Origin of the sequence: Flavobacterium sp. AG291, from assembly GCF_003350375.1 — a bacterium.
Lineage (GTDB): Bacteria > Bacteroidota > Bacteroidia > Flavobacteriales > Flavobacteriaceae > Flavobacterium > Flavobacterium suzhouense.
On the sequence record NZ_QQAR01000011.1, the window covers coordinates 1 to 57,671 of the forward strand.

54 protein-coding genes and 1 tRNA gene (1 of these 55 running past the window's edge) are annotated in these 57,671 nt (G+C 38.4%); 12 read left to right on the forward strand and 43 right to left on the reverse strand.

Translation table 11 applies throughout. From position 1 onward, the window contains the following. Both DEU42_RS17640 and DEU42_RS11900 read right to left on the reverse strand, forming a co-directional pair. Positions 1-200: hypothetical protein (locus tag DEU42_RS17640; protein WP_233506672.1), on the reverse strand; the 200-nt coding region annotated here is incomplete at its 3' end. A gap of 607 nt (positions 201-807) precedes the next feature. Next, positions 808-2,043, reverse strand: coding sequence for an ABC transporter permease (locus tag DEU42_RS11900; RefSeq protein WP_114758530.1), 1,236 nt, complete (start codon positions 2,041-2,043; stop codon positions 808-810). 7 nt (positions 2,044-2,050) lie between these two features. On the opposite strand from DEU42_RS11900, the gene DEU42_RS11905 reads away from it, so the two are divergent. Together DEU42_RS11905 and DEU42_RS11910 are read left to right on the forward strand one after the other, a co-directional pair. After that, positions 2,051-3,325 (forward strand): exo-beta-N-acetylmuramidase NamZ domain-containing protein, encoded by a 1,275-nt coding sequence (locus DEU42_RS11905; RefSeq protein ID WP_114758531.1) that lies wholly within the window; start codon positions 2,051-2,053, stop codon positions 3,323-3,325. 87 nt (positions 3,326-3,412) lie between these two features. Then, entirely contained in the window at positions 3,413-3,616 is a 204-nt protein-coding gene (locus DEU42_RS11910) for a hypothetical protein (protein WP_114758532.1), read from the forward strand. Here the strand turns inward: DEU42_RS11910 and DEU42_RS11915 are convergent. The 3 genes from DEU42_RS11915 to DEU42_RS11925 are packed head-to-tail and all read right to left on the reverse strand — an operon-like array spanning position 3,613 to position 4,746. After that, the gene (locus DEU42_RS11915; protein WP_114758533.1) at positions 3,613-3,861 is read right to left on the reverse strand and encodes a hypothetical protein; all 249 of its coding nucleotides are present in this window, start codon (positions 3,859-3,861) and stop codon (positions 3,613-3,615) included. The two genes, DEU42_RS11910 and DEU42_RS11915, sit on opposite strands and share 4 nt — an antisense overlap. Positions 3,862-3,865: 4 nt before the next feature. Continuing rightward, complete coding sequence (locus DEU42_RS11920; protein WP_114758534.1) at positions 3,866-4,231, reverse strand: VOC family protein; 366 nt, start codon at positions 4,229-4,231, stop codon at positions 3,866-3,868. 23 nt (positions 4,232-4,254) lie between these two features. Next, complete coding sequence (locus DEU42_RS11925; RefSeq protein WP_114758535.1) at positions 4,255-4,746, reverse strand: YkgJ family cysteine cluster protein; 492 nt, start codon at positions 4,744-4,746, stop codon at positions 4,255-4,257. A gap of 42 nt (positions 4,747-4,788) precedes the next feature. Here DEU42_RS11925 and DEU42_RS11930 point away from each other — a divergent pair, with 42 nt between their 5' ends. Next, positions 4,789-5,499 (forward strand): SAM-dependent methyltransferase, encoded by a 711-nt coding sequence (locus DEU42_RS11930; RefSeq protein WP_114758536.1) that lies wholly within the window; start codon positions 4,789-4,791, stop codon positions 5,497-5,499. A gap of 45 nt (positions 5,500-5,544) precedes the next feature. Here DEU42_RS11930 and DEU42_RS11935 read toward each other — a convergent pair whose 3' ends face one another. From DEU42_RS11935 to DEU42_RS11975, 9 genes are all read right to left on the reverse strand, one after another. Next, positions 5,545-5,946 (reverse strand): DUF2059 domain-containing protein, encoded by a 402-nt coding sequence (locus tag DEU42_RS11935; RefSeq protein WP_114758537.1) that lies wholly within the window; start codon positions 5,944-5,946, stop codon positions 5,545-5,547. An 18-nt stretch (positions 5,947-5,964) separates the two neighbouring features. Continuing rightward, on the reverse strand, positions 5,965-6,597 hold the full coding sequence (locus tag DEU42_RS11940; protein WP_114758538.1) for a 7-carboxy-7-deazaguanine synthase QueE: 633 nt from the start codon (positions 6,595-6,597) through the stop codon (positions 5,965-5,967). Between the two features lie 100 nt (positions 6,598-6,697). Beyond that, complete coding sequence (locus DEU42_RS11945) at positions 6,698-8,392, reverse strand: tetratricopeptide repeat protein (RefSeq protein ID WP_114758539.1); 1,695 nt, start codon at positions 8,390-8,392, stop codon at positions 6,698-6,700. 44 nt (positions 8,393-8,436) lie between these two features. After that, the gene (locus DEU42_RS11950) at positions 8,437-9,357 is read right to left on the reverse strand and encodes a PstS family phosphate ABC transporter substrate-binding protein (RefSeq protein ID WP_158537877.1); all 921 of its coding nucleotides are present in this window, start codon (positions 9,355-9,357) and stop codon (positions 8,437-8,439) included. Positions 9,358-9,371: 14 nt separating this feature from the next. After that, positions 9,372-9,599 carry a hypothetical protein gene (locus tag DEU42_RS11955; RefSeq protein ID WP_114758541.1) on the reverse strand — a complete coding sequence of 76 codons (228 nt, stop codon included), beginning with the start codon at positions 9,597-9,599 and terminating at the stop codon, positions 9,372-9,374. A gap of 10 nt (positions 9,600-9,609) precedes the next feature. After that, positions 9,610-10,437: an energy transducer TonB gene (locus tag DEU42_RS11960; RefSeq protein ID WP_114758542.1), complete on the reverse strand. Its 828-nt coding sequence runs from the start codon at positions 10,435-10,437 to the stop codon at positions 9,610-9,612. Between the two features lie 31 nt (positions 10,438-10,468). Further along, on the reverse strand, positions 10,469-11,035 hold the full coding sequence (locus DEU42_RS11965) for an ExbD/TolR family protein (protein ID WP_114758543.1): 567 nt from the start codon (positions 11,033-11,035) through the stop codon (positions 10,469-10,471). A gap of 20 nt (positions 11,036-11,055) precedes the next feature. Then, on the reverse strand, positions 11,056-11,706 hold the full coding sequence (locus DEU42_RS11970) for an ExbD/TolR family protein (RefSeq protein ID WP_114758544.1): 651 nt from the start codon (positions 11,704-11,706) through the stop codon (positions 11,056-11,058). A gap of 87 nt (positions 11,707-11,793) precedes the next feature. After that, entirely contained in the window at positions 11,794-12,633 is an 840-nt protein-coding gene (locus tag DEU42_RS11975) for a MotA/TolQ/ExbB proton channel family protein (protein ID WP_114758545.1), read from the reverse strand. Positions 12,634-13,063: 430 nt separating this feature from the next. Here DEU42_RS11975 and DEU42_RS11980 point away from each other — a divergent pair, with 430 nt between their 5' ends. Further along, the gene (locus tag DEU42_RS11980) at positions 13,064-13,432 is read left to right on the forward strand and encodes a DMT family protein (protein WP_114758546.1); all 369 of its coding nucleotides are present in this window, start codon (positions 13,064-13,066) and stop codon (positions 13,430-13,432) included. 6 nt (positions 13,433-13,438) lie between these two features. Here the strand turns inward: DEU42_RS11980 and DEU42_RS11985 are convergent, their stop codons facing one another. Continuing rightward, positions 13,439-14,785: an FAD-dependent oxidoreductase gene (locus DEU42_RS11985; RefSeq protein ID WP_114758547.1), complete on the reverse strand. Its 1,347-nt coding sequence runs from the start codon at positions 14,783-14,785 to the stop codon at positions 13,439-13,441. Between the two features lie 185 nt (positions 14,786-14,970). On the opposite strand from DEU42_RS11985, the gene DEU42_RS11990 reads away from it, so the two are divergent. Both DEU42_RS11990 and DEU42_RS12000 read left to right on the forward strand, forming a co-directional pair. Continuing rightward, positions 14,971-15,129, forward strand: coding sequence for a lmo0937 family membrane protein (locus DEU42_RS11990; RefSeq protein WP_114758548.1), 159 nt, complete (start codon positions 14,971-14,973; stop codon positions 15,127-15,129). Between the two features lie 613 nt (positions 15,130-15,742). Then, positions 15,743-21,577, forward strand: a complete 5,835-nt coding sequence (locus tag DEU42_RS12000; protein ID WP_158537878.1) for a fibronectin type III domain-containing protein — start codon at positions 15,743-15,745, stop codon at positions 21,575-21,577. Positions 21,578-21,624: 47 nt separating this feature from the next. Here the strand turns inward: DEU42_RS12000 and DEU42_RS12005 are convergent, their stop codons facing one another. From DEU42_RS12005 to mraZ, 18 genes are all read right to left on the reverse strand, one after another. After that, positions 21,625-22,395, reverse strand: coding sequence for a phosphatase PAP2 family protein (locus DEU42_RS12005; RefSeq protein WP_114758551.1), 771 nt, complete (start codon positions 22,393-22,395; stop codon positions 21,625-21,627). A 122-nt stretch (positions 22,396-22,517) separates the two neighbouring features. Further along, the gene (locus DEU42_RS17365) at positions 22,518-23,162 is read right to left on the reverse strand and encodes a hypothetical protein (protein ID WP_147278115.1); all 645 of its coding nucleotides are present in this window, start codon (positions 23,160-23,162) and stop codon (positions 22,518-22,520) included. 206 nt (positions 23,163-23,368) lie between these two features. Continuing rightward, positions 23,369-24,019 (reverse strand): hypothetical protein, encoded by a 651-nt coding sequence (locus DEU42_RS12015; protein WP_114758552.1) that lies wholly within the window; start codon positions 24,017-24,019, stop codon positions 23,369-23,371. 353 nt (positions 24,020-24,372) lie between these two features. Continuing rightward, positions 24,373-24,446, reverse strand: a tRNA-Arg gene (locus tag DEU42_RS12020). Between the two features lie 70 nt (positions 24,447-24,516). Further along, the gene (locus DEU42_RS12025; protein WP_114758553.1) at positions 24,517-24,966 is read right to left on the reverse strand and encodes a GatB/YqeY domain-containing protein; all 450 of its coding nucleotides are present in this window, start codon (positions 24,964-24,966) and stop codon (positions 24,517-24,519) included. Positions 24,967-25,055: 89 nt separating this feature from the next. Next, positions 25,056-27,047: a cell division protein FtsZ gene (ftsZ, locus tag DEU42_RS12030; RefSeq protein ID WP_114758554.1), complete on the reverse strand. Its 1,992-nt coding sequence runs from the start codon at positions 27,045-27,047 to the stop codon at positions 25,056-25,058. 13 nt (positions 27,048-27,060) lie between these two features. Then, positions 27,061-28,470, reverse strand: coding sequence for a cell division protein FtsA (ftsA, locus tag DEU42_RS12035; RefSeq protein WP_114758555.1), 1,410 nt, complete (start codon positions 28,468-28,470; stop codon positions 27,061-27,063). Positions 28,471-28,474: 4 nt separating this feature from the next. After that, entirely contained in the window at positions 28,475-29,197 is a 723-nt protein-coding gene (locus DEU42_RS12040) for a cell division protein FtsQ/DivIB (RefSeq protein WP_114758556.1), read from the reverse strand. Then, complete coding sequence (murC, locus tag DEU42_RS12045) at positions 29,184-30,533, reverse strand: UDP-N-acetylmuramate--L-alanine ligase (protein WP_114758557.1); 1,350 nt, start codon at positions 30,531-30,533, stop codon at positions 29,184-29,186. The genes DEU42_RS12040 and murC overlap by 14 nt, the downstream gene beginning before the upstream one ends. A 31-nt stretch (positions 30,534-30,564) precedes the next feature. Continuing rightward, entirely contained in the window at positions 30,565-31,656 is a 1,092-nt protein-coding gene (gene murG / locus DEU42_RS12050) for an undecaprenyldiphospho-muramoylpentapeptide beta-N-acetylglucosaminyltransferase (RefSeq protein WP_114758558.1), read from the reverse strand. Between the two features lie 84 nt (positions 31,657-31,740). Next, positions 31,741-33,075, reverse strand: coding sequence for an FtsW/RodA/SpoVE family cell cycle protein (locus DEU42_RS12055; protein WP_114758559.1), 1,335 nt, complete (start codon positions 33,073-33,075; stop codon positions 31,741-31,743). Positions 33,076-33,135: 60 nt separating this feature from the next. Next, the gene (murD, locus tag DEU42_RS12060; RefSeq protein WP_114758560.1) at positions 33,136-34,467 is read right to left on the reverse strand and encodes a UDP-N-acetylmuramoyl-L-alanine--D-glutamate ligase; all 1,332 of its coding nucleotides are present in this window, start codon (positions 34,465-34,467) and stop codon (positions 33,136-33,138) included. A 3-nt stretch (positions 34,468-34,470) separates the two neighbouring features. Further along, positions 34,471-35,700: a phospho-N-acetylmuramoyl-pentapeptide-transferase gene (gene mraY / locus DEU42_RS12065; RefSeq protein WP_114758561.1), complete on the reverse strand. Its 1,230-nt coding sequence runs from the start codon at positions 35,698-35,700 to the stop codon at positions 34,471-34,473. 7 nt (positions 35,701-35,707) lie between these two features. Next, the gene (locus DEU42_RS12070; protein WP_199509091.1) at positions 35,708-37,171 is read right to left on the reverse strand and encodes a UDP-N-acetylmuramoyl-L-alanyl-D-glutamate--2,6-diaminopimelate ligase; all 1,464 of its coding nucleotides are present in this window, start codon (positions 37,169-37,171) and stop codon (positions 35,708-35,710) included. Continuing rightward, on the reverse strand, positions 37,168-39,174 hold the full coding sequence (locus DEU42_RS12075; protein WP_114758563.1) for a penicillin-binding protein: 2,007 nt from the start codon (positions 39,172-39,174) through the stop codon (positions 37,168-37,170). Before DEU42_RS12075 ends, DEU42_RS12070 begins: the two co-directional genes overlap by 4 nt. Then, on the reverse strand, positions 39,165-39,512 hold the full coding sequence (locus DEU42_RS12080) for an FtsL-like putative cell division protein (protein WP_114758652.1): 348 nt from the start codon (positions 39,510-39,512) through the stop codon (positions 39,165-39,167). The genes DEU42_RS12075 and DEU42_RS12080 overlap by 10 nt, the downstream gene beginning before the upstream one ends. Before the next feature lie 4 nt (positions 39,513-39,516). After that, positions 39,517-40,425, reverse strand: coding sequence for a 16S rRNA (cytosine(1402)-N(4))-methyltransferase RsmH (gene rsmH, locus DEU42_RS12085; RefSeq protein WP_199509092.1), 909 nt, complete (start codon positions 40,423-40,425; stop codon positions 39,517-39,519). Further along, a complete protein-coding gene (gene mraZ, locus DEU42_RS12090) occupies positions 40,400-40,873 on the reverse strand; it encodes a division/cell wall cluster transcriptional repressor MraZ (protein WP_114758564.1) in 474 nt (157 codons plus the stop codon). The genes rsmH and mraZ overlap by 26 nt, the downstream gene beginning before the upstream one ends. A 406-nt stretch (positions 40,874-41,279) precedes the next feature. Here mraZ and DEU42_RS12095 point away from each other — a divergent pair, with 406 nt between their 5' ends. The 3 genes from DEU42_RS12095 (at position 41,280) to DEU42_RS12105 (ending at position 43,309) form a co-directional block, all read left to right on the forward strand. Next, on the forward strand, positions 41,280-42,065 hold the full coding sequence (locus DEU42_RS12095; RefSeq protein WP_114758565.1) for an alpha/beta fold hydrolase: 786 nt from the start codon (positions 41,280-41,282) through the stop codon (positions 42,063-42,065). Positions 42,066-42,210: 145 nt separating this feature from the next. Next, positions 42,211-42,831 carry a ribosome biogenesis GTP-binding protein YihA/YsxC gene (yihA, locus tag DEU42_RS12100; protein WP_114758566.1) on the forward strand — a complete coding sequence of 207 codons (621 nt, stop codon included), beginning with the start codon at positions 42,211-42,213 and terminating at the stop codon, positions 42,829-42,831. A 13-nt stretch (positions 42,832-42,844) separates the two neighbouring features. Beyond that, entirely contained in the window at positions 42,845-43,309 is a 465-nt protein-coding gene (locus tag DEU42_RS12105; RefSeq protein WP_114758567.1) for a hypothetical protein, read from the forward strand. A gap of 44 nt (positions 43,310-43,353) precedes the next feature. On the opposite strand, the gene gldC is transcribed toward DEU42_RS12105, so the two are convergent. Then, a complete protein-coding gene (gene gldC / locus DEU42_RS12110; protein WP_199509093.1) occupies positions 43,354-43,695 on the reverse strand; it encodes a gliding motility protein GldC in 342 nt (113 codons plus the stop codon). Then, positions 43,695-44,657 carry a gliding motility lipoprotein GldB gene (gene gldB, locus DEU42_RS12115; protein WP_114758568.1) on the reverse strand — a complete coding sequence of 321 codons (963 nt, stop codon included), beginning with the start codon at positions 44,655-44,657 and terminating at the stop codon, positions 43,695-43,697. Before gldB ends, gldC begins: the two co-directional genes overlap by 1 nt. Positions 44,658-44,744: 87 nt before the next feature. Between gldB and nadE the strand changes: the two genes are divergently transcribed. Beyond that, a complete protein-coding gene (gene nadE / locus DEU42_RS12120) occupies positions 44,745-45,551 on the forward strand; it encodes an NAD(+) synthase (RefSeq protein WP_114758569.1) in 807 nt (268 codons plus the stop codon). A 75-nt stretch (positions 45,552-45,626) separates the two neighbouring features. Further along, positions 45,627-46,256 (forward strand): response regulator transcription factor, encoded by a 630-nt coding sequence (locus DEU42_RS12125; RefSeq protein WP_114758570.1) that lies wholly within the window; start codon positions 45,627-45,629, stop codon positions 46,254-46,256. A 121-nt stretch (positions 46,257-46,377) separates the two neighbouring features. Here DEU42_RS12125 and dnaG read toward each other — a convergent pair whose 3' ends face one another. The 8 genes from dnaG to DEU42_RS12165 all read right to left on the reverse strand — a co-directional run bounded on the left by dnaG (position 46,378) and on the right by DEU42_RS12165 (position 57,483). Beyond that, positions 46,378-48,381, reverse strand: coding sequence for a DNA primase (gene dnaG / locus DEU42_RS12130; protein ID WP_114758571.1), 2,004 nt, complete (start codon positions 48,379-48,381; stop codon positions 46,378-46,380). Between the two features lie 359 nt (positions 48,382-48,740). Continuing rightward, entirely contained in the window at positions 48,741-49,808 is a 1,068-nt protein-coding gene (locus DEU42_RS12135; protein WP_114758572.1) for a hypothetical protein, read from the reverse strand. A 34-nt stretch (positions 49,809-49,842) separates the two neighbouring features. Further along, positions 49,843-50,514, reverse strand: coding sequence for a hypothetical protein (locus DEU42_RS12140; protein WP_114758573.1), 672 nt, complete (start codon positions 50,512-50,514; stop codon positions 49,843-49,845). Further along, on the reverse strand, positions 50,501-51,061 hold the full coding sequence (locus DEU42_RS12145; protein ID WP_114758574.1) for an RNA polymerase sigma factor: 561 nt from the start codon (positions 51,059-51,061) through the stop codon (positions 50,501-50,503). Before DEU42_RS12145 ends, DEU42_RS12140 begins: the two co-directional genes overlap by 14 nt. Before the next feature lie 197 nt (positions 51,062-51,258). Beyond that, the gene (locus tag DEU42_RS12150; RefSeq protein ID WP_114758575.1) at positions 51,259-52,236 is read right to left on the reverse strand and encodes a polyprenyl synthetase family protein; all 978 of its coding nucleotides are present in this window, start codon (positions 52,234-52,236) and stop codon (positions 51,259-51,261) included. 137 nt (positions 52,237-52,373) lie between these two features. Then, complete coding sequence (gene rlmN / locus DEU42_RS12155) at positions 52,374-53,429, reverse strand: 23S rRNA (adenine(2503)-C(2))-methyltransferase RlmN (protein ID WP_114758576.1); 1,056 nt, start codon at positions 53,427-53,429, stop codon at positions 52,374-52,376. A gap of 115 nt (positions 53,430-53,544) precedes the next feature. After that, positions 53,545-55,803 (reverse strand): T9SS type A sorting domain-containing protein, encoded by a 2,259-nt coding sequence (locus DEU42_RS12160; protein ID WP_114758577.1) that lies wholly within the window; start codon positions 55,801-55,803, stop codon positions 53,545-53,547. 69 nt (positions 55,804-55,872) lie between these two features. After that, a complete protein-coding gene (locus DEU42_RS12165; protein WP_158537879.1) occupies positions 55,873-57,483 on the reverse strand; it encodes a T9SS type A sorting domain-containing protein in 1,611 nt (536 codons plus the stop codon). Between the two features lie 118 nt (positions 57,484-57,601). Here DEU42_RS12165 and DEU42_RS12170 point away from each other — a divergent pair, with 118 nt between their 5' ends. Then, positions 57,602-57,671 carry the start of an O-methyltransferase gene (locus DEU42_RS12170; RefSeq protein ID WP_114758579.1) on the forward strand. It continues 572 nt past the right edge of the window, so the window shows 70 of its 642 coding nt (coding positions 1-70); it begins with the start codon at positions 57,602-57,604; its stop codon lies off the right edge, out of view.

Genomic DNA, 57,671 nt, shown 5'->3' on the forward strand with positions numbered 1-57,671 from the left:
TTCTTCTTGTTTTTTCGCTCCGAACTTTCGTTCTCAAAGCGGCTGCAAAAGTACAACTTCTTTTCTTTTACGCAAGCTTTTTTGAAAAAAAAATTTCTTTCTAAAAAACTCAGCCGATTCAGAATTTCAAAAGCTTTTTCAGCATCCAGACCTTTCGGTTTGGGAGGGCAAAGATAAAATCTTTTTCCTTTTACTTCCAAGCTTTTTTCAAAACTTTTTTTCGATTATTTTCTACTCCTATATATAAGGTAAAAAATGCGTTTCATGTTTTCAAAGTCCGTCGCCCTTAAGCGGGGTGCAAAGGTAAGCTTGTTTTTGTGACTTCCTAATCTTTTTTCATCTTTTTTTTATTTTCTTTTTTCAAAGAAACCCTTTATTTACAAGGGCTAAGATGTTGTCAGGATATCAGTGAACTACTTCGTTATTGCGAGTGCAAAAGTAGCGCCTTTTTCCACTTTGGCAAACTTTTACAAACCTTTTTTTGACATTTTTTTAACCTTTAGACTTAACTTGCTGATATAAGTAGTTTTGAAAGAAAAAGTTTTTTCAGGTTTTTTACACCAAACAATCCGATGTTTTGAAAAGTATGCAAAAAAGACCCTCGTTTTTATCTGAAGTTTGAAAAATATGCAGCAAAACCGGGTTTCTTAGCCCTGCCTACCCAGCAGGCAGACCCGATTGAAGCGGCAGGATGCCGGACCCGCCGCGGCGAGGGAAGCAGATATAGCGGAAAGCCGGAAATAACTCTTATATATAAATGCAAAAAATCCCGAAAAAGCGGGATTGTATAATAAAAGAAGCTAAAATCTAATCAAAGCGTAATGCTTTTACAGGGGAAATCTTTGTAATGATATAAGATGGTATCAATAAAAGCGCTAAACATATTATTACTGTACCTAGATTTATAAGCAATATAGCAGGAACATCTATCGCAACGGGCGCTACAGTAACATAGTAATTTTCGGGAGGTAACTGAATAATTCCAAAATACTTCTGAATAAGCAGTAAACCTATACTTATAGTATTACCCCAAAACAATCCTTTTATTATTAAGTAAGCCGCATTATACAAAAACACTTTGCGTACCGACCAGTTCGTAGCACCCAATGCCTTGAGCATCCCTACCATTTGCGTACGCTCTAAGATAAGAACCAATAATGCCACCACCATATTGATAGTAGAAACCACAATCATAATTACGATTATGACAAGAATATTGGTGTCAAACAATTTTAGCCATTCGAAAATATTAAAATACTTTTCCTGAATAGTCTGGCAATTTAAAGTAGACGGTATAGCATGATAAATTTCTTCTCCTTTTTCTTTAATCTGACTAAAATCGTCAATAAAGATTTCAAAAGATCCTACCTGCCCCTCTTTCCATTTATTAATTCGCTGAACGTGACGAATATCTCCTATCAGATATGTAGCATCAAACTCCTGAAAACCTGAATTATAAATACCAACCAGCTTAAAAACCCTAAGGTTAGGCATACCATTCCCTCCTTCTTTCATGAAAAAAGTATTAAATGTATCCCCTACTTTTAAATTCAGTCTGTTAGCCAGATACTGAGATAGCAGCACTTCATTATTCAGGTTATGCATTAAATCCGGTTTACGCCCTTCGATAATATACTCATTAAGCACATCCCATTTATATTCTTTACCCACCCCTTTAAACACAATTCCTTCAAAGGCTTCAGCAGTTCTGATAATACCTGCTTTTGATGCAATTGCCTGAACATGATTTACACCGCTTACGGTTTTAAACCTGGGATAGAATTCCTGATGAATGGACAATGGCTCGACACTAACCTCAGACTGATTGTCGTCAAAATTCGAAATTATGATATGCCCGTTAAAGGCAGACACCTTTTCGCGTATCTTATCCTGAAGGCCAACACCTGTTGCAATGGCAATTACCATCATTATGACACCAACAGCAATTGCAATAATGGCAATTTTTATAATTGGTGCAGATATACTACTTTTATGGTTCTTTGACTTAACCAGCCTTCGGGCTATGAAATATTCTAAATTCAACTGACTTATGGTATCTTATTCGTTGTTCAAAAATACATTTTTATTCTCATTTATACTGATGGCAGCCTGCGGAAATTCCATCCAGCCAAAAGTAGACAGCCAAAAGTCTAAAATTATAACTGAAAACAATTCAAATACAGCAGCGGTTCCTACACCCATAAAAACCGGAGCGGACAATTACAATCAATATTTACCTCTACTAACAAATAAAAAGGTGGGTATTGTTACCAATCAAACGGGTGTCATTAATCAGAGTGACACTAGTAATAGTCAAACCGAACACAATTATATAAGTATTGTGGATTATTTACTAGAGAAGAAAATCGACATCAAAAAAATATATGCGCCTGAACACGGATTCCGCGGAACTGCCGATGCCGGTGAACTTATAAAGGACGGAAAAGACACTAAAACCGGATTGCCAATTATATCGCTTTATGGTAACAACAAAAAACCTAAACCGGAGCAACTGCAGGGTATAGATGTTTTGGTTTTTGACCTACAGGATGTGGGAGCAAGATTTTACACCTATATATCATCATTACATTATATAATGGAGGCATGTGCTGAGCAAAACATTCCTCTTATAGTATTAGACAGGCCAAATCCTAATGGAGATATTGTAGACGGTCCAATACTTGAGAAAGAAAATACAAGTTTTGTAGGAATGCATACTATTCCTGTACTTCATGGAATGACTATTGGAGAATATGCTAAAATGATCAACGGTGAAAAGTGGCTGCAAAATGGCGTTGAATGTAAGCTCACTGTAATTCCATGTACAAATTATAAAAGAAATATGTTTTATAGCCTTCCGGTAAAGCCATCGCCAAACCTGCCAAACGACCAATCCATAAATCTATATGCAAGCCTTTGCTTTTTTGAAGGTACAAACGTGAGTCTAGGCAGAGGCACGAACAAACAGTTCCAGATTTATGGCTCTCCTCTTCTTCCAAAAGAAAAATTCAGTTTCAGTTTTACGCCCGAACCCAATGAAGGCGCTAAAGAACCTCCTTTAAAAGGCAAATTATGTTATGGCGAAGACCTTTCAAAAGCGCCGAAAGTAAAACAACTTGAACTAAAATGGTTAATTAAAGCTTACAACGGCACAGAAGATAAATCTAAATTCTTCATACCTTTCTTTACCAAACTTGCCGGCACCACAAAACTACAGCAACAAATAGAGTGCGGTATGAGCGAAGATGATATAAGAAAAACCTGGGAAACCGGCTTGTCAAGTTTTAAGCAAACACGTAAAAAATACCTTATTTACACCGAGTAGCCCTGTAAATCTTAATGTTTTTACAAAGTGCTTCCTTATACAACAGCTGTTTTGTAATTTTCAGTACTAATTAAAAAAACTTAAGCCATGAATATTCCGGAAACCATCGACAACATTATAGGTTACATAGTAGACTTCATTGAGAAAATGAAAGGATACGTAGATAAAATAATCGAATTCTTTATCGATCTGAGAGATCGCATTGAAGGACTACTAGAATATATCGATGAGAAACTTCATAGTATATCAGATTTTGTAGCCGAACTAAAACAGCATCACGAAGCTGCTTAACGATTAAGACCTTCCCCTGCGGAAGGTTTTTTGTTTTTAAAACCTTTTACAGATCTTATCAATGCTCTGTTTACGAAAAACAAGATCAGTACTACTATAAAGACAGGTATTGACAGAAATACGATCTCCCCTATATTATCCCAAAAACTTGTCTTTACAATAACGCTACGGTTTATAAAGAATAATACCGTAGCAATCATTAATGAGAGTACAGCAAGTAATAATATTCTTTTAGATGTTTTCATTTTCTTATTTTATTTCCTGTCCAAACTGAAGCAGGTAACCATTGTTATCATAAACAGCAAACTCACGCATTCCATAATCAAAGTTCTCAAGACCATAGCACACTTTGCATTTATCTTTATAAGCATCCCAAAGTTCGTCTACCTTATCTGTTACTATATAAAATGAACCTGTAAACAGAGGCGCATCAAAAGGAATATGCTCAATAGGAAATGAGAACATGACTTCCACATCATCCTTAATCAAAGAAGCCCATCCCCAGGCTTCTTCAAATGCTACACATACAAAACCCAGAACTTCTGTATAAAATTTTACCGTATCAGTTAGTGCTCTGGTATAGAGTATTGGTTTTAAAAATGTAAATTGTGACATATCTAATTACTCAAGAAACAAAACTAAACAATTTTCTTTTTCATTTCCTCTACGATATTGTAAGCCGCAGGACATATTGCAACGTTTTTCAGAGTCAGATTTGATATCTGCTGGAATTTCTTCCTGTCTGTATGAGGAAACTCACGACATGCTTTCGGACGAACATCATATATCATACAGTAATTTTCGCTATCCAAAAAAGTACAGGGTACACTTTGCAATACATAATCGTTATCCTCATCTACACGAAGATATTGCTCAATAAATTGCTGTGGCTTTTGGCGAAAATGTTTCGAAATGCGTTCGATGTCGGCAATGGTAAAAAGCGGCCCTGTTGTCTTGCAGCAATTGGCGCAGGTAAGACAATCTGTTCTTTTAAATTCTTTATCATGCAGCTCCTGCATGATATAATCTAAATTTTTAGGTGCTTTCTTTTTAAGCTTATCAAAAAACTTTTTGTTTTCGTTATGCTTATCTTTGGCAAGCTTTGGAAGCTGCTTTAAAAAGTTATCCATCACGCAGGGCATTTATCAATCATCAGGCAAAAGTATAAAAAAATGAAAGACCTTTTTGGAAAAGCAATATTTGACTATCAAACCGGCAATGCACCGGAAGACCTCATTACAGAAACTTCAATATCAGAAGAAGATGAAATGAGTGTCGCTTATCTTTTCAGGGACTATAAGGAAATGCCAAAGATTGAGCAGAAGGCGCTACAATTGGCAAAAGGCAAAGTATTGGATATCGGCTGTGGAGCCGGCAGCCATTCGTTATATCTGCAAAATCACAAGAAACTCAACGTTATTTCCATTGACATTTCTCCAAATGCCATTGAAGCATGCAGGTTACGCGGGCTAAATAATACCCGAGTAGAAAATATGCTGGAAATAGAAAGCGAAAAGTTTGACACTATCCTTCTATTAATGAATGGGACGGGAATATTTGAAAAACTTTCGAAAATATCGACTTATTTACAAAAGCTAAAGTCTCTTTTGAACGATGGCGGACAGATACTGATTGATTCCTCAGATATCATCTATATGTTTGATGAAGATGAAGACGGAGGAAAATGGATTCCCTCAGAAAGTTATTATGGTGAATTGACCTTTACACTAACTTATAAGAACGAGAAAGAAGATACTTTCCCATGGTTATATGTAGACTACAATACCCTGCAAAACGCAGCACATGCCAATGGATTGAATTGCGAACTGATACTCGAAGGTGAACATTACGATTATCTGGCAAAGCTAACACACCTAAAATAAAAAAGAGCGGTTTTAAAACCGCTCTTTTTATATCTCAATTACTGCTTATTGCATGTATTTCATTAGCATCGATTGAAGTCCCATTCCCCATTCCTGGCCAACAGCATTTCCCTTTTCATAAAGCACTGCTGATTTATCAGTAAGTTTTTTACCTACCGGAGACTCATAAAATTTAATTACAGCTTTGATATCTTCATGAGTGAACTCTGTCATGTAAATATCAGCCATTTTGTTCATCAAATCATCAAGAGAAGCATTAAGATCTTTTTTGAAGTCTGCTTGTTTCTCAACCGGAATCTGACTTGAAAGGTCTTTCACAAGTAGTTCAAAAGTTTTACGCTGCCCACTAAGATTAAGATATTTCACGATATCTTGTTTAAAAGCATCCTGAGCGAAAGTTACCTGTGCTGCAAAAAGCACGATCAGTGTTAAAAATAGTTTTTTCATATTGGTTGTTAATTGAATTTACGGAATATTAAGATACTTATGTGTTTGTAAAGACACCCTCCATTTAGGATTATTCATTACATAATCCACAATAAGCGGGGTCATCTCTTCTTTTTTGCTCCACTCCGGCTGAAGGAAAAGTATAGCATTTCCATTAACTTTAGCAGCCTGCTCTTCGGCAAAAATGAAATCGTGTTTATTATGAATTATTACCTTCAGCTCATGTGCATGTGCATAAACATCATCTGTAGGTAGTTTTGTTTTTTTAGGCGACAGGCAAATCCAGTCCCATGTTCCTGACAAAGGATAAGCACCCGAAGTTTCTATATGTACTCTTAAACCTGCATCTTTAAGTTTTGAGGTAAGCGGTCCCATGTCCCAGGTAAGTGGCTCCCCTCCGGTTACCACAATAGTTTTGCAATATTTAGCAGCATTAGCTACGATAACATCAGTCTCAGTAGGCGGATGAAGCTCTGCATTCCAGCTTTCTTTTACATCGCACCAGTGGCAGCCAACATCGCAACCACCCACACGAATAAAATAAGCAGCTGTACCTGTATGGTAACCCTCTCCCTGAATGGTATAGAATTCTTCCATTAATGGAAGCATCTCACCTTTTTCGACCTGTATTTGTATTTCCTTCTTCAGCATGATATTTCAAACAGGGTGCAAAGATAAGCATTAATCCCTTTATTTTAAGCAAATAAAAAACCGATGGCAACGCCACCGGTTTTAGTATTATGAAGATATATTATTTTAGAGACTTAAGTTGTCCTTTTACATACTCATCATTTGGATCAAGGGAAAGTGCCTTATTGAAATATTCTGTAGCTTTTGCTTTGTCAGTTACAGCATAGTAAGCACCTGCATTTGAATAAGCATCAAGCAAGTTCTTTTTCTGTTTTGTTACTTCAGCCTGACCTGCAGCGTTAACAATCTCGATATATTTATCATACGATTCAGCCATAGTTTTTAGAGCCTCAGGAGTTTGGATATACCTGTTTACTTTAGCTCTGTAAAGATAAGCATCCTGAGACTGAGCATTAAGTTCTATTACTTTAGCAAGAGCAGTATCTGCTTTTTTCAGGTTCTCAACATTACCTTTTTGAGCCTCTGCCGATTTGTTTACGTGATCAAAATACAAAGAATACGCGTAGAAGAAATTGTCAGCCATAAGGTTTTTGTTATCCGGATTTGTTGTAGCAACTCCGTAAACAACAGCCGCAGGGCCATAAAGTTTCTGTTTGAATAGTTTCTGACCTACAGCCCCAAACTCATTTGTGATATTGATATCTGTTTCAGCAGCTTTCTGAATATTAGCAATTGCTTCATCAAAAGCAGCCTGATTAGTAATTATTGCATTACCCTGAGCATCCTGACCAACGCTTGATGCAAGGTTAGAAAGCCCCAGATAAAGGTAGTCACGCGCAATGATACGCTTAGGATCAGCTTTAGCAATCCATTCTTTCATAGAAGCAGAACTCTCAGTGTACTTACCATTTTCATATTGTGAATAAGCAAGGTAACGAAGTATTCTCGGATTAACTTTATCCATTTGCTGCATTTTCAGCGCTTCAGCTTCAAGTCCTTTATAATCATCTGTAAGCAAAAGGAAATCAGCACGTCTCATACGAGAGTTAAGAGAGTAATCCGTAAGTGTCATGTATTTTTCATAGTATGAAAGCGCCTTAGCATTATACTCTTTTTTCTTAGCAGGTTCAGTTACTCCCCAGATATAATATGTCTCAGCAAGCTCCCTGTAGACTGGACCATAATTAGGATTTGAAGCAACGATAGCATCAAAAGCCTTGATTGCTTCAGGGAAAGCAACTCTGGTATTTTTAGTGATAACTGCCATCTGAAGCTTAGCTCTTAACAAGCTGCTGTCATAAAGTAGTGCATTACGATAAGCAGAATATGCTTCGCTTTGTTTTCTTTCACCGTAGTAAGCATCACCTAAGCTAAGATAAGCCTGAGCCGATTTAGAATCTTTAGCAACAGCTTTGTTTAAAACAGCTATCGCTTTAGCATAATCCGGTTTTTCGGCGTTGATATAAGCACGACCAATATATATAAGCTGCTCAACATCTCTTTTTCCTAATTCTTTTTCTACAGCATCAAATTTAGCCTGAGCCGCAGCAGTATTTCCGGCATTTAGATCTATCTGTCCAAGTCCGATATTGTTGAATTCGGCATTATTTTTAACCGCTTTTCCTTTGTTAAAGAAAATCGCAGCAGAATCCTGCTCCGTTTGTTTAAGATAAACATCCCCTAAAAAGAAGTAGTTTTTTCCTTCATCCGGTGAAGATGAGATAAGCGAATTTAATATTGTTTTTGCTTTTTGGTATTGTTCGGCATCAATAGCTTTCTTTGCTTCGTTTACATCCTGTGCGGATGCAACGCCAAAAAATAACAATGATAAACCGAGAAATTTCAACTCTTTCATTTGTATTATTTTATAATTCTACTTGTTCAAATTTATATGCACTATTAATTAGTCACTTCAATCTCCCTGTAAGGAAGCTTAATTGGAAGCAAACCAGTTTTTAAAATAATGCGCTGGCCTTCGAATGCACCTATGTAAGTTGCAAAACCCATGCCTAAGCCATCCCTGCCACTGTAATTTAACACATAAACTTTACGTATTAATGGGTAAGAACCTGTAGCTATATTGCTCTGAGTAGGCTTATAGTATCTTTTGACACTTTTATCAATTTTAACATTATCAACTGCCAAAACAGTGACATCTGACACAATTTTAGACATTTCTGCCGATGGCTGCGACAACCAGTTTACACCAACAACACCTATTGAACCGGGATTGTCGTGTACATAACGAATAACTTCCTCATTTGTTTTAAGCGAATAAATGTTTTGAGAAGGAAGTTGTTTAACATTTGCCATTTTTAAAAGTTCGCCTACTGTACTTGAGTTAGCATTATCAAATACTAATTTCTGAACTTTATCTGAAGTTTGTCCTTTAACAAGCTTTAAAATTTCATTAAGTTCTACTACAGTATCTTTAGCAGCTTTATTAATAATAAAGGCTACTGCATCACTTGCAAACTGAGTGATTTGTGGAGTGATTTTACGTTTAACAAAATAAGCATTTTCCTCATCAGTAAGCAATCTTGACATAACCGCAACGCCGGCTTTATTTTCTACAAGGTCTTTTACTACTTCAGTTTCTGATTTGTTTACAAGAGCAATATGAGCTCTTGGGTAAACACTATGAAAAACCTGCAATACATCATCAACAGCGGGCTCGACCGTATTATCGACCAGAATAGTTGTAGTACCAGAAGTAAGTGTTTCTTCAATTTTCTTAGTACCTGCAGCTTTTTCATCTTTACATGAAAAAGCTAAAGCAATAATGAATAAAGAAGCTATTATTTTATACGTGTGTTTCATTGTAATACTATGAATTACCTGTTTTGCCATAGCCTGATAAACCTGAAAAAAGCATAAGCAATAAGCAGTATTCCAAAGGCCAGTCTGCCATTATAAGTGATACTAAGCGGAATTGTTTTCCAGAATATCAGCGTAAGGCCAAGTGCAAGGTATAGCATAAAAAACAGCATACCTAAAACAAACAGAAATCGCTTTATGGGCGATTTCTGTGTGTCTTCCTGAGATTGTTTTCTTGAAAGCATCCCAGATTCTTTATGATTTAATATTGATCGTAATAGGAAGATTGTAAGAAGCCCTAACCGGTTTTCCATTTTGGATACCCGGACTCCACTTAGTCTTAATTGACTTAAGTACTCGTTCCGCTTCTTTACCAAGTCCATAACCTGGATCTCTTAGAATCTTGATAGCAGTAATACTTCCGTCTTTTTCTACTACGAAAGAAACGTAGATCTTAGCTGTCATATCCTGCTCAAGTTCAGGTGTTCTAAAGTTTTTCATTACATAACCATAGAAAGCCTGTATACCTCCAGGGAATTCAGGCTGAACCTGTAGACCTGCAGAGTTATAAACCGTGTTATCCGGAGCTTCAACCCCTTTATCAAGGTCACCTGACGGAGTACCAATGTTAACATCTCCTGTCGGGCTAGCCTCTGCATTCCTTGAACTTGGATCAGCTTCTTTAAACTGTTCCGTTTTCGGTGGATCATCCGGCACTTCCTCTTTTTTAGCAGCCTCAAGCGGCTTAAGCTTAACTTCTTCAACTATAGACTTTGGCGCCTGTAGTTGTTCTACTGGTGGTGGTGGTGGCGGAAGCGGAGCTTCTTCAGGCGGTGGCGGAAGATCGATTACCTCGATTACCTTATCCACATCATCCTCTTTACCCTTTGCTGCAAGATCACCTAATTTATCTGCTATAATAGGAGTAGAGATAAGGAAAGTAAATAATATTGCCCCAATGATAAGTGCCTTAACAGTAGTCTTAGGGTTTTCGGTACGAAGCTGGTAAGCTCCATAAGCCTTGTTACGGCCTTCGAAGACCATATCAACCCATGACTTATTGAAAATATTCAGTTTTGACATAATTTAATTTTTATTAGTTAAATAAGACTGACTAGTATAAACCAGTCTTTTTTAACAGGTCAATTTCTCCAGGCGTAATATCACCGATAGCATAAAGCTGTGGGTGTGTAATTGCCATCTCATCAAGGATATCGATAAGGTTTTTATAACTAGCTTTATCGCTAACCTTAATGTTTACGATAAGACCTTCATCATCTTTACCAGTATCTCTTTTAGCAATAGCTTTTCCGATAGCGATCTGTTTTATCAGGTCTTTACGGATACCATCTTTACCGAATTTAGCTTCAGTCGGAGCCTCAACAGGAGCCTCAAACTTACCACGATACCACAAAATTTTATTATCCTTACCTACAAGAATAGTCAAAAGTCTCTCTTCAGGAATTTTTGTAACATCTTTATCGGTATCTTCTTTATTCTTATCCGGCATTGCAAGCGGCATAGACTGCGGCTTGGACAGCGTAGTAGTAAGCATGAAGAACGTAATAAGAAGGAAAGCCAAATCCACCATCGCTGTTAAGTCAACACCCGGGTTTGATTTCTTACTTCTTACCTTGCCGCCTTTCTTGCCACCGCCGTCGCCGGTATTTAATTCTGCCATTTTATAGTGTGTTTATAAAATTAAAAGTTTTCGTCTCTTAAACCGGTTACAAGGAAGAACCTGTTTTTCTTTTGTTCCTGAAGGATATCAATCACCCTTTTTACAGTTGGGTAATCTTCTTTAGCATCACCTTTAATAGCGATATCAAGATCCTTAAGTTTCTCAGGCTCTAATTCTCCAGCCTGGATTCTATCCTCCTGAAGCTGTTTTTGTGCCTGTCTAGCAAACTTCACCCAGTTACCTAACTGATTGTTTACTGAATCATAAGGTATACCTTTTTGAAGATTACCTTCGTTTCTTTTTGCAGGCTCAAGAGCAAGAAGACCTTTAAGCTGGTTAAGTGGAACACCAAAACCTTCCATACTAGTAAAAGCTTTGTATTCCTCTTCAGTAAAAGGAATCTTATATTCCGTAGAAATACGCTCAAGCGTTCCTTTTCTGGCATCACGAGGGATGGTAAAGAACACCTGTTTGTCACCTATCGTAATAGTAGCCACACCCTCTTCCGGTAATTTATCAATCACTGTTGAAGCAGGTGTATCAACCGGTTTTGGCTCTGGCTGCTTTGCGGTAGCTGTCATAATAAAGAACGATAGCAGTAGGAATGCCACGTCACACATCGCGGTCATGTCAATCCTGGTGCTCTTCTTTGATATTTTAACTTTAGCCATTATTGATTTTATTAGCTATGGACTAGCTGAAAGTGCATGCAATATGCACTTTCAAAACCCATATATTGTTATACTTCTACTATTGAATTATGCCTGGTTAGCACGAGATCTGAATCTTCTGTACGTTTGTACAATTGTAAATCCAGCCTCATCAATAGAGTAAGTAAGTTTGTCAATTTTAGACGTAAAGATGTTGTAGAAAATGATTGATAGCGCAGACGTACCAATACCTGTAGCAGTGTTGATAAGTGCTTCAGAGATACCATTTGCAAGCTGAGATGAATCCGGAGTAGAACCTGCACCAAGAGCAGAGAACGCCTTGATCATACCTGTTACCGTACCTAATAGACCCATAAGCGTACCAACTGATACTAGTGTAGAGATAACCACAAGGTTTTTCTCAAGCATTGGCATCTCTAGTGAAGTAGCCTGCTCGATTTCCTGCTGAATAGCAGCTTCAGCTCTTTCGCTGTCAAAACCTTCTCTTTTAACCTCTTCGTATTTTAATAAACCTGCTTTTACAACGTTAGCAACAGTACCTTGTTGTTTATCACACTCAGCCATAGCTTCGTTGATGTTACCGTTAGAGATTTGAGTTTGAACTTTTCTTAGGAAAGCCTCAACGTTACCTTTACCTGAAGCTTTGCTGATAACGAAGAAACGCTCGATTGAGAATACCACTGCCATAAGGAAAAGTCCCATAAGCACAGGTACTACATATCCTCCTTTATAAACCATTGCAAGGTAGTTACCCGGTAGTGGGTGACCCTCTGGATTATTGTCCTGGAAGTTTGAAGGTGCTCCCATAATAAATTTCCATACCAGGATACCTACTACGATACATAAAATCATCGCTGCTCCAGCGAAAATGTTAGATCCTGATCCTGATTCCTTTTTCTCAACCTTCTGAATAGATGCGTTTGCCATTTTTTTTAAAAATTAAGTTTTCTGATTTTTTAATAATAGTTTCTTATTGTTAAAATTTTCTTTGTATAAGATTGGCAAATTTATAGCATTAAGCCATAAAAAAAAATAAAATGGTTTTTTTTATCAATTCTTAACAATAATTTATTGTAAAGATAAACATTGCAAAACCATTACTTTACACTAATTCACTATACATTGTTTAATTTTTCCAATTCAAACCCGTTACTAATTGTTAATTATTTGAATTTAATATAGATTAATTATAAATAACACAAATCTAACCGATTTATTGTGCAGTACTATTAATTTTTAGCCATATATTGATTTTAAAGCTTAATTTTAAATTAACACTGGCTTTTGAGCCTTGATTTTAGCTAATTTTTAAACTTTAAATCGTTTTAGCGAACCACCTTAATGTCATTTCTACCTTATGAAAGCCTTAACTACTATTATCCTGTTAATCTTATCTAACATATTCATGACACTTGCATGGTATGGACATTTTAAATTCAAAGAAATGAAATGGTTTGGCAACCCCGGATTGATTGCGATCATATTTATAAGCTGGGGATTAGCCCTTTTTGAGTACTTTTTTCAGGTCCCTGCTAATAATATAGGATATAAAGATAACGGCGGTCCTTTTTCCTTGATGCAGCTCAAAGTAATTCAGGAAGTAATCACATTAATAGTATTTGTAGCCTTCATGCTATTGTTCTTCAAAGACGAACACTTCCGTTGGAATCACGTAATAGGACTTGTATTTTTAGTGCTAGCAGTATACTTTATGTTTAAAAAATGATTGCCCTTATTTAGCCGTAAGCAACTCGAGTATCCTGGCTTCAACTTCCGGTGTATCCCATTTACTTTCAATATCAGGCATCAGCATAACCTCGTCCATAATTGCCTTTTGATGGTCACCTATTGCAAGCGCTTCGGCATAAGGCCTAAAGCTAAATGTAACTCTACTATATAAAGGAAGCCATTTATCAGGATGGTTTTCCGAAAAGTGTTTTTCAATCTTTTTCTGTAAAAGGAATTTGGCATCAGCTGTTTTCGAACGCATTTCCATGAAATTGCGATACGACAATTCAGCTATGGCGTCTGCATTTGGCTTTCTGCTTTTTTGATATTCCTGAAAAATAGTTTTCCAGTCATCACCATACTGTTCCATTAACTGACTCAGAATAGTAATATCCTCAAAGCCTGCATTCATACCATGCCCATAAAAAGGCACAATAGCATGGGCAGCATCGCCTATAAGCGCCACCTTATCTTCAAATGTCCACGGATAACACTTCATCGTTACCAGTGTACTTGTAGGATTTTTGAAAAAATCTTCCACCAAATTTGGTATGACCTCTATAGTTGAAGGAAAATGTTTAGCAAAAAAAGCTTCAAGCGTCTCCTTGTCCTTTAAAGATTCGAATGAATTCTCCCCTTCAAAAGGCATAAATAAGGTACAGGTAAAACTACCGTCAAGATTTGGCATTGCAATGAGCATAAAATCATGCCTTGGCCAAATGTGGAAAGAGTTTTTATCCAGCTTATGTGTTCCGTCAGGATTAGCCGGAATATTCAATTCTTTGTAACCTGTATTCAAAAACTCCTGCGAGTAATTAAACATATTCTGGCGCTGCATTCTATGACGTATTCTTGAAAATGCACCATCAGCTCCAAAGACCATATCATATTTAAGATCATCCCATGGTCCCTTTTCAGTTTCACCTGTATGAAGGGTTGCATCCGCCATCGTTACATCCCAAACACGACTTTCAAAAAAGAACTCAACGCCTTCTGCTTCCGCCAAAGTTACCATCTGTCTGTTAAGAACCCCGCGGGATATAGAATAAATGCATTCCCCCTCCTTACCATAAGGCTGATAACTCAAAGGTTCATCTACCAGATGAATAGCCCTTTTATCCATAGGAATCGCTATTTCGCGTATTGCATCTCCAAGACCAAGATCATCAAGGGCTCTCCAGCCGCGATTAGACATAGCAAGATTTATTGACCTTCCAGAGAAATTTATTTTTCGAATATCCGGGCTTCTGTCATACACATGAACGGTATGCCCAGCCCTTTTTAGGTATATTGCAAGTAGTGATCCGACAAGTCCTGAACCAACAACAGCAATCTTTATTGAAGTCTGCATGAAATTTATTCTATAACAACCACAAAAATACTTAATTAAAACTTCTACACTCCTGTTTTTAATCATTTTATTTACGACCCAATTTTATTAAGAAATTTTTGGCTATTAAAGGATTCTTAATTAATTAACACCCCTGCTCTTAATGAAGTAATTTTATCTCACTAACTAATTTAAAATATAACGTTATGAGAGATTTAATCTGGTTAATAGTAGTAATCCTTTTAATAGGATGGGCGGTAGGATATTTTGGATTTGGCGAAGCAGTAGGAAGCCTTATTCATATATTATTAGTATTAGCAATCATTGGAGTGCTATACAGATTGGCAACAGGAAACAGGCCATAAAATTCAATCGCCAAAAATACTTTTAAAAAAAGCTCTCTGAATGGAGAGCTTTTTTATTACACCTGGTATCCTCATGACAAGGATCAATAATATAAATCAAACAACAAATGAAAATAATGCTAAAACCGCAGTTTTATTCATTTTTAAACCACTTTTAAACTGTTTCCTGATTTTTGCACAACAATATATTAGACAATACCTTACAAACCATATTCAAATTTATTGCTCAAAAAGCTATTATGAATTGTAAATCGGTTTTTTTACTAAAGAATTTATCTACAGAAAAAAAACTCATATAAAAATTCAGATATGTTAAAATCGCAACTTTCGTGGATTTTCTTTTGGATAAACTATAAGTATATTGAAAAAATCAAAAATCGTTTTTGTATTTAATCATTAAAAACAAAAAGCCTGTAAGTAAACTACTAAACTGACAGTCAATCTTTTATTAACATAAATTAACAATGTTGTGATATTTAAACCAAAAAGGTAGTTTGTCGATTTTAAAGACCCTTTAATCGTTAAATTTCCAATTTCATAACAAATTTTTTAAATCATCACTATTGTATTAACATTATCATTGTTATTTATGAACCTAAAACTACCTGATTCGATGAGTAAATTTTTGCTCACCGGAAAGAAAAATTTAATCCCAAAACTATTCTTTGCAGCGATGCTGTTTAGCGGAATAAATGCCCGGTCACAATGTGCCCCTGCCATTGCAGGAGTAAGCAACATCACTTCAACTTCGGCAAAAGTCAACTGGAATCCGGTTGCAGCCTACCCTACAGCCACATATACACTGGAAGTACACACTAACGCTGGCTTTACAGCTCCTTTTGGTGTTTACCCTGCTGTAACAGGCACTAGCTATGCCTTAAGCGGACTAGCGAATGGCACAACCTATTATTACAGAGTAAAAACAAACGATGCCGCCTGTACTGATTTTGCCACAGGAAGCTTTGTTGCTCAAATGGGACTTACACCTCTTGATGTTACCGGATTTAACCACGACGTTATAGCTAATGGAGTAGGTTCTCCTCTAAACACTACTACAAACTCCGTAGATAGTAACACAAATACAAGTGCAAATTTTGCATACATGTCGAGAGATTATAAATTAAATGCTACCGATGCAGATTTGACTTACGGACTTCCTTTAAGCAGAGGACTTACGAGTCCAAACGTAACAGGTCTTAACTATATCTTACAGGATTATTCAGCCAACAATTCTTTACGATTATCAGCTACAGGTGACTTTGGCACGCTAACTCTGTCACAGCCTGCTTCGCTATACAATATTTATTTAGCAGTGGCTTCCGGAGACGGAACCTCTACATTTGATGCAGAGATTCAATTTGCAGATTCATCTACACAAATCGTAACAGGATTAAGCGCTATAAACTGGGATGACACCTCTGCTTCAAACCCTCCGGTAATTGTAACTGGAATAGGAAGGGTAAAAAGAACAACCGGTGTTGCATCAGGAACTCCTAATAACTTTAGGATATTTCAGCTAACATTAAATATTGATGCCGCGAACCAGACTAAGCTGGTTAATGCAATCAAGTTTACAAAAACTGTCACAAATGCCACCGAAAGTAAAATCCCTAACATTTTTGCAGTTTCAGGAAGGCTTGTATCTCCTTGCCCATATCTTGCATCAGCCAGTTCGACAGTTAACTCAACTACTTCAGCGACTGTCAACTGGACGCTGGGAGGAACAGGCACATCAGGTGGGTCAGTAACTTATACTGTTGAAGTTTATACAGATGCAGCCTACACAATACAAGCACCGGGATCTCCTTTTACTGGTCTTACAGGAACTTCTCAGCTTGTTACCGGACTTACTCTTGACACTCCATATTATTACAGAGTAAGAGCTAATAACGGAACATGTTCGTCTGATTATGTAACAGGCACATTTACACCCGCTTATTGTTCTGCGACAACCACTAACACTACTTTATATTACATATCGAATTTTACTACAACAGGTGGTTACACCAATATCAATAATACAACTCCTACCTCAAACAGCTACGGCAATTTTAGTTCACAAATTGTATCTAAAGCAGCCGGAACTACATTTAACTTTAATGGGACCCGCTATGGTACTTCAAGTACGAAAATAGTGTTGTTTGCCGACTGGAATGGTGATGGTGATTTTGATGACACAAATGAAACAGTTACAACTCTTGCCGCAGGGCCTGCAGCATTTAGCGGTACAATTACAATTCCTGCAGGTACACCAACAGGAAATTACAGATTAAGAGTAAGAAGCTCAAGCAGCTCAACCACTATCTCTGCATGTGGAAACCTTTCATATAGCGACATCGAAGACTACACGATAGCAGTTGTTCCAACACCGGCTGACTGTACTGCTCCGGCAACACCTATGCTTGCCATAACACTACCTACCACAACAGGTATGACACTAACGGCGAGTTCATCAACTCCACCAACAAACTATTTGTTGATTCGTAGTACAGAAACCACATTAACAGAGGCTCCTGTAAACAAAACTGTTTATGCCGTGGGCACTAACTTTGGCGGCGGAATTGTGATAGCTAACGCTGCAACTATTGCAGGATTAGTGGATTTTGCAGCTCCCAACACACACTACTATTATTTCCTATACGCTTATAATGATGGAGGTGCTTCATGTTTAGGCCCTATTTATAGCACAACCGCTGCTACAGCAGATGGACTTACCTGTGCCAATGCAGTAGTAAATGCAAGTGCAAGTAACATTACAAGTACATCAGCAGCTTTAAACTGGTCATCAGTAGTTGGTAAAAATGGTGCTGCAGCAACATATACTGTTGAAGTTTACACAGACAGTAGCTTAAGCAATCAATTTGGTTCTGCTATAACAGTTACTTCTCCTGCGACAAGCTATAACCTGACGGGATTAACAAATGGGGTAACTTATTATTATAGAGTAAAAACCCAGACAGCAGCTTGTTTCACAAGCACCTGGTCAGCGGTATCCAGCTTCACAGCACAAAACAATTATAGTCCATTTACAGTAACCGGATTTACTGACGATGTTATCGCTAATGGAACCGGTATTGCAAAAACTTCTACAACTAATGACATCGATGCGGTAAATAACGCATATATGGCTATCAATTATGAAAGAATTGCAGGAAGTGTTGCAACAGTTGGACTACCTCTTAGCAGAACTATGACTACAACAGCAATACCTGCATTAAGTTTCTTATTTGCAGATTATTCAGCTAATAACTCATTACGATTACCAGCGCAAAACCAGGTTGGAACCCTTACTCTGGCAACTCCAAAAAAACTTACCAACGTTTATCTTGCTGTTACTTCAGGAAGTGGTTCATCTACAATTACTTCTAAAATAAACTTTCAGGACGGTTCATCGCAAACTCCAATAACAACTATCACTCTTACCGATTGGTATGGAAGTTCATCAACCGCTCAACCTGCACTTATAAGCAGTATTGGGCGTGTAAACAGAGCTGATAATACCGGAACACCTGAAACCGGACCCTCTAAAGTATTCTATATTGACATTCCGGTATTGGCCGAAAACCAAACAAAAGCCGTTGCATCAATAGAAATTACTAAAACTTCTACCGGTGCAACTTCACCGGTTCCTAATATTTTTGCAGTATCAGGAAAACAAATTGATGAATGCCCGGTTATGGCAACTGTAACAACAACACCAGCCGGAGACAATGCAACTATAAACTGGACATTAACAGCTACAAGTGCAGTTGCTACATCTTACACTGTAGAAGTATACTCGGATGCAGCTATGACTACACCTGTAACAGGCTCTCCTTTTACAGTAACTACAGGAACTTCAAAAAATGTTACAGGACTTTCTCCATTAACTAACTATTTCTTCAGAGTTAAAGCTATTAACACAATTTGTAGTTCAGCATATATGGGAGGCACTTTCATGACTACCTGCCTTGCACCGTCGGCCCCAACAGCTGCTGCAACGCAAACTGTATGCGGTCCCGCTACAATTGCTAACCTAAATGCAACAGCAGTTTCCGGCGCCACATTAAACTGGTACACAATTCCGGCTGGAGGCACAGCTCAACCTACTACAACAGCTTTAGCGAGCGGCAACTACTATGTATCTCAAACACTTAATTCATGTGAGAGCACAAGAACTCTTGTTGCTGTTACAGTAAATACTGTAAATGCTCCGGTTGCTGCTGCTCAAACCGTTTGTACGGGAACTACATTTAACCAACTGACTGTTACAGGTGCTACAGGTGCTACTTTTACCTGGTCTGCAACACAAGGTGGATCTGCCATTACAGGAACTACTGCAGTAACTACCGGTATTTTCTACGTAACTCAGACTTTAAACGGCTGTACAAGTCCGGCAACATCAGTAGCCCTTACAACTACTACTGTAAATCCACCTTCTGCCGCTGCTCAAACACATTGTAGCGGTACAACTTTCAGTCAACTTACAGTTACGGGAGCAACAGGTGCTACTTTCACATGGTCTGCAACTCAGGGAGGAACTGCTATTGCAGGAACAACCGTTGCTACATCGGGCACTTATTTTGTAACACAAACTGTTGGTACATGTACTAGTACTGCTACACAAGTAACTGTAACCATCAATACAACTCCGGCACCTATAGCAACTGCCCAAACATTCTGTATTGGAGCAACTGTAGCAAACCTTTCAGCTACGGGTGTTGCTGGAGGTACATTTACCTGGTCTGCAACTCAGGGTGGAACTGCACTTGCTACAACTACACAGCTTGCTTCAGGAACATATTTTGTAACCCAAACATTAAACGGCTGTACGAGTACTCCGGTATCTGTAACAGTTACTGTAAATTCAACTGCTGCTCCAACAGCAACAGTAACACAAACATTCTGTTTAGGTGCTACAGTAGCTAATCTTCAGGCTACAACACTTGCAGGAGCTACATTCAAATGGTCAGCAACCGAAGGAGGTACTGCATTAGAATCTACAGCGGCACTTACATCAGGAACATATTACATTACACAAACGCTTAACTCTTGTGAAAGTACCGCTACAACTGTAACAGTAGTGGTTAACAGTACAGCTGCTCCAACAGCATCAGCACAATCATTCTGTACAGGTGCAGTAGCTTCAGAACTTTCTGCAACAACGCTTACAGGCGCTACAGTTGAGTGGTCACTAACAGAAAGTGGCGCTGCTATAGCAGAAAATACTTTACTTGTAACAGGTACTTACTATGTAAGACAAACACTAAACAACTGTGTTAGCCCATCTACGGCAGTAGCAGTTGTTGTTAACACTACTGTAGCTCCGGGAGCTGATGATCAAACATTCTGCATAGGCGCTTCAGTTGAAGATCTTATGGTAACCAACGCTACAGGCGCTACTGTTAACTGGTATTCTACCGTAGGAGGAAGTGCTTTAGACGCTGCAACAGTTCTACAGACAGGCACATATTATGTAACACAAACACTAAACCAGTGCGAAAGTACCGCAACAGAAATTCAGGTGACTGTAAATACTGTAAATGCACCAACTGTAAACGCACAAACTTTCTGCGCAGGAGCTACAGTAGAAGATTTAGTTGCTACAGCTGAGACAAATGCTACGGTTAACTGGTATTCTACTATTGGAGGTAATACACTTACACCTTCTACAGTTCTTGCAACAGGCACATATTATGTAACACAAACACTAAACCAGTGTGAAAGTACTACAACAGAATTTGAGGTTACTATAAACACTGTAAACGCACCAGCTGCTCAGTCTCAGGAATTCTGTACAGGTGCTACAGCAGCTGAACTGGCTGCTACCGGGGACGCCGAAGCTACTTTAACATGGTATGCAACTGAAGGTGGGCTTCCAATTGCTGAAACTACACTACTTGAAACCGGAACTTATTATGTAACTCAAACTGTTGGTGTTTGTACTAGTACTGCTACCGCTGTTAACGTAACCGTAAACGCTATACCGGATGCTCCAACCGGCTCTTCTACTCAAACCTTTGTAGACGGAGATACGCTTTCAGACCTTACTTTGACTACTGATAATGACGCAACAGTTCAATGGTATACTTTAGAAGAAGGGGTTTATACAGCCGTTAGTTCAGATACTCTTTTAGAAGAAGGGGTTACTTATTATGCAACCCAAAGTATTTCCACTTGCGAGAGTGATTATTTTGCGGTGACAGTTAGTGAGGTTACAGGCAGGGATGACTTTAAATTCTCAAATTTATCTGTTTACCCTAATCCTGCTAAAGATTACATAACGGTATCTAATACATCTTCTATATCAAAAATTATGGTGATCAATCTACTTGGTCAGACGGTAATTGAGAAGAGTGTAAATAGCAATACTGCTCAAATCGATCTTTCAAATATTGCTTCAGGAACATATATTCTTCAAGTAAGCGCTGAAGGAGCTAAGGCAAATGTAAAAGTGATCAAACACTAATACAATTAGACTTTAACTAAAAAGGCTGTTCCGATTGGAACAGCCTTTTATATTTTAATCACGGCACTTAATCCTGCCTGTTGTCCATTATAAAAAGGCATTGCCAGGACTGATACTTTCTTCTCTTCAGAACTCCCAAATAATTGTTTTTGTATAAAAGGATGCAATATATAAGCAAGCTTGGTACTGAGTATACCTATTCCTGCTCCTGCCGCCACATCGGTAAGCCAGTGTCTGTCGTTATAAATGCGTAACATTCCAGTACCCGTTGCAACGATATAACCTGCGAACCCGTACCACGGAGAAACATCTTTATATTCCTGCCATAAAATTTCTGCACCGACAAATGCCGTAGCTGTATGACCTGAGGGAAATGAATTGTCAGTGCTGCCATCCGGCCGTTCAACTTTACATAATGATTTTAGCCCCATTACAGAACCAACCATTATCAAACTTGATGTAGCAGTGATTATTGTAAGATCTCTATAATTATGTTTTCCCTTAATACCGGCTACATTCAGGGCATAGACCGATACAACAGGTAAATAACGTGTATAATCGTCTGTACTAATTTGTTTATCAACATGCTCACTTACCTCCGATTTGATTGCGACGTTAACATCCTTAACACCTGCATTAACAAATCCAAGCACCCCATAACCAACCAAAACACCCGGCACTATTAGTTGCTTATACAATGGCTTTACATTGACACGTGATTGATTTACCAGCGTATCTTTTCCAATTATAATCTTTTCCTGAGCATTAGCTGAAAACACACAATTTGTAATCAGTAATAAAATGATCGTTCTCTTCATTAGATAATCCTTCCCTACTTAAAACATAGTAACGGATTATATATAAATAAATTATAAGTGTTAAAAAATTTAACAAAAAAGCAACCCTTAGAGGATTGCTTTTCAACAGTACATGATATCGATTATTTTTTCTTCTTAGATTTAGCTTTCTTTTTAGCCTTAGCCTTTTTCTTTGCTTCAACTTTTTTAGCCTTTGCTTTAGCTCTTTTCTTCTTATCTTTTTCTTTCTTCTTCGCCTTAGCTTTTTTCTCTTTTTCTTTGGCTTTTTTCTTTTCTTTGGATTTCTTATCGTTATCTTTCTTTACCGTTTCTCCGACAGTTACATCGACTTTTTCCGTAATCTGCGATGAAACTGTTTCTTCCACTTTACTCATTTCCGGAACAACAGCTTCAGAAACCGCTTCTTTTTTTACAGCAGGTTTCCTCACAGGAGTCTTTTTCACAGCAACCTTTTCATCAGGTCCCGAAGAGGCAACAACCTTTGAAGCGACTGCTGATTTTGGAACTGTAGTTTTAACTGCAGTAGGTTTTGCCGATGTTGTTGAAGAAGCTTTAGCAGATGTTGCGTCTGACTTTACAGTAGATGATTTTCTTACCGTTGAACTTCCAACAGGCTTAGCAGTACTAGTTGAGCCCGAAGGCTTTCGCGCTGAAGAACCTGATCTCGGTGTTGCTTTGGGTGCAACTGGAGCAGCAGGATCTGTTTGAGTCTGTTTGAGATCGGTATTGGATTCGGTAGCCTGGTCTTTTTGTGTCGATTGTGCCATAAACTTTATTTTTGAGGAAACTTTACTAATCTATATTCAATGTTTCTAAATCGTCAATTAACAGTAATTGTATTACTACTAATAAAATTAACATTTTAATGAATACAACAATGTTAAGTTTTTCAAAAACAAAAAAAGCATAGCATGGACAACCGTTTACAAGCTAACCTTTTATTTATTACTTAAAATAAATAGTATGAATTGCATTAATTAAATACAAATTCACCATTCATTGCTGAATATAGCTCCAGTGTATGATCTATAGAAGCAATATCTTTATCAGAGAAAACTATTACTTTATCATAATTTCTACCTAAAATTTTCACTTTAGCAATTTTTGCTTTGCTCAATGCTTTAATAATAACGAAATTATTTTCGTTAATAGCATTATCAAACCACTCGCAAACATTACCGGTTCCGGCTTGATTAAATTCGATATTTGAAGGAATATAATCAAATATCTTACCGTCAATTAAAAATTGACATTTCTTATAAAAGAGCCACTCTTTATTCTCCACCTGCATCCTCAATCGCAAATTAGCGACCAAATCATCTGTCTGATCAAAATAACAAAAGATGGCATTCCCTTTAGGTTTTTCTGGCGAAGTTTCGGGCATATACCTTATCGTACCAGACGGATCAAATTCATCCCGTTTTAGCTTAAAATACGAAATAAGCCTTTTAAACTCCAGACTATCAACCTTTTTAGTCTGTTTTAAAACCTCAGAAGATGAATTATTTAAAACAGTCACATTGTTAGATCTTCCCGAAAAGCTTTTATGATTTCGGGAAATAAGCAAAAAAAGCGCAGCAACAGCTACAAATAAAACAACAGTTAATTTAAGGTGTGTTTTCATGGGGAATTTATTTAAATAAATAATTTAAAAAAACTCTTCTCTTTACATTAAAGAGAACTAATCTTCATTTAATTAAACCGAATAACGGCCGATAAAAAGAGATATCCCGGGGGTAGGCTACCCTGTACAAATCAATAATTTGTAAACAAAACTTCCCAATATTGCTTACAAACTCACACTGCCAAAGCAGAATACAAAATTAATTAGAAAAACAAGAATCTATAAATCAGGTTTTTAAGAATTCAAAGATACAAACTTTAGTTATTTTTTAACACTTTTATTTAAAAAATAATTGTAAGATAATATCGAGAATAAAAAAGCCTGAAACAATTAAATCCGCTTCAGGCTTTCTGTGACCTCAGAGGGATTCGAACCCCCAACCGCTGGAGCCGAAATCCAGTGCTCTATCCAGTTGAGCCATGAGGCCAAATTTAGATTTTTAATTTTTAGATAATTAGAACTTAGAATGATCTAAAATCTAATTATCTAAAAATTGTTTATGCTAATGCTTTTTTAACAGCATTCGAAATGGTTTTACCATCGGCACTACCGGCAAGCTCTTTAGAAGCTACACCCATTACTTTACCCATGTCACCCATTCCGGAAAACCCATTATCAGCAATTATCTTTTTTACAACAGCTTCAACTTCTTCCTCACTAAGTTGGGCAGGAAGGAATTTCTCTATAACAGCAGCCTGCTCAAGTTCCGGATCTGCAAGATCCTGACGCCCTTGCTGGATATAAATATTAGCACTGTCTTTACGTTGTTTTACAAGTCTCTGAAGTAATTTTATCTCATCTTCAGAAGTCATTTCTCCATTAGCACCAGTTTCTGTCTGAGCAAGCAATAATGCCGACTTAACAGCTCTTAACGATTCAAGTGCAACTGTATCTTTAGCTTTCATGGCGGTTTTGATACCTTCCATGATATCGTTTTGTAAACTCATAGTTTTCACATTAAATATGGGTGCGAAGATAAAAAAATAACCCGAAAATACTATTATATTTTCGGGTCAAAGGTTCACATTTGGGTTAGTTAATCTACATTATCATGCAGGAACGAGTTGTTAGAACGCAACTGTAAGTCGTCGTTACTATCTGTTCCTAATGACAAGCGCGATTTGCTATTGTCAATGCGGGAATCGTTTAGATCGATCCCCATCCTTTTATATGCCGGTTCTTTTTCAAACTCATCTATTCTTGAAGAACTGTTATGGAACTTATAGTTAAACTCCTTCATTTTTCTTCTTCTTTCTTCAGCTCTTAAGCGAAGTGTCTCCTCAATAGTCATTTCTACCGGCGACAAGTCCTCAGAAGGCGTAAAATTAAGAGCAGCAGGCTTTTCTGTTGTTTTAACCGTAAGGTTAAGTTCCGGCGCAACAGGCTCTTCAACTTTAGCTACAGGTTTAGAACCCAGTAATTCGTTTTCTTTTTCAAGATATTCTTCAAGTGAATATCTTACAATACCTGATTCGTTAAGTTCGGTAACAGGCACAACCTGTACAGGTTCATTAACTTTTATATCGCGGGTCTCTTCAAGATTGAAAAGCACTTTTTCTTCTCTTTTTATATTGTCGGTAGACAGGTCAAAAGAAAATGTAAACTGATCTTCTTCTTTTTTTGAAACCACTACAAATTCCGGTTCAAAAACTTCAATTTCCCTTACATCCCTGATTTCCGTTACAACCGGCGAACCAATAATAGGCTCCGGCATAAAAGGCGTTGGTGCTACTACAGGCTCAGGCGAAACGATTTCAAAAAACACGTCAAGGTTATTGATATATTCTGAAGAAGGAAGCTCAACTTCTGCAACTTCAGCTATCGGCTTTTTTTCATCAATTTCTAACTCCTCCTCAAGTGAAAATACAATCTTCTCCTCTACTACAGGTTCAGGCTTGATTTCTGCTTTAGGCTGTTCTGCCGGAGCAGCAAAGTCAAATGCAGGAACCATAGGTTTGTTGGTAAGGTCATGAACAAGTTTCTGTCCCTCCTCTAGCGCATGTATTATTTTTTTAGGTTCAGTATTTACGATTTCATTTTGCTGCTCCACATTAAAACCGGTAGCAATAATTGTAACAGCAACAGCATCGCCCAGAGACTCGTCTTCACCAACCCCCATGATAATGTTAGCATTGTAACCTGCCTCAGCCTGGATATGGTCATTGATCTCACCAATCTCATCGATAGTAATCTCACTTGTACCAGAAACAATTAGCAATAATACATTTTTAGCACCAGTAATCTTATTGTCGTTCAATAACGGAGAGTCAAGCGCATCAACGATGGCATCTTTAGCACGATTATCACCTGATGCAATGGCCGATCCCATAATAGCTGTACCACTATTAGAAAGTACCGTTTTAGCATCTTTAAGGTCAATATTCTGAGTGTAGTGGTGCGTAATTACTTCTGCAATACCTCTTGAAGCAGTTGCCAAGACTTCATCGGCTTTAGAGAAACCGGCCTTGAAGCCAAGGTTACCATATACTTCACGAAGCTTATTATTATTGATTACGATTAATGAGTCAACCTGCTTACGCAGCCTTTCAACACCCGATAATGCTTGTTCAGATCTTACTTTACCTTCAAACTGAAAAGGTATAGTAACAATACCAACAGTAAGGATATCCCTTTCTTTGGCAAGCTGCGCAATTACAGGAGCGGCACCTGTACCGGTACCACCACCCATACCGGCAGTGATGAAAATCATTTTCGTATTGGTATCGAGCATTTTCTCGATATCCTCTATACTTTCTAATGCAGACTGCTGCCCTACTTCAGGGTTTGCTCCAGCACCAAGTCCTTCTGTAAGGTCAACACCTAACTGAATCTTATTCGGCACAGGGCTGTTTTGCAATGCCTGCGAATCTGTATTACAAACAACAAAATCAACACCTTTGATCCCCTGCTTAAACATGTGGTTTATCGCGTTGCTTCCGCCCCCGCCAACACCAATTACCTTGATTACGTTTGATTGATTTTTGGGTAAATCAAACGAAATGCTTCCAAATTCTGAGTTGCTCATCATATCAATCGGGTTTTTATTCTGCGTTATCTAAAAAATCTTTAATCTTATCAATATACTTGTCAAAAAATGACCTCTTTACCTTTTTCTCCGTAGACTCATCTACTCTTGCTGCCGGCTGTTGGGCAGCCACTGTCTCCAACTCTCTTTCCTCATACAGCTCCTGTGTCGGATCAGGAGTCACCACAGTATTTATTACCGGTTGCGGTCTGTAAACAGGTTCCACCGGCTTTTGCAACTCCACTAAAGGTGTTGCACTTTGTGTATGATTACGAAGACTATTCATTACCAGTCCTACGGCTGTTGCATATAACGGACTTGATATTTCTTCATCAGAATTGCCCGCCAGGTGTTCGTTAGGATAACCAATCCTTGTATCCATACCTGTAATATACTCAACAAGTTGTTTTATATGTTTCAGGTTGGCACCGCCTCCGGTAAGCACAATACCTGCAATAAGTTTCTTGCGAGGGTCTTCATGCCCATAAGCTTTGATCTCAGCAAACACCTGCTCTATAATCTCAACCACTCGGGCGTGTATAATCTTAGAAAGGTTCTTTAATGAAATCTCTTTAGGTTCGCGACCACGTAATCCCGGTATAGAAACAATTTCATTGTCTTTATTCTCACCCGGCCATGCAGAACCAAATTTTACTTTAAGCAGCTCCGCCTGTTTTTCTATAATAGAACATCCTTCTTTGATGTCATCTGTAATTACATTTCCTCCAAAAGGTATCACCGCTGTATGACGAATAATGCCATCTTTAAAAATAGCAAGATCAGTTGTACCACCACCTATGTCGATTAGTGCTACACCCGCCTCTTTTTCTTCCTGGCTAAGCACTGCATCTGCCGAAGCCAAGGGCTCAAGTGTAAGACCCGAAAGATCTAAACCTGAACTTTTAATGCAACGCCCAACATTCCTTATGGAAGATGCCTGCCCTACAACTACATGGAAACTGCTTTCCAGTCTTCCGCCATACATTCCGATAGGCTCTTTTATTTCATTCTGTCCGTCAATCTTAAATTCCTGAGGCAATACGTGGATGATTTCCTCACCCGGAAGCATCGCCAGTTTGTGCACCTGATTGATCAGTAAATCAATATCGGCATCGCCAATTACCTCTTCAGGATTATTTCTGCTGATATAATCGCTATGCTGTATACTGCGAATGTGCTGGCCGGCAATACCCACCACCACATCATTTATTTTATAACCGCTATCTGCCTCCGCATCCTGCACAGCTTCCTGTATCGACTGGATGGTTTGCGTAATGTTATTAACAACACCTCTGGCCACACCAAGGCTTTTGGATTTTCCAACACCAAGGATCTCCAGTTTCCCATACTCATTTTTCCTTCCTATCATCGCAACAATCTTTGTTGTCCCGATATCTAAACCTACTGCAATGCTGTCTTTTTCCATAACCCTATTTTTTGGTGCACACAACCTGTTGTGTAAATTTCAGATTTATTGTTTTGTACTGTTCAATCAATGTATCTTTAATCGCATCCTGGAGGAATGCCTTATAATTATTAAACTTCTTTTCAATATTAATGGGCCTGCCAAATTGTATCTCGTAGCTGTAATTCCTGCTCTTCATTTTCAAACCTCCCGTTGAAGCTACTTCAAGGCCAATGATGTTTTTTTTCAGGAAGCTGTCATCGTTGATATAATTCAGTAACTTATTCAATCTCCCCTTATCTATACTATCTATCACTCCGGTGACAAGAGGCACCCTTGCTGTGTACGTGTCCGACAAAGGCATTTTATCTCCACGATAATCGATATAGTATGAGTTTTCCCCCGAAAAAATTCTGGCTACAGGCTTTCGCTGCGAAATTATCGCCTTCAATTTGCCGTCGACCGTAGCGTAAACCTCTGCCTTATCAATCATTGGATTTTTGTCCAGAGATTTTTCCACGCTATTCAAATCTAATTTATCTTTTCTAATGCTTTTTATACTGCCGAAATTTTGTATCAACAAGTTATTAACTTTCTCGTGCGTTATAAAGTCCTCAGCCTCTTTAAATTCTATATCCGCCTCTTTCAGCATCCTGTTTTCATTACGTTTTGACGAGAAAGAATACAGGAAAATCACAGCACCCAAAATGAGCACTAATCTGACGTCATTCCAATTAATTTTTTTCATCTAAAACCTTTTTAATTTCAGGTACCATTTCACCAATATCACCCGCCCCTATGGTCACAATTACATCTGCATCCGACATTTTTAACAACGGAATTAAATCCTGTTTTGTAACCAGCTTTTTGTTTGGGTTTTCAATTTTTTCAAGGAGCCATTTCGAAGTAATTCCTTCAATTGGCAGTTCGCGCGCCGGATAAATATCCAGCAAAACTATGTTCTCAAAGGCAGACAGGCTTTTAGCAAACCCATCAGCAAAATCCCTCGTGCGGCTAAATAAGTGTGGCTGGAATATCGCAAGCACTTTTTTATCAGGATACAATTCAGAAACCGCCTGATAAACCGCATTTATCTCCGTTGGATGGTGCGCATAATCGTCTATATATACCAAATCCTGTTTTTTTATCTGATAAGAGAATCTTCTCCTAACACCTTTGAAAGATGCTAATCCTCTCATAATATCTTCAGAAGACACTCCGTATGTTTTAGCCATTGCAAATGCCAACAAAGCATTTGTAAGGTTATGATGCCCCGGAAGGCCAAACTTTATATCTTTAACCGTCTCATAAGGTGTTTTAACATCAAAAACATACCAGCCATCTTCAATACGGATATTGACTGCCGCAAACTCACCTTCATTTACGCCGACAGTAACTGCTTCAAGAGGTAAACCGTTAGTAACAAATAAATGTTTTTTATCTTCAACCTTATCAGCGAACTCCCTGAATGAAGCCTCTATAGAAGCTGCATCACCATAAATATCCAAATGGTCAGCATCCATAGATGTGATGCAGGCAATATTTGGATGCAGGTGCAAAAACGACCTGTCAAATTCATCCGCTTCAACCACCGTAATCGTCTTACCACTGCCTATCAGGTTCGAATTATAATTCTCAACAATCCCCCCTAAAAACGCGGTAACATCCAATCCGGCCTCATATAAAACATGCCCAAGGATACTTGACGTTGTAGTTTTACCATGTGTCCCGGCAACTGCAAAGCAATAGGTATCTTTGGTAATGATACCCAAAACTTCTGCTCGCTTTTTAACCACAAAACCGTTGTTCAGGAAATAATTCCATTGCAAATGGTTTTTAGGCACCGCAGGGGTAACAACTACCAATGTGTTTTCCTTATTCAGGAATGGCAGCCCAATCAGCTCAACTTTATCTTCAAAATGGATGGCAATACCTTCAGCCTTAAGTTCATCAGTAAGATGCGTTGGTGTTTTATCATATCCTGCTACATTTTTGCCTATAAATTTAAAATAGCGGGCCAGGGCACTCATTCCGATGCCACCGATTCCAACAAAATAGACATTATGTATTTGATTCAGATCCATTCTTTTACTTTGAAACTTTGTTATTTTGAAACTATTTAATCAGTTTCACTATCTCTTTAACTATATCCTTTGTTGCATTGGCTTTTGCAAGCTTCTTTATATTTTCCCCCAGCTTTTGTTGTCTCTCTTCATTAGCGATCAAATCAGAGAATACCGGCTGAAACTGAGTATCGAGCTGTGTTTCTTTTAGCAGCAAAGCCCCTTCCTTATCCACTATAGCCTGCGCATTTTTAGTTTGATGATCTTCTGCTACATTAGGCGACGGTATAAAAATAACCGGCTTACCCACAAGGCAAAGTTCAGAAACCGATGATGCACCAGAACGTGATATAACAACGTCTGCTGCCGCGTATACAAGATCCATCCTATCTATAAACGAAAGCACCTGCACATTTTCATTCTCATTGTAGTGCTTGTATTCTTCAAAATAGAATTTACCACACTGCCATATTACCTGTACATTTTGGGCTGCCAACCATGTAAGTTCTTTAGCAATAAGCTGGTTGATTCTTCGTGAACCAAGACTACCACCCAAAACAAGTAGCGTTTTCTTCTCAGGATTTAGGTTAAAGTATTTTACGGCTTCTTCCCTGTTCTTTTCAACATTCAGTATATCACTACGTACCGGATTTCCGGTAAAAACAATTTTTTCAGCAGGAAAAAACCTTTCCAGATTATCATAAGCAACACATATTGTTTTTGCTTTTTTAGACAACCATTTGTTGGTTATCCCCGGAAATGAATTCTGTTCCTGTATAACTGTTGGCACTCCCATCCCGGCAGCAGCCCTTAACAACGGTCCGCTGGCAAAACCACCCGTACCTATTACCACATCCGGCTTAAAACCTTTAATGATTGTACGTGATTTCATAAGGCTGCTCATCAGCTTAAACGGAAACATCGCATTATCTACAGTCAACTTGCGCTGAATTCCTGCAATCCATAAACCAACTATATTATACCCTGCCTGTGGTACCTTTTGCATCTCCATCTTATCCTTAGCCCCAACAAAAAGTATCTCGCAATCCGGATATTGCTCTTTCAATTCATTAGCAATAGCAATGGCCGGGTAAATATGCCCGCCAGTACCACCACCGCTTAATATGAATTTTTTCTTTTCCATTTATAGTCTCAAAGTTGCTAAGTTGCAAAGCCGCAAAGCCGCAAAGTAGCTCCTGTCTATCATCTAACTTCTATTATCTCAAATCTATTTCCCAAACACAGCACTCATTGGGTTCCTGCTCTTATCATCAATCGAAAACGCGGCAGGCTGCGAAGGCTGGCTATTCCCTTCGGCATCTGCCAAAGCTTTCGCTTCTTCCTCCTGTTGCTCCCTTATTATATGCTCGTCTATCATTCTTTGAAGTGCGGCTTCACGCTCTTCTTTCTCCGCAGCTTCCTGAGCAATCTCTTCTTCTTTTTTGGTAACGCTAATAATTATACCTATAGAGATACATGTCATCCAGATTGAAGAACCACCACTACTAATTAGCGGCAGGGTTTGCCCTGTTACCGGAAGTAATTCTACTGCCACTCCCATATTGATCAGTGCCTGGAAAATTATTGGGAAGCCAAGCCCTACAATGAGCAGTTTTCCAAACAACGATTTTGCTTTATGTGCCGTAACCAAAAACCTGAAGAACAGCATTAGGTATAAAAACAATACTGCAAGTCCGCCCGCTATACCATATTCTTCAACAATAATAGCAAAGATGAAATCGGAAGACGACTGCGGCAGAAAGTTTTTCTGAACACTCTTACCCGGACCAAGACCATAAATTTGTCCCGATGCAATAGCAATCTTTGCTTTCTCGATCTGATAATCATCCTCATTAGGCTCATTAGATGTAAAACGCTCTAAACGATTCATCCATGTATCTACCCTGTTTGGCATTGCCTTAGGAAATGCTTTTGCGAAGGCCACAAACAGCAATAGCATCACAATACCGGCGGCTATAATTGTCCCAAGATACCTGAGCGGATACCTTCCCACAAACACGAGCATGGACACCATCGAGAAAATAAGTGCTGCTGTTGAAAAGTTAGCCGGAAGAATCAGAGCCAGTATACCAAATACCGGCAACCATAATTCAAAAAATGAAGCCTTAAAGTTTATTTCCTTACCCTCCATTTTGGCGAGGTAACGTGCTACATAAATCATCAGTATGATAAAAGCCAGTGCCGATGTCTGGAACGTAACCCCTATAAAAGGAACCTTTATCCAACGGCTGGCATTAGCGCCATCAATAACAGTACCCTGAAAGAACGTATATACCAACAGCAAAGCTACTATGGGCAATGCTATCTGCGAAATGCCTTTGTAATAATGGTAAGGCACTTTATGAACAAAATAGATCAGTCCGAAACCAATAAAAATATGTACCAAATGCTTAACCAGGTAACCAATGGTAGACCCTTTACCGATAACATATACAAGGTTTGTACTTGCACTGAAAACCGGCATGAATGAAATTAAGGCAAGCAGCATCACGAATGACCAAATGCCTTTATCTCCTTTCAGGTTAGTAATTAGTTCTTTCATTGTTTCATCTTTATTCCGATGCCCGCAGTCCGATGATGGAAGCCTACATCAGTTAATCAATTATAAATTCTGTACCGCGTTTTTAAATTGTTTACCGCGTTCTTCGTAATTTTCAAATAAATCAAAGCTTGCACAAGCCGGAGATAATAATACAGTATCACCTTTTTCAGCAAGTTTCTGAGCCACTTTTACCGCTTCCTGCATGCTGGTAGTTTCTACCATCACATCAACAACATTCTCAAAAGCATCTATAATCTTTCTGTTATCAACACCAAGACATACTATTGCTTTTACCTTTTCTCTTACCAACGGCATCAGTTCACTATAATCATTACCTTTATCAACACCTCCTACAATCCAGACTGTTGGTGTTTTCATGCTGTCCAAAGCATAAAATGTTGAGTTGATATTAGTCGCCTTGCTGTCATTGATGTATTGCACATTCTGAATTTTAAGCACCGGCTCAAGACGGTGTTCAACTCCCTGAAAATTAGAAAGACTCTCTCTTATCGTTTCTTTTCTTATGCGCATAAGCTGTGCAACTGCAGTTGCTGCCATGGCATTCTTTACATTGTGCTTTCCTTCTAATGACAGATCGTTTATTGACATGGTAAATTCGTCTTTATTAATGTTACTGATAATAGTGTCGTCTTTTAAATAAACCCCGTTTTCTACTTCCTTCGTAAGCGAGAACGGAATCTTCTGTGCTTTAATCGTATTGTTCTCCATCCATTCTGAAATCGCTGCATCGTCTGCATCATATATCAGAAAATCATTCTCCGTCTGATTCATCGTTATCCTGAATTTGGCAGCTATATACAATTCATACTTGTATTCGTAGCGATCAAGATGATCAGGACTTATATTAGTTATCACTGCTATGTGTGGCCTGTAATTCTCTACCCCATCCAGCTGAAAGCTGCTCAACTCCAACACATATCCTTCATGCTTGTTTTCGGCAACCTGCCAGGCAAAGCTTTTCCCTATATTTCCCGCCAAACCCACATTAAGTCCTCCCTGTTTTAGGAGGTGATGCGTTAGCATCGTAGTTGTGGTCTTACCGTTGCTCCCTGTTATACCTATAGTATCAACTTCAAGAAACTGGTTAGCAAATTCAATTTCTGATATTACTGGGATTCCTTTTCTCTTAATCGCCTTTACTATGGGCGACTTATCAGGAATACCCGGACTTTTCATTACCACATCAGCATTCAGGATCAGCTCCTCTGTATGCTTCTCTTCTTCCCAGTCGAGTTTATTAAGTGCAAGAACTTCTTTGTAATTGTTTTTTATTTTTCCGAAATCAGAGATAAAAACATCATATCCCTTTTTCTTTCCCAGAATAGCAGTTCCTACACCGCTTTCTCCTCCTCCAAGTACAACTAGTCTCATAGATTATCTTAGTTTTAAGGATACAAGTGAGAATATTGCTAACAGTATGGCTACAATCCAGAAACGTGTTACAATCTTACTTTCATGATAGCCCTTTTTCTGGTAGTGGTGGTGCAATGGCGACATTAAAAATATCCTTCTGCCTTCACCATATTTTTTCTTAGTGTATTTGAAATAACTCACCTGCAATACTACCGAAAGGTTCTCAGCAAGGAAAATTCCGCATAGAACCGGTATCAACAGCTCTTTTCTAACCGCAATTGCCAAAACGGCAATAATACCTCCTATTGTTAAACTCCCTGTATCTCCCATAAATACTGTTGCCGGATAGGTATTGTACCATAGGAAACCTATGAGTGCCCCAACAAATGCAGTGATGTAGACCGTCATTTCACCTGAGTTAGGGATATACATAATGTTCAGGTAGTTTGAGAAGATTATATTACCCGAAACGAAGGCAAAAATACCAAGCGCAAGCACCGCAATCGCCGATGTACCCGCCGCGAGACCATCTATACCGTCAGTAAGGTTAGCACCATTTGAAACTGCTGTAATGATAAATATCACTATCGGGATAAATATCAACCAGGCATAATCTTTATAATCATCACCAGCCCACGAAAGCAACTCGGCATAATCAAACTCATTATTTTTAAAGAAAGGAATGGTAGTAGCTGTAGATTTTTCTTCAAGACCGGCCTGAGTAATTACATTTACATTTTCCTGATTGTAGATATTTACCTTACCGGTATCAGTCCTTACCGTTACCGAAGGATGGAAATAAAGTATATACCCTACAATAAGACCTAATCCAACCTGACCCACTACTTTAAACTTACCTTTTAAACCTTCTTTATCTTTTTTGAAAATTTTAATATAGTCGTCAATAAAACCGATAGTACCCATCCACAGTGTCGTGATGATAAGCAGCATAACATATATATTATCCAGCTTAGCCAAAAGTATTACCGGAATAAGCGTTGAGATAATAATGATAAGCCCACCCATTGTAGGCGTACCCGCTTTTTGCGACTGCCCTTCAAGGCCAAGCTCACGAACGGTTTCACCTACCTGCTGTTTTCTCAGGAAGTTGATGATCTTTTTACCAAAAACAGTAGAAATAAGAAGCGACAAAATGATTGCCAGCCCCGAACGGAAAGTTATATACTGAAACACTCCCGTGCCAGGTATATCTAACTGTTTGTCTAAATATTCAAATAAATAATACAACATATCTCCGCTATTTGTTTAATTGTGCTAAAATTTCTTTTACTGTTTCCATATCATCAAAATGGAATCGCTCCCCTTTTATTTCCTGATACGTTTCATGTCCTTTTCCCGCAATGAGTATAATATCATTCGGCTTCGCCAACTGGCAGGCAACTTTTATAGCCTGTTTCCTGTCCACTATCGAAAGTGTCTTTTTATAATTTTGAGGCTCTACGCCTTTTTCCATTTCCTCAATAATTTCTTCAGGAGACTCACTCCTTGGATTATCTGAAGTAAATATGGCTTTATCACTCATACTTGAGGCAATGTGTGCCATAACCGGACGCTTAGTGGTATCCCTGTCACCGCCGCATCCCACTACTGTGATGAGTTGCTCATTTCGAGTACGTATATTTTCAATCGTGCTCAATACATTTTCAAGAGCATCTGGTGTGTGTGCATAATCTACAATAGCCGTAATTTTTGTATCGCTAACTATAAATTGAAACCTTCCTGATACGCTTTCCAACTCACTCATAAGTCTTAGCACTTCTCTCTCTTCAAGTCCAAGATTTACAGCCACAGCATAAATTGCAAGCAGGTTATAGGCATTGAATGTTCCAATCAGCTTAACCCATACTTCCTGCTCATTAATCTTGAGCAGCAAGCCCGAAAGCTGGTTTTCTAATATCTGTGCCTTATAATCAGCATATGTTTTTAAAGCGTAAGTAAGCTTTTTAGCTTTTGTATTCTGAAGCATTACAAGCCCGTTCTTATCGTCAACATTTACAAGACCGAAAGAACCTTTTGGCAGCTCATCAAAGAACCTTTTCTTAACATCCCTATATTCTGCGAACGAACTGTGATAATCAAGGTGATCATGCGAAAGGTTGGTAAATACCCCTCCTGCAAACTCAAGACCTGCTGTTCTGTTTTGATGGATACCATGAGAGCTCACCTCCATAAAGCAATACTCACAACCTACCTCTTCCATCTCTTTCAGATACCTGTTTATGGTAAGCGAATCCGGAGTAGTATGTGTAGCCTTATATTCTTTATCATTTACCATTATCTTCACAGTACTAAGAAGACCGGTCTTATAACCCGCATTCCTAAACAACTGATACAGCAGTGAAGCAATAGTTGTCTTACCATTAGTTCCGGTAATACCCACAAGCTTTACATTATGCGAAGGGTTACCATAAAAATTAGCAGCCATGTGAGCTAAAGCAGCACTTGCACTTTTAGCTTCGATATAGGTAATCCCATCAGTAGTGGTTTCAGGCATTGTTTCACAAACAATAGCTACAGCACCAAGACTGATTGCCTTATCGATAAAAGCATGACCATCACTAATGGTTCCTCTGATTGCAACAAATACGTCACCTTCTTTCACAAGTCGTGAATCAAACTCTATCTTATTAACAGCAATATCTGTAGGACCTTTTACCGCCTCAATAGATGCTTTATATAATATGTCTCTTAACACCATCACGATAATTCCAGTATTATAGTTTGATTCTTAAACACTATTTCACCAGGTTTCAGTGATTGTTTTTTCACTTTTCCAACCCCTATTACCTGCACTTTTAACCCCATGTTACCCAATAGTGCTACTGCATCCATTCCACTCATACCAACTATATTAGGTATAACATTATCTTTTACTTTTGCCTCTTTATCATAATAAGAAGCATATAATTGCTCTTGTTGTTTTATCGTTTTATCCAGCTTCTTTACCTTATTGGTAGAAGGTACATCTGTAAATATCTTCTGCGCAATCCTTTTGAATACCGGACCCGATACATCGGCACCATAGTAGCCTTTATTAACACTCGGCCTATGAATAACTACAATACATGAGTACTGAGGATTGTCAGCAGGAAAATACCCCGCAAAAGATGACGAATAATACATACCTTCTCCCTTACCTCCCCCGTAGTTAACCTGAGCTGTACCGGTTTTGCCAGCCATTGAGAAATTAGGCGAATACAGTTTCGAACCCGTACCCTTTTTTACCACATTTTCCATAACTGCCTTAACCTTATTTATGGTTTCCTGCGAGCATATTTTAGGATTGATAACCTCCTTATCAAATTTCTTTATGGTTCTGTCCCACTCTTTTATTTCCTGAACAAACAGAGGTCTAACTAATTCTCCATTGTTTGCTACCGCATTATAAAGTGCCAGAGTTTGCAAAGGGGTCATCGACACACCATAACCAAAACCCATCCAGGGCAACGACAGTTTAGACCAGTTTTTATCCTGTGGTTGTGGTATTTTGGGCTTACCCTCCCCTTTTAAAGAAACTCCCAGCTTTCTATTTAAACCAAAAGCATTAAGGTGATCTACAAATTCCTGCGGATTATCTTTATAATTCTCATACACAGCCTGCACTATCACTGTATTTGACGACAACTCAAACCCTCTTGCCAGCGATATTTTTCCATACCCCCCTTTTTTAGAGTCACGCACTTTACGGTTAGAATAGATTATCTCTCCCCCATGGCTATCATACACCTTACTTGTATCTACTTTTTTATCTTCAAGCAGGGAAATAAGTCCTGCCAGCTTAAATGTAGACCCTGGTTCCTGTGACTCTCCTACTGCATAATTTATTGTTTCATAATATGAACCATTTTCATGGCGTCCAAGGTTAGATATAGCCTTAACATAACCTGTTTTGGTTTCCATTACAACCACACAACCATGATCGGCCTCATAATACTCAAGTTGTTTCAGCAATGCATGATGCGCTATATCCTGAATATAAACATCAATGGTTGAAACAATATCATAGCCATCTATAGGCTCTACCTCATTGTTATCACTTATAGGCTTCCACTGGTTTTTTGCAATCTTCTGCATCAGCTGCCTGCCATCTTTACCGTTAAGGTATTTAGCAAAAGCACCTTCTATACCTACTTCAAGATTTTCTCCTTTATGGTCAATTCTTTCATATCCAATGGTACGTTCAGCAATTTTACCTATAGGATGCTCACGTATAGTCTTTTGCTCAGTTATTATCCCTCCTTTAAATGCCCCAAGATTAAACAGCGGAAAACTTTTAAGGCGCATATACTGGGTATAGCTCAAATTACGGGCAACCAAAAAATACCTGTTCTTTTTAGCCCTGGCTCTTTTCAGTTCACTGTAATACTCCTCAGAAGGCTTACCAAACATAACTGATAACGAATCTGCAAGCGGTTCCAGATTTTTATTAAAATTCTCAGCACTTGGTGCCAAAGCGTCAAAACGCATCGTATAATTAGGAATTGAAGTCGCCAGAAGACTACCGTCGGAAGAGTATACATTACCTCTGTTTGCCGGAATGGTAAAGTTTTTCACCGTACGATCCTTTGCCAACTTACGATAATAATCACCTTCAACCCACTGTATATTTACAAGTTTTATAGAAATAAGTATAGCCATCACAAAAATTGCGAAGGCTACCAGGTACATCCTGTACGACATTTTTTTATCGTTATCTATTGCCATAAACTTTCAAAAAATCCTTTTTCTTCTTCCTTAATTACCTTTATTTTTTTTGGAGGCACTGATGCCGGAAATATATTCCGCTCCTCCATTTTCTTTGAAACCGTAGACTCCATCTTTAACTCCATCAGTTCCGAGCGAACATCCACAAACTCCGAACGCAACTCTTTCACTTCCGTCTCAAGCTCTTTGATACGATAGTTCTTTTGCTCATAATTATGGGTATTAGCAATCATAAGCATACATACAAGCACCAGGAACACTATAAAGCGCCAGTTCTTCATAGACCCTTCGTCTATAAGATATTTAGCCTTTAAAAGATTTAGCACTCCGCCCTTCATATTCTTATTTTTTCTCTGCCACACGCAGTTTTGCACTACGCGCCCTGTTATTTATTGCAATTTCCTCGTCAGTAGGAATTATAAGCTTTTCAATACTTTTAAAAGGAACCTCAAAATTCCCAAACATATCACGCTCCGGCTCACCTTGAAACATTCCGTTTCTCATAAAGCGCTTTACCAACCTATCTTCAAGTGAATGATACGATATAACACTCAACCTTCCGCCCACTTTAAGAATTTCAAGAGACTGCTCTAAAAACTCCTTAAGCACATCCATTTCCTGATTCACCTCAATACGTATCGCCTGATAAATCTGCGCCAGTATCTTATTGCTTTTATGCCCCGGTAAAAATCTTGAAAGCACTTTTTTAAGCTGTTCTGAGTTCTTTATCGGCTCATTTCTTCTCGCTTCAACTATCACGTGCGCCATCGCGCCTCCATTCTTCAGCTCGCCATAATCAACAAGAACCCTTTTTATATCAGCCTCATCATATTCATTCACCACAACAAAGGCATTCAGTTCATTCTTTTTACTCATTCTCATATCAAGCTCAGCCTCAAAACGAGTCGAGAAACCACGTTCAGGAACATCAAACTGATGTGAAGAAACACCCAGATCAGCCAATATCCCATCCACAGCCTTCACCCCATGAAACCTCAAAAACCTTTTAATAAACCTGAAATTCTCCGGAATAAGCACAAAGCGTTCGTCATCTATAACATTAGCCTGAGCATCCTCATCCTGATCAAAAGCAAAAAGCCTCCCATTAGGCCCCAGCCTTCTCATTATCTCTCTCGAATGACCTCCACCACCAAAAGTTACATCCACATATATTCCGTCCGGCTTTATATTAAGGCCATCAACCGTTTCTTTCAGCAAAACCGGATTATGATATTCCATCTTCGTCATCATTTAAATTACCCATAACTTCTTCTGCCAGATCTGCAAAATCAACAACCGAGTCATCAATAGACTTCTCGTATTTATCTTTATCCCATATCTCAACAATATTCACTGCAGAAGAAAGCACTACATCTTTATCCATTTCAGCAAACACGAAAAGATCTTTTGGTATAAGCAGCCTGCCCGTTGCATCAATCTCAATAACTTTTACCCCGGCAGTAAACCTCCTGATAAAGTCATTATTCTTTTTCACGAAACGATTCAGCTTATTGATTTTTTGCATCATCTTATTCCACTCCGCCATCGGGTACAATTCCAGACAAGGCTGGAAAACCGAGCGTTTCAGCACGAATCCATCTTCCAATCCGGCATGCAATTGCTTCTTCAAAGGAGCAGGCAGCATCAGCCTTCCCTTCGAATCCACCTTACATTCGTATGTTCCGATAATGGTATTCAAGCAGTTAGAATTATAGAGATTACAAAGCAAATATAGCTATATTTTACCACTTTGTACCACTTCCTACCACTTTGTTGATAAGTTTTACCCTTTTTCTCCCACCCGAAATAAAACTCTTACAAAGGTCTAAAAGCTATTTTTGAAGAATTTCAGGCACTCGAAAAAAAATGATGCGATTTTTCTATTTTTTTAAGACAACTTAACATTCATATTGGTAAAAACTAAAATGTCATAAAAATTGTTAATAACCCCGAAAACTGAACCTCAGTTATTTACAATTTTACTTCTCAAAAAAAGCTAAAAAAGCGCTCAAAGGTTAAAAAATAACCCAAATATCATGTAGTAAAATTCATTTTAAAAGAGAATATTATATATTTGCGACAATTGAATTTGTTTATAATCAAACATGCAGAACACAAAAAAAGAAGGGAAGTACACTTACTATGAAGCCGGAGAAGGCACCCCTATAATCATCCTTCACGGACTTATGGGTGGACTTAGTAATTTTGACGGTGTAGCGAAATATTTCCCTACGGAAGGTTACAAAGTAGTTATTCCGGAATTACCCATCTATACACAAAGCATCTTAAAAACTAATGTAAAAGCTTTTGCACGATGGGTAAAAGACTTTATCACCTTCAAAGGATTTGACAGGGTAATTCTCCTTGGCAACTCACTGGGAGGACATATAGCGCTTTATCACACTAAAATGTATCCCGAAAAAATGCTTGGACTCATCATAACAGGAAGTTCAGGTCTTTATGAAAGTGCAATGGGCGACAGCTATCCAAGAAGAGGCGATTACGACTACATCAAACAAAAGGCTCAGGATGTATTTTACGATCCATCTGTTGCCACGAAAGAAATTGTTGATGAAGTTTATGCAGTAGCCAATGACCGCCTGAAGCTTATCAAGACGCTTACGATTGCAAAAAGCGCAATTCGTCATAACATGGCTAAGGACTTACCAAAAATGCATGTTCCTACCTGTATCATTTGGGGAAGAAACGATAATGTTACCCCTCCTCATGTTGCCGAAGAGTTTCACGAGCTACTTCCAAACTCAGCACTTTACTGGATTGACAAATGCGGACACGCTGCCATGATGGAACATCCGGACGAATTTAACCGCCTCATGCACGAATGGCTTAAAAAGCTGGATACTGCGCACCACCTGCTTACAGAAGAATAGAAGTTTACACTTATAGCAAAGCCCTGAATTATAATTCGGGGCTTTTTTTTATCGGGTGGTAAATTGTGGTAATATTAAGCTCACCCCATTATAACGATTCATGGCTTAAAATATTTACACTAACTTTGCGGTAAAATACCACAATATGAAAATTAATACTGCCGAGTTCGTTATCAGCAATTCAGATGTAAGCAAATGTCCAAAAGAACCACTGCCGGAATATGCTTTTATCGGCAGGAGTAACGTAGGCAAATCTTCACTGATCAACATGCTCACAGGCCGAAACAGTCTTGCCAAAACATCAGGAAGACCCGGAAAAACTCAGCTTATCAACCATTTTAAAATCAACGACAATTGGTTCCTTGTCGATTTGCCGGGATATGGTTATGCGCGCGTATCAAAATCTACTAAGCAAACATTCCAATCTTTTATAACTGAATATTTTGAAAAACGCGAACAGTTAGTATGCGCTTTCGTATTGGTAGATGTACGCCATGAAGCTCAGAAAATAGATATTGAATTCATCAACTATCTTGGAACCATAGAAGTTCCATTCTGCATTATCTTTACTAAGGCAGATAAGATAAGCCGCGGAAAGATCGATCAGCATGTTGCAGCTTACCGCAAAGCTCTTTTGGCAAACAACTGGGAAGAAATGCCGCAATACTTTGTCACTTCCTCTTCAGAAGGAACAGGCCGCGACACCGTACTTAATTATATTGAAGAAGTTAATCAGGGTATTTTTGACAACCAGGGGTTCCTTTAAAATATTTGTAACCGTGAAATCCACATTTATAATCCTACTGGCCGCTAGCTTATTTGTATCCTGCCGAAAAGAAACCTCCAACAGCAACGTTAACAAGCTGTTGCTTGACCAGTATAAAGAAGCGGAATACTTTTACCAAACCAATCTTAACGATTACGAGCAATTCATCAGCGGATATATCGCTGAAAACCCCCAGACAGGGTTATTTCAGAGTTATGACAGTATCCGCAAAATCAAAGCTATTGTAGATCGTACCGTTACAGATATTGACAAGGCAAAACCTGCTGATAAAAAACAATTGATTACCGAGAGTCGAAATGAAATTGAAAGGCTATCACATTATAAGTTTGAGTTTATCGACCTGAAATCATTAGAAGGACTGGATGACAGTCTATACAATCAGGCTATTAAAACAGATCTGCTGAAAGCCAATTACAATATTTTCCTTCAGTACTCGCACGATAAGATGAAGCAATAAAAAAGCGGCTTTAAAAGCCGCTTTTTTATTGTATCTATCGAAAATTATTTCTTTCCGATCTCAAGCTTTTCAGCAAAGTAATCACAAAAATCTTTCATGGTATCGCTCATTTTTTTGTCACCTGTAGCACGCTCAAAAGTATCAGCCATTGATACCAGTGTCTGATGGTAAAACACTTTCATTTCATCAACAGGCATATCTTTTGTCCAAAGGTCAATTCGCATGCTTTCCTGAGCTTTGCTGTCCCAAACTGATAACATTACCGCCTTAGATTCTTCTTTCTCAACACCGCCATCGCGTGCAGTCCAGAACAGTTTTTCAGGAACACGGTTCTCATCTAATTCAACAATTACTTTTATTTCAGATTTTATAGGGTTCTTAGACATTACTTTTTAGGTTTGTATTTAGAATTATCAAAAATTGTTTTGGCATCCATAGCCAAAAGATCCTGCAAAGGTACATTTTTATTATTCTCTGCATAAGCTTTAACAATCTGCCAGCCTATCCACTGCCCTATTCTTCCCGGAGACTCATTATCAAGTTCAAGATAAAATTTTGAGAATGGCGCAGGATTAATAAAACGAGCCGGAAGTTTCGGGTCAGAATCATACAACAGCTTTTTGTCTACAAAATAGCGCCATATTTCAGTTTCATTGGCTTCAGCCCATGCCAATTGTTCTTTGGTATAGCCTATCCTGTCATGCTCAGGAGTATCAGGAATAAGCAGGTCTTTGGCATATAACTCTTTCCCCCAGTATATCATCAAAGATAACAACTGTCTGTCACGCGGAGGTGCTACTTTACCATACATAAATGAAGAGGCAATATCCGGCATGATCTGCTCTGGAGTATACTGCTGAATTTCATATTTATTTAATCCTTCATACAGGTAATTATCTTTACCTAAATACAGGCTAAGCGGAATAAGAATAACTTCAGGCGTATACACAGCTTTGATATCGGTATCATCACTAATAAGTGTTACAACTTTAGGTGTAGGTAGTTGCGGATAATAATATTTTGCATGCTGAAGAAATGCACCCACCTCATCTTCAAGTTGGTTAAGATTGCTGAATTTTTTATCAGCCTCAGCCTTAAGCTTTAGCATAAAAGGATCTTTCATCTTATTAATCCATACGGCGTCATCATTCCCTTCAGGAAAAAGATATGGGAATTTTTGTTTTAAAGTTACCAGTCCCTGTGGCCCCGCATCAAAGAATTCCTTATCAAAACGCTCAATCTTTACAGCAGGAACAGGTATCTCGGCAATCTTTTTCTCCGCTTCACTTTCCTTCTTACAACCTGCCAAAACAGCCATAAGCGCAAGGACAAAGATATATTTCTTCATTTTTTGTATTTTTATTAGTAATTTCTTATTAAGGTTTTTATAATTTTATCCGCAAATATACAACGCAGTCATTTAATAAAGAAAATTATGCCCATCAAGTCCTTTTTCCAGGCGGAAGCTATAAACAACCATATCGTAAAGTGGCTACACCACTATGCAGAAAACGCAGGAGTAAAAGGTTTTGTTGTGGGCATATCGGGTGGAATTGATTCGGCACTTACCTCAACACTTTGTGCACAAACAGGATTACCTACACTTTGCGTTGAGATGCCAATTCATCAGGCAGCAAGTCATGTAAGCCGGGCTCAGGAGCACATAAAGAATCTGAAGGAACGATTTGACAATGTATCTTCTGCAAGAGCCGACCTGACTCCGGTGTTTGAAATTTTTAAGGAGCAAACCCCTACAAGCGAAAATCCGTATATACTAGACCTGACTCTCGCTAATACGAGAGCAAGGCTTAGAATGACAACATTATATTATTATGCAGGCCTTCATAGCGCATTAGTTGCGGGAACAGGTAATAAAGTAGAAGACTTTGGCGTTGGATTCTTTACAAAGTATGGTGATGGCGGTGTAGACATCAGCCCGATAGCCGATCTTTTAAAGTCTGAAGTAAGAGAACTTGCCAAATACCTAAATGTAACCCAAACTATTATAAACGCTAAGCCAACAGACGGGCTTTTTGGCGACGACCGAAGCGACGAAGATCAGCTCGGCGCCAGTTACGACGAGCTTGAATGGGCTATGGAACAGTTGGAAAACGGAAAAAACCACAACGATTTTACCGGAAGGGAAAAAGAGGTTTTTGAAATTTACAAACGACTGAATACCATTAACCAACACAAGATGAAACCTATACCAGTATGTAAAATTCCTCAAAAATTGAAATAAAATTCTTTCATTCACAATTCTTTAAGAATTAAATTATTAAATTTACTATAGTCTAAACCCAAAAATCTAACAATTATGATCAAACTATGCCTCGCGGACAATCACCCCGTAGTGCACTACGGCATGAAATCGTATTTCAGCGATAATCCGCAAATTAGCTTTGCAGGTGTGGTAAACAACCTGGACAACCTTTTGGATACCCTGGGGAAAAAATCAGTAGATGTTGCTGTGATTGACCTGGAACTGGAAGGATTGACCAGCATTAGTTCAGTAAAGTCTCTTGTTAAGGATTTTCCTGATACTAAGGTAATTATCTTCACTAATCTTGCTGAACAGATTTATGCACCAAATGCACTAAAAGCAGGAGTTTCTGCTTATGTACATAAAAGTGCGAAAATGGAAGAGCTTGAGAATGCGATCAAAAAAGTTAACGAAGGTGAAGTAGTATTCAGCGAAGCTGTTAAGAAAAACCTTGCCCTGTTGAACAAAGGAAAAAAATCCGAGCGTTTGTACAGGAAATTGTCTTCAAGGGAAATTGAGGTATTACGTTACCTTAGTGAAGGCAAGAAAAACAAGGAGATCGCAAAACTGCTTGACCTAAATGAGAAAACAATCAGTACGTACAAACTGCGACTGCTAACAAAACTACATGTTACAAACCTTGTAGACCTTGTTAACAAAGCTAAAACGTTAGACATTGTTTAATCACAAAAAACTATCCTCGGAAAACAACATTACACTTACTATAAAGTATTAGTGCGGTATTGTTTTGCCAATACCCACCAACCAAATAAAACGCCCCGCTTACTACCGGGGCGTTTTTATTTTATATGTTTAATTTCCTTACTCTTATTCGTCCTAATTTTTCAGATACCTTATTAATAAAAACCTGATTGTCCCTAATCTGTAGCATTATTTCATCATTATCAGCATTAGGCAAAACTTGTGATATAAGACTTGCGATGTATTTATCCATCAATCTCCATCTTAAATCCAGAATTAGCTGATCTACATGTTCAACAATTGTATCGACCTTTAATCTTACGGGTATACTTTGCTTTTCTTCCCAACCACTTAAAAGATATTTTTCATCTTCCATGTACAGCTCGGTTGCAAACCCTTGTAAGTCCTGAGAAACATCATTTATTGAAAAAGCCCGTTTTTCTGTCAGCGCATAGGATTTATAAATCAATTCGTCATACAATCCTTTAAAGAGCGTATTTGAAAACTCAATTTCGTCTTCAAGAATATTCATGTATATCCTCTCATATACCCTGCACATTTTCTTTTCCTTGACAAGCTTTTCAACTCCAAACTCATCAAACTTTATGTAACTATCCTCAAATTCATCCTCAACGTGCCCATATTTTAAAAGCGCATCAACAATTGCTTTTTCTATGCCATCTAACGAACTCATTTCCTCATTCCTATATTGCTCGTCCGGAGACATCATTACGTCATCATACACAGGCCTCATTGCGTTCTCACGCTGCTCTTCCTTCATCTTTTTTCCGGCATCTGCGACATCTTTTTGTACCAGTTGGGCAAGTGTACTGGAAAGTACCTGTTCTGATATATCCATTATGCGTGCACATTCCTGAATATATATTTCACGCTGAATACGATCAGGTATCTTAGAGATACTGGTAACCATATCCCTAATCAGTCCGGCTTTCTTTACAGGATCGTTCTTTGCTTCATCCATAAGAAGCCCTGCCTTAAACTGTATAAAATCTTTAGAATTATCATTCAGGTAAGCAACCAGCTCATCATGTGGCGTTTTCTTGGCAAAACTGTCAGGATCTTCGCCATCAGGAAAGGCACACACCTTTACGTTCATTCCTTCTTCAAGAATAAGATCGATACCACGGATAGAAGCCCTTAATCCTGCTGCATCACCATCAAAAAGAACCGTTATGTTTTTCGTAAGCCTGTTGATAAGCCTTATCTGATCAGGTGTAAGTGCAGTACCCGATGACGCTACCGTATTTTCTATACCTGCCTGATGGAATTGTATTACATCTGTATATCCCTCTACAAGGTAACAGTTATCAAGTTTAGCGATAGCCTGCTTAGCATGGTAAATACCATAAAGCACTTTACTCTTATGATAAATGTCGCTTTCAGGTGAATTGAGGTATTTGGCAGCTTTTTTATCGTTTCCTAATATTCTCCCTCCAAAACCAAGCACTCGCCCCGACATACTTTGAATAGGAAACATAACCCTACCGCGAAAACGGTCAATATGTCTGCCATCTTCACGCACAATTGTAAATCCTGTCTTATCAAGATACTCGAGCTTGTAAGCCTTACCAAGCGCTTCTTTCGTAAAGGCATCCCATTCTTCCGGAGAATAACCTAATCCGAATTTTTTTATGGTATCACCTGTAAAACCACGCTCCTTAAAATAAGAGTAGCCAATAGCCTGTCCTTCGTCGGTATTTGAAAGGGTATTTTGAAAATATTTTTGAGCAAACTCCGAGACAAGATACATACTCTCCTTCTCATTTGCCTGTTCTTTATCTTGTTCCGTCTGCTCGGTTTCTTCGAGTTCTATATTGTATTTTTTTGCCAGGTATCGAATAGCCTCCGGATAGGTAAAATGTTCGTGTTCCATTAAAAAGGCCACCGCATTCCCACCTTTACCCGAACTAAAATCTTTCCATATCTGCTTTACCGGCGACACCATAAACGAAGGCGATTTTTCATTACTGAACGGGCTCAACCCTTTAAGGTTTGAACCTGCTCTTTTTAAATTAACAAAATCACCAATAACCTCCTCAACGCGGGCGGTCTCAAAAACGGTATCTATACTGGCTTTGGATATCAAAATGTAACAGGAAAAATTATATGAGTGCCAAAGTTACAAAATAAAAAAGCAGGCTCTTACTCAGCCTGCTTTTCATTACCAAAAAAAAAAGAAATACACTACATCTAATGATCACTGATCCTGTTAAAGTATTAAGAATTGGACAGTTCCTTACACTTTGATAACCTTTCACAGTAATCCTAAAAACTTTTTCAAAAATACGCCCAAAGTACCTTTCAAAAAATACCCAACAATGGGTATTTTACTCTTTTCAATGTTAAGAATTGCATTTTTTCACCAAATGGTGACATACATAATAAAAAGAAGGGTGTCGTTTACGCCAACACCCTTCTTTCAAAGTACAAAACTAACCCTTATGTTTAATTGAAGTCAAAACGCAATCCTAAAGAAAAGTTATTCTGATCAATATCGTTGTTATTAAATACCGGCTGAAGATCGTATTTTGCATACACACTAATATCTCTATAACCTACATAAGCACTTAAACCGTATGCAAAATCATTTACATTAAAATCGCCTTTGGTTTTATCCCTAACCCTGTTACCATTATCATTCTTGTATTTAAGAATCTGTTTCTCTTTTACATTTACACCTGCATATCCTCCAACACCTAACCTGAAACCTTTCTGAATCGGATAATATACCTTATCTCCATTCACTTTTTTTGGAGTAAAATCAAATTCCAAATGCATTGGCACAACAAGGTTAACATAACGAAGACGTACCTTATCAAGATTCCTTCCTGAATCTACTAATAATGTCTTATCTCCATCTGTCACGAATATTTTATCATCCTTTGGCCTTAGATTGTTATACTGAAGTGAAAGTCCGTATTTAAAATGCAGCAGATTATTGTTGTCGAATATTCTTGTATTCCATGCTATACCCCACTCATAAAAATCAGATCTGTCCTCAAAATTCGCGGTATCCACTTTTCCGTCAGTCATTAGGCGGTTTATCCCTAAAGCAAACACAAACTGCGAAGTAGTCCTTTTGTAATCATAACGTTGTACAGAAACCTTAGTAGAATCTTCGTCATCATCGCCTCTTTCATAAGTAATAAAAGCTATCTTGTGCTTTTTTCTATCATTGTATGCCACTTTACCATCTACTTTATCTTTTACCAACTGATCTAGTTTAGCTTGTTCTACTGCTACTTTAGTTTCGATATTTGTAGCACGTTTTTCAGCATATTGCTGCTTTTGTGCTTCAGCCTGCTCTGCTGTTATCTCTTTATTATCAAGCTTAACATTTACCGATTCTACCTCAATTTTAAGCGAATCCTTTTGCTGTTTGGTAATAGTCTCTATGTTTTTAGAGATCTCTTTAGCTCTTTCTTCAAAAGTTGCAGGCTTAGTTTCCTGTCCTAAAACTTTGGTCGCAAGAAGGCATAGCAATCCTGCCACATAAAAAGTTATTGTTTTCATGTTGATGATTTTTAATTATTTGTTATTGGTGATTTTATTCGTAATTCCTGTTCGCAACTGCCGAGCGCACTGCTTTAAAGTTTTTAGCTGCTCCTATAAGTACCCTGTCTTTAAAACTATCGTCAAGTTCTTCTTCAACAGCCGAAAGCAGTGAGTTTGGATCTACTTTTACAGTTGATTTCTTTTTAGCTGTTTCGGCAGATGTTGCATCAGCAAGTATTTTGTCAGTATTTTCGCGCACTATTATCGGCGACTCTTGTTTCTCATTTGAAGCAATCACTCCCTGTGGTAAAACCTGTGTAGCTTTTTCTGTTTTAATAATAGTTTTTCCTGCCTCGGTATTGATCTTTCCACTTTGTTTACGAGGCGACTGATGAGCAACGGCTTCCTGTGTTCTTACCGGAGCAACAACCACCTCACTCTCTACGGAATCAGACTCGTTTTGAACCTCATTATCATTTACCACTACACTATTATTGGTGTCAATTCCTGAATTTTCCTTTTCCTGGTTTAAGAACAGTACCCCAACCAGAAGGAATACTAAAAAAGCAGCAGCGATATACATCCAGCTTCTGTTCTTTTTCGGTTTTTTATTTTCAGCAACCGAAAGCATCGCATCAAGCCTGTCCCAGGCCATGTCAGAGGGCTGAATGGTCCTTTGCTCCAGCTTCTCTTTAAACTCCTTTTCCATTTTATTCGGTTCCATTTTCGTAATTCTTTAATTTGTTAATCTGATCCTTCAGCATCTTCCTTGCATGCGACAACTGCGATTTCGATGTACCTTCGTTTATCCCGAGCATCTTCGCTATTTCCTGGTGCTTAAACCCCTCAATCGCATAAAGGTTAAACACCATCCGGTATCCGTCCGGCAAACCATCAATGAGCGATTGTATATCTTCTACCGAAAAATGACTTTCTATATTATTAAAAGTATCTTCCACATAAAACTCATCTTCAAGGAACTTTACTTTTTTCTGCACCCTCAGGTAAGAAATACATTCATTTACCATTATCCTCCTGATCCAGCCTTCAAAACTCCCTTTATTCTCAAAGTTTTTTATATTGGTAAAGACTTTCATAAAGGCCGTTATCATTATATCTTCTGCCTGGTGTACATCTTTTACATACTGCCTGCAAATACTCAGCATCTTCGGAGCATGTTTAGAGTAGATCTGTTGCTGTGCGTGACGATTATTCTCCGCCGCCTGTGCAATGGTATCTTTCTCTTCCTGATGTAGGGCAATTACTTTCAAAACGATTGGTTGTTTGGTTTAGCGGTCATTTTTCAATTATTAACCGACTTCTATTAGCATAGACGAGATGTCTTTTAAAATGGTTGCATCAATAGATAAAAATAATTCATTTTTTATAAATATTTTTTTTTGACCACTCAAAATAAAAACATAAAAGCCACTCAATGAGCGGCTTTACTTAAATATTGGACTTAAAATTATATTTTTCTTTCTATAACATAATTTACCATCAGCACTAATGCATCTTTATATATGGATGCCGGATAGTCTGCTAATAATAAAAGAGCCTCTTCCCTAAACTCTGCCATGCGCTTTTCAGCATAAGCCAGTCCCTGTTTCTTCTTAACAAAGTCAATAACCTCCTTAACGCGTTTTTTGTCTTTGTTATGGTTCTTAACCGAGTTTATTACCCATCGTTTTTCTTCTTTAGTGCAATTATTAAGCGCATAGATAAGCGGAAGGGTCATTTTTTGTTCTTTAATATCAATACCTGTAGGTTTACCTATCGAATCTTCAGTATAATCAAACAGGTCATCTTTAATTTGGAAAGCCATACCTATAAGCTCCCCAAACTTTCTCATCCTTTCGGTATGCACCCCATCCGGATCTACCGAACAGGCTCCCAACGAGCAGCATGCTGCAATAAGTGTCGCCGTTTTTTGACGTATGATCTCATAATATACATCCTCCGTAATATCAAGCCTGCGGGCTTTCTCAATCTGAAGCAGCTCTCCTTCGCTCATTTCACGTACGGCTACCGATATTATCCTTAGCAAATCAAAATCGCCATTATCGATAGAAAGCAGCAATCCTTTAGAAAGCAGATAGTCTCCAACTAATACTGCAATCTTATTCTTCCATAATGCATTAATAGAAAAGAATCCCCTGCGCCTGTTACTGTCATCCACGACATCATCATGCACCAGGGTAGCGGTATGGATAAGCTCAATTACTGATGCTCCCCTGTAAGTGCGTTCGTTTACTGTACCGCCGCTTACCATTTTAGCAGTAAGGAACACAAACATAGGGCGCATCTGCTTCCCTTTACGATTTACTATATAATATGTGATTCTGTTTAGCAACGCCACTTTAGAAGACATCGACTCATGAAACTTTTTCTCGAAAAGTTCCATTTCCTGAGATATGGGCTGCTTAATTTGCTCGGTAATTTTCATGCCCTCCAAAAATACGCAAAAGCGAGTTAACAGCAAACACTACTTTGCTTCAAAAATTTTAATATTTCTTTAAAAAACACATACCTCTTTTACGGTTAAATATAAAGCCAAACATTAAAAAAAACGAAAGCCGCCGGTTATACTCCGGCGGCTTCGTTTTTATTAGCAAGCTGTCCACAGGCAGCATCTATATCTTTTCCACGGCTACGTCGCACTTTTGCAACAATATCGTTTCGTTCTAAAGCTTTTATATAGGCATCTATCACTTCCGGATCTGCCTGCTGAAACTCTCCGTCATCAATAGGATTGTATTCAATAAGATTCACTTTACACGGAACATATTTACAGAATTTTACAAGTGCATCAATATCCACTTTTCTGTCATTAATTCCTTTCCATACCACATATTCATAGGTAACACGGCTTTTGGTCTTTTTGTACCAGTACTCCAGTGATTCACGCAAGTCTGCCAGAGGAAAGTTTTCGCTGAAAGGCATAATCCTGGAACGAACCTCATCGATAGCAGAGTGTAACGAAACAGCCAGCTTAAAACGAACATCATCATCTGCCAGCTTTTTTATCATCTTAGGTAGTCCTGAAGTAGAAACAGTAATACGCTTGGGTGACATACCCAATCCTTCAGGAGAAGTAATCTTATCGATAGCTTTAATAACATTATTATAGTTCATAAGCGGCTCTCCCATGCCCATGAATACAATGTTAGAAAGCGGCCTGTTATGGTAAAAACGACTTTCGGCATCAATAGCAGCCACCTGGTCAAAAATCTCATCCGGATTAAGGTTTCGCATACGCTTTAGTCTTGCTGTAGCACAAAAATTACAATCAAGACTGCACCCTACCTGACTCGACACACAGGCAGTAGTACGGGTTTCTGTAGGTATAAGAACCGACTCAACGACAAGCCCATCATGCAGGCGCACAGCATTTTTTACAGTACCATCACTGCTTTGCTGCATCTGGTCTACATGAATGTGGTTGATAACAAAATTATCTTCCAGCATCTGCCTTGTGCTTTTGGCAACATTGGTCATATCATCAAAGCTATGGGCATTTTTGCTCCACAGCCACTCATACACCTGGTTACCCCTAAATGCCTTATCGCCATTAGCTACAAAAAAATCGCGCAATTGCTCTTTTGTAAGTGCCCTTATATCTTTCTTCTCCGTTTGCATGCCGCAAAGGTACTAACTATTTAGCAAATATCCGTTTATCAGGATTACGCATAAAACACAAACTCCGGAAGCGGGATTTCCTGCTTCCGGAGTTGAATATATTTATTTATCGGCTTTACTGTTTTATCAGCTTATAATTAGCTGCTTTTCCGGTAGCCGTTTCTCTCACATTAAGCATATAAACACCAGCCGCATTCGAGCTGATATCTACATTGCCTGTCTGATTAAGGCTTCCTGTGTTAATTGTCTGTCCCAGCATATTGGTTAATGTATAATCAAGATTATTCTCCGACACAATATTAAAAATGCCTGAAGACGGATTCGGATATATTTTCACGGAAGCTTTAAAAGCAAAATCGTCTGCTGCAAGAACGTCAGTAAGCCTGAAATTTACAGTCTCCGAACTACCAAATGCACCCCCTAAATGAATCAGTGTCCCTTCAGGTGTCTCTAACCTGTAAAAACCAGGTCCGTAATCGCAACACATACCATCACCCTCACTATCATAAATGGTAAATGTGTAGCAACCGGCAGTGGTCAGCGTAAAAGTTTGCGAGAAAGATTCAAACTCGCTATAGTTATCACCTTCATACAAAACAACACCTGCTTCATTTTTAAGTTCCCATGATGTTTCTTCAGCAAAATAATCCGTCTGAAGAGAAAACTCAACATTCGTTATTGGCATAACGGTCACAATAAAACTGTTAACCACCAAATTATCCGATGTATCTTCGTCGTTCTGTCCGTTAGGCATAGTAACTTCAACAGAGAGTGTATTCTCACCTGAGGTTCCCTCTAGCACAGGCAACTCAATATCAATTGCTGTATTCACAACAAGGTCCCCTGTCCAGTTTATAACCGACGGAACATTATTAAACGTATAAGTAATTTGTGCAGAGGTAAGATTTTGCGTTCCTTTATTCACCAGACGTATTACAGGATGAACATCATTATCACAACCTGTCAGACCCAGCTCAGAGACAGAAACTCTTGCATTAACAACATATACCGGTTGTTCAGGATAATAATTAACTGTCGTTGCTCCTGTATTTGTTGGGTCAAGCCAGTCTTTAAGCCTTGTTGAAGAAGTTGTTCCGGCATCCCACGATTTGCCAAGCCTTCCGTAAACATCGTCTCCTCCATTATCTGTATCTCCATTACAGCCTGAAGTTCCTCCATATAACTGACCAATTATTCTTCCGTCCTGATTGAACAATGGTGATCCAGAAGAACCACCCTGAGTTACTCCCAGATCCCAATCAGCAACTTCCCACATAAATTCGCCTCCATCATTATTTAATATTGGCGCGTCAAAATCCCTACAGGCTTTCATAATATCTCCCGCCGGGTGGTGAATTCCAAAAGTTGATTGCGCAGGCGTTTCACTTCTGTCCCAACCTGCCCAAACCAAATCCCATTCTGTCGGCAAAGTGGAGGTAATCTGTAACAGGCAGAAATCACTCTGGGCACGTTTTGCCTTTAACTGAGCACCACTAACTGTTTGATAATAATTTGGTGCATTATCGGTACTTACAGCACTACCGGCGCAAACAGGATTAGGGCTAATCCAGTTAAAACGAAATGACCATTGATTTATAGTCTCGTCGGCACAATGATTAGCTGTTAAAAAATAAGGAGTACCATCATTGCTGGTATTATTTATAAGTGCACCTGTACAAAATGATGAATTGGCAACAATAATAAGTGCTACAGACTTTTTGTTGATGTCTTTAAGTCCGTCAATATCATCCATAAAGCAATTCACATCATAGTTACAATTGCCTGATGTATTAAGTCCATCACTTGGATCTTTCTGAAATGCACTTAGTGACCTGTAACCATGTACTACTTTAAACACCTCCAGTTTACCCTGACCGGCTACGGCAGCAGGTTCATAATATTCAATCCAGATATCATCTCCTTTTACCAGCCAGGTTCCAAGCTCACGCTTTTCATTATTCTGCTGCTCATCATAAGCACCAAGCAAATCAGTCCTGTCATTATTATACAGATATACTTTTGCTCCCTTCGGCATGTAAAAGTCACTAAAAAGGAAATTTAGTGTCTGGGCTCCTGTTGAAGAGTAGCGCATCCTCCAAACCCGGTCTCCATTAGCCAAAACACTCCAGTTACCGCTATTTTGTAAATTATGATCAACAATAAACTCAAAACCATAACGCCATGGCTTTCCATTATCTTTATCCGTTATTTCGTCCTGAGCCTGAAGTTTTGAAAGGTCAAAATCCGGCATCCTATAGGCTTCGAAGGGTTCGAAACCTTTATTTTTCCAACTAAAGGGCTTGCCTTCATTTGTTACCTGTGCTGAAGCTATGCCAACAAGCATAAGCAACATGAACGTAATTTTTCTTTTCATTCGCTATTTTATGATTGTAAACAGAATATTTAGTTGTTACAAATATAACAAAAACAACTATTTGCGTTATTAATATTTTACAACTTTGAATTCTATAGTATGTCCCGAACTTTCGGTTATTACCAAAGGATAAACTCCTACTACCGCTCCCGAAATATCTATGCTGTTATTACCCGGCACTAACCGACCATGCGCTATTAACTGACCTACCATATTGAAAAGAGCAAAGTCGCATACTTTAGGAGAATCAATAGTAACAATCCCTGAAGACGGATTAGGATATACAGAAAATTTAATATCCTTTTGAGGCGCATCTGTTGAAGAACGGTAATTTATGGTCAGGGCGTTGGTATTTTCCGGATCCAGCCAGTCTTTCAGCCTTGTAGCAGAAGTACCTCCCCCATTCCATGAAATATCAAATCGGCCATAAATATCATAACCACCATTATCGGAAGTACCATTGCAACCTGATTCCCCTCCATACAACTGACCAATTATCCTTCCGTTATTGTCAAATAAAGCCGACCCGGAAGATCCTGACTCAGTAACACCCATTTCCCAGTCATTAACCACCCACATAAAAAGCCCGTCGCTATTATTTATTGATGGAGCATTATTATCCTTGCTGGCTTTCATAATATCTCCGGAAGGATGATGGATACCAAAAGTAGATGATGGCGGGGTTGTACTCCTGCTCCACCCTGCCCATACCAAATCCCATGCCTCCGGAAGCTGAGAAGTAAGCTTAAGAAGGCAAAAATCGCTGGCGGCACTCTTAGCTTTTAATTCAGCACCGCTCACAGTCTGGTAATAATTCGGAGCATTGGTAGTGCTATCAGTACTCTCTGCACATACCGGATTTGGACTTATCCAGTTAAAACGAAATGCCCAGTTAGATACATTTTTCCCTTCAGCGCAATGATTCGCCGTAAGCAAATAAGGCGTACCGTCACTTGTCGTAGTATTGATAAGCGTACCGGTACAAAAACTTGAGTTGTTTACTATGATCAGACCTACCGCTTTTTTATTGATATCTTTATAACTGTTGATAGTACCCATATCACAATCTACATCATAATTGCAGTCACCCGATGCATTGAGATCATCATCCGGCGATTTTTTCATAGTTGCAACAGATCTGTAGCCATGAACAACTTTAAAGATTTCCAGTTTACCCATTCCTTTTACAGCAGCCGGTTCATAGTATTCTATCCAGATATCATCACCGCTTACCAGCCAAGTACCTAATTCTCTTCGTTCGTTATTCTGCGCTGCATCATAAGCCCCAAGCAAATCTGTTCTTTCATCGTTGTACAGGTATACTTTTGCCCCTTCAGGCATATAATAATCACTAAAAAGGAAATTCAGTGTTTTAGCCCCTTTGGAGTAATAACGAATTCGCCAAACCCGGTCTCCATTAGGTAAAGCAGTCCACTCACCGCTGTTATTAAGATTATTATCTACTAAAAATTCATAGCCATAGCGCCATGCCTTTTTTTTATCGGCATCATTAATTTTATCTTCTTCCCGGAGTTTAGCAATATCAAAAACAGGCATGATAATTTTATCTATCCTGCTCTTTTTAGTAAATCCCCAGCTTAAGGGTTTACCTTCATTAGTAACCTGACTGTATCCGGCGATAAAAACAAAAATCAATAAAAATGTAGATATACCTTTCATAATTAGCATTTAGCCCAGTAAAAATAACCGTTTAAATGTTAAATTGTTCCGTTTGCAAAACTTTCTGATATAATTTATCCGTACCCCGTCATTTATTACCTTTGTCAAAAATCATTTTATGCATTTCATATCGGAAGAACTTGAGGATTATGCTGCTTTCCATAGCGAAAACGAACCTGCTTTACTGA

Coding starts and splice junctions, on each gene's coding strand:
- murG (WP_114758558.1), bottom strand. CDS start 31,656: ATGGAAAAGAAAAAATTCATATTAAGCGGTGGTGGTACTGGCGGGCAT.
- DEU42_RS17365 (WP_147278115.1), bottom strand. CDS start 23,162: ATGGCACAATCGACACAAAAAGACCAGGCTACCGAATCCAATACCGAT.
- DEU42_RS12000 (WP_158537878.1), top strand. CDS start 15,743: ATGAGTAAATTTTTGCTCACCGGAAAGAAAAATTTAATCCCAAAACTA.
- DEU42_RS11930 (WP_114758536.1), top strand. CDS start 4,789: ATGAAAGACCTTTTTGGAAAAGCAATATTTGACTATCAAACCGGCAAT.
- DEU42_RS12015 (WP_114758552.1), bottom strand. CDS start 24,019: ATGAAAACACACCTTAAATTAACTGTTGTTTTATTTGTAGCTGTTGCT.
- DEU42_RS11915 (WP_114758533.1), bottom strand. CDS start 3,861: ATGAAAACATCTAAAAGAATATTATTACTTGCTGTACTCTCATTAATG.
- DEU42_RS12095 (WP_114758565.1), top strand. CDS start 41,280: ATGCAGAACACAAAAAAAGAAGGGAAGTACACTTACTATGAAGCCGGA.
- DEU42_RS12080 (WP_114758652.1), bottom strand. CDS start 39,512: ATGAAGGGCGGAGTGCTAAATCTTTTAAAGGCTAAATATCTTATAGAC.
- murD (WP_114758560.1), bottom strand. CDS start 34,467: ATGAGACTAGTTGTACTTGGAGGAGGAGAAAGCGGTGTAGGAACTGCT.
- DEU42_RS11925 (WP_114758535.1), bottom strand. CDS start 4,746: ATGGATAACTTTTTAAAGCAGCTTCCAAAGCTTGCCAAAGATAAGCAT.
- DEU42_RS11950 (WP_158537877.1), bottom strand. CDS start 9,357: ATGAAACACACGTATAAAATAATAGCTTCTTTATTCATTATTGCTTTA.
- gldC (WP_199509093.1), bottom strand. CDS start 43,695: ATGTCTAAGAACCCTATAAAATCTGAAATAAAAGTAATTGTTGAATTA.
- DEU42_RS12040 (WP_114758556.1), bottom strand. CDS start 29,197: ATGAAAAAAATTAATTGGAATGACGTCAGATTAGTGCTCATTTTGGGT.
- DEU42_RS11965 (WP_114758543.1), bottom strand. CDS start 11,035: ATGGCAGAATTAAATACCGGCGACGGCGGTGGCAAGAAAGGCGGCAAG.
- DEU42_RS11935 (WP_114758537.1), bottom strand. CDS start 5,946: ATGAAAAAACTATTTTTAACACTGATCGTGCTTTTTGCAGCACAGGTA.
- DEU42_RS12125 (WP_114758570.1), top strand. CDS start 45,627: ATGATCAAACTATGCCTCGCGGACAATCACCCCGTAGTGCACTACGGC.
- DEU42_RS11990 (WP_114758548.1), top strand. CDS start 14,971: ATGAGAGATTTAATCTGGTTAATAGTAGTAATCCTTTTAATAGGATGG.
- DEU42_RS12165 (WP_158537879.1), bottom strand. CDS start 57,483: ATGAAAGGTATATCTACATTTTTATTGATTTTTGTTTTTATCGCCGGA.
- DEU42_RS11945 (WP_114758539.1), bottom strand. CDS start 8,392: ATGAAAGAGTTGAAATTTCTCGGTTTATCATTGTTATTTTTTGGCGTT.
- ftsZ (WP_114758554.1), bottom strand. CDS start 27,047: ATGATGAGCAACTCAGAATTTGGAAGCATTTCGTTTGATTTACCCAAA.
- DEU42_RS12055 (WP_114758559.1), bottom strand. CDS start 33,075: ATGAAAGAACTAATTACTAACCTGAAAGGAGATAAAGGCATTTGGTCA.
- DEU42_RS12140 (WP_114758573.1), bottom strand. CDS start 50,514: ATGGAACCGAATAAAATGGAAAAGGAGTTTAAAGAGAAGCTGGAGCAA.
- ftsA (WP_114758555.1), bottom strand. CDS start 28,470: ATGGAAAAAGACAGCATTGCAGTAGGTTTAGATATCGGGACAACAAAG.
- rlmN (WP_114758576.1), bottom strand. CDS start 53,429: ATGCAAACGGAGAAGAAAGATATAAGGGCACTTACAAAAGAGCAATTG.
- DEU42_RS11985 (WP_114758547.1), bottom strand. CDS start 14,785: ATGCAGACTTCAATAAAGATTGCTGTTGTTGGTTCAGGACTTGTCGGA.
- DEU42_RS11980 (WP_114758546.1), top strand. CDS start 13,064: ATGAAAGCCTTAACTACTATTATCCTGTTAATCTTATCTAACATATTC.
- mraY (WP_114758561.1), bottom strand. CDS start 35,700: ATGTTGTATTATTTATTTGAATATTTAGACAAACAGTTAGATATACCT.
- DEU42_RS11975 (WP_114758545.1), bottom strand. CDS start 12,633: ATGGCAAACGCATCTATTCAGAAGGTTGAGAAAAAGGAATCAGGATCA.
- rsmH (WP_199509092.1), bottom strand. CDS start 40,425: ATGATGACGAAGATGGAATATCATAATCCGGTTTTGCTGAAAGAAACG.
- yihA (WP_114758566.1), top strand. CDS start 42,211: ATGAAAATTAATACTGCCGAGTTCGTTATCAGCAATTCAGATGTAAGC.
- DEU42_RS12160 (WP_114758577.1), bottom strand. CDS start 55,803: ATGAAAAGAAAAATTACGTTCATGTTGCTTATGCTTGTTGGCATAGCT.
- DEU42_RS12075 (WP_114758563.1), bottom strand. CDS start 39,174: ATGGCAATAGATAACGATAAAAAAATGTCGTACAGGATGTACCTGGTA.
- DEU42_RS11910 (WP_114758532.1), top strand. CDS start 3,413: ATGAATATTCCGGAAACCATCGACAACATTATAGGTTACATAGTAGAC.
- DEU42_RS11920 (WP_114758534.1), bottom strand. CDS start 4,231: ATGTCACAATTTACATTTTTAAAACCAATACTCTATACCAGAGCACTA.
- DEU42_RS11970 (WP_114758544.1), bottom strand. CDS start 11,706: ATGGCTAAAGTTAAAATATCAAAGAAGAGCACCAGGATTGACATGACC.
- DEU42_RS12005 (WP_114758551.1), bottom strand. CDS start 22,395: ATGAAGAGAACGATCATTTTATTACTGATTACAAATTGTGTGTTTTCA.
- DEU42_RS12135 (WP_114758572.1), bottom strand. CDS start 49,808: ATGAAAACAATAACTTTTTATGTGGCAGGATTGCTATGCCTTCTTGCG.
- DEU42_RS11940 (WP_114758538.1), bottom strand. CDS start 6,597: ATGCTGAAGAAGGAAATACAAATACAGGTCGAAAAAGGTGAGATGCTT.
- DEU42_RS12025 (WP_114758553.1), bottom strand. CDS start 24,966: ATGAGTTTACAAAACGATATCATGGAAGGTATCAAAACCGCCATGAAA.
- murC (WP_114758557.1), bottom strand. CDS start 30,533: ATGGATCTGAATCAAATACATAATGTCTATTTTGTTGGAATCGGTGGC.
- DEU42_RS11955 (WP_114758541.1), bottom strand. CDS start 9,599: ATGCTTTCAAGAAAACAATCTCAGGAAGACACACAGAAATCGCCCATA.
- nadE (WP_114758569.1), top strand. CDS start 44,745: ATGCCCATCAAGTCCTTTTTCCAGGCGGAAGCTATAAACAACCATATC.
- DEU42_RS12150 (WP_114758575.1), bottom strand. CDS start 52,236: ATGAAAATTACCGAGCAAATTAAGCAGCCCATATCTCAGGAAATGGAA.
- DEU42_RS11905 (WP_114758531.1), top strand. CDS start 2,051: ATGGTATCTTATTCGTTGTTCAAAAATACATTTTTATTCTCATTTATA.
- gldB (WP_114758568.1), bottom strand. CDS start 44,657: ATGAAGAAATATATCTTTGTCCTTGCGCTTATGGCTGTTTTGGCAGGT.
- DEU42_RS11960 (WP_114758542.1), bottom strand. CDS start 10,437: ATGTCAAAACTGAATATTTTCAATAAGTCATGGGTTGATATGGTCTTC.